46 protein-coding genes, 3 tRNA genes and 1 pseudogene (2 of these 50 only partly in view) are annotated in these 57,671 nt (G+C 71.2%); 25 read left to right on the top strand and 25 right to left on the bottom strand.

All coding sequences use genetic code 11. The annotated features are described in order from the left end of the window. Both JSY14_RS09980 and JSY14_RS09975 read left to right on the top strand, forming a co-directional pair. Positions 1 to 688, top strand: partial view of a hypothetical protein gene (locus JSY14_RS09980; protein WP_259558765.1) — the 3' portion only. It extends 86 nt beyond the left edge of the window; 688 of the gene's 774 nt are visible here — the last part of the coding sequence; the start codon falls outside the window, past its left edge; its stop codon occupies positions 686 to 688. Beyond that, a complete protein-coding gene (locus JSY14_RS09975) occupies positions 685 to 2,268 on the top strand; it encodes a lipase family protein (protein WP_259558762.1) in 1,584 nt (527 codons plus the stop codon). The genes JSY14_RS09980 and JSY14_RS09975 overlap by 4 nt, the downstream gene beginning before the upstream one ends. Before the next feature lie 76 nt (positions 2,269 to 2,344). Here JSY14_RS09975 and JSY14_RS09970 read toward each other — a convergent pair whose 3' ends face one another. Then, complete coding sequence (locus JSY14_RS09970; protein ID WP_259558760.1) at positions 2,345 to 2,773, bottom strand: hypothetical protein; 429 nt, start codon at positions 2,771 to 2,773, stop codon at positions 2,345 to 2,347. 251 nt (positions 2,774 to 3,024) lie between these two features. On the opposite strand from JSY14_RS09970, the gene dsdA reads away from it, so the two are divergent. Then, entirely contained in the window at positions 3,025 to 4,317 is a 1,293-nt protein-coding gene (dsdA, locus tag JSY14_RS09965) for a D-serine ammonia-lyase (protein ID WP_259558758.1), read from the top strand. Between the two features lie 77 nt (positions 4,318 to 4,394). Here dsdA and ileS read toward each other — a convergent pair whose 3' ends face one another. Beyond that, positions 4,395 to 7,682 carry an isoleucine--tRNA ligase gene (ileS, locus tag JSY14_RS09960; protein WP_259558757.1) on the bottom strand — a complete coding sequence of 1,096 codons (3,288 nt, stop codon included), beginning with the start codon at positions 7,680 to 7,682 and terminating at the stop codon, positions 4,395 to 4,397. A gap of 482 nt (positions 7,683 to 8,164) precedes the next feature. Between ileS and JSY14_RS09955 the strand changes: the two genes are divergently transcribed. Further along, the gene (locus tag JSY14_RS09955; RefSeq protein ID WP_259558756.1) at positions 8,165 to 8,437 is read left to right on the top strand and encodes a 2Fe-2S iron-sulfur cluster-binding protein; all 273 of its coding nucleotides are present in this window, start codon (positions 8,165 to 8,167) and stop codon (positions 8,435 to 8,437) included. A 43-nt stretch (positions 8,438 to 8,480) separates the two neighbouring features. On the opposite strand, the gene JSY14_RS09950 is transcribed toward JSY14_RS09955, so the two are convergent. The 3 genes from JSY14_RS09950 to JSY14_RS09940 form a co-directional block, all read right to left on the bottom strand. After that, positions 8,481 to 10,286: an ABC transporter ATP-binding protein gene (locus tag JSY14_RS09950; protein WP_259558755.1), complete on the bottom strand. Its 1,806-nt coding sequence runs from the start codon at positions 10,284 to 10,286 to the stop codon at positions 8,481 to 8,483. After that, the gene (locus tag JSY14_RS09945; protein ID WP_259558753.1) at positions 10,286 to 11,119 is read right to left on the bottom strand and encodes an SDR family oxidoreductase; all 834 of its coding nucleotides are present in this window, start codon (positions 11,117 to 11,119) and stop codon (positions 10,286 to 10,288) included. Before JSY14_RS09945 ends, JSY14_RS09950 begins: the two co-directional genes overlap by 1 nt. Before the next feature lie 162 nt (positions 11,120 to 11,281). Then, a complete protein-coding gene (locus tag JSY14_RS09940; RefSeq protein ID WP_259558751.1) occupies positions 11,282 to 12,565 on the bottom strand; it encodes a dicarboxylate/amino acid:cation symporter in 1,284 nt (427 codons plus the stop codon). 236 nt (positions 12,566 to 12,801) lie between these two features. Here JSY14_RS09940 and JSY14_RS09935 point away from each other — a divergent pair, with 236 nt between their 5' ends. Beyond that, complete coding sequence (locus tag JSY14_RS09935; protein ID WP_259558750.1) at positions 12,802 to 14,106, top strand: hypothetical protein; 1,305 nt, start codon at positions 12,802 to 12,804, stop codon at positions 14,104 to 14,106. 160 nt (positions 14,107 to 14,266) lie between these two features. Here JSY14_RS09935 and JSY14_RS09930 read toward each other — a convergent pair whose 3' ends face one another. Both JSY14_RS09930 and JSY14_RS09925 read right to left on the bottom strand, forming a co-directional pair. After that, a complete protein-coding gene (locus JSY14_RS09930) occupies positions 14,267 to 14,920 on the bottom strand; it encodes a hypothetical protein (RefSeq protein WP_259558748.1) in 654 nt (217 codons plus the stop codon). Between the two features lie 95 nt (positions 14,921 to 15,015). Then, entirely contained in the window at positions 15,016 to 15,726 is a 711-nt protein-coding gene (locus JSY14_RS09925) for a hypothetical protein (protein WP_259558746.1), read from the bottom strand. A gap of 383 nt (positions 15,727 to 16,109) precedes the next feature. On the opposite strand from JSY14_RS09925, the gene JSY14_RS09920 reads away from it, so the two are divergent. Both JSY14_RS09920 and valS read left to right on the top strand, forming a co-directional pair. Further along, positions 16,110 to 16,523, top strand: a complete 414-nt coding sequence (locus tag JSY14_RS09920) for a DoxX family membrane protein (RefSeq protein WP_259558744.1) — start codon at positions 16,110 to 16,112, stop codon at positions 16,521 to 16,523. A gap of 283 nt (positions 16,524 to 16,806) precedes the next feature. Then, positions 16,807 to 19,488, top strand: a complete 2,682-nt coding sequence (gene valS, locus JSY14_RS09915) for a valine--tRNA ligase (protein WP_259558742.1) — start codon at positions 16,807 to 16,809, stop codon at positions 19,486 to 19,488. A gap of 12 nt (positions 19,489 to 19,500) precedes the next feature. Here valS and JSY14_RS09910 read toward each other — a convergent pair whose 3' ends face one another. The 4 genes from JSY14_RS09910 to JSY14_RS09895 form a co-directional block, all read right to left on the bottom strand. Beyond that, on the bottom strand, positions 19,501 to 20,958 hold the full coding sequence (locus tag JSY14_RS09910; RefSeq protein WP_259558740.1) for a WXG100 family type VII secretion target: 1,458 nt from the start codon (positions 20,956 to 20,958) through the stop codon (positions 19,501 to 19,503). 167 nt (positions 20,959 to 21,125) lie between these two features. Further along, positions 21,126 to 22,916, bottom strand: a complete 1,791-nt coding sequence (gene selB, locus JSY14_RS09905; RefSeq protein ID WP_259558738.1) for a selenocysteine-specific translation elongation factor — start codon at positions 22,914 to 22,916, stop codon at positions 21,126 to 21,128. Beyond that, positions 22,916 to 24,280, bottom strand: a complete 1,365-nt coding sequence (gene selA, locus JSY14_RS09900; protein WP_259558736.1) for an L-seryl-tRNA(Sec) selenium transferase — start codon at positions 24,278 to 24,280, stop codon at positions 22,916 to 22,918. The genes selB and selA overlap by 1 nt, the downstream gene beginning before the upstream one ends. A gap of 25 nt (positions 24,281 to 24,305) precedes the next feature. Continuing rightward, positions 24,306 to 24,400: transfer RNA gene (locus JSY14_RS09895), tRNA-Sec, on the bottom strand. Between the two features lie 58 nt (positions 24,401 to 24,458). Between JSY14_RS09895 and selD the strand changes: the two genes are divergently transcribed. Then, positions 24,459 to 25,460 carry a selenide, water dikinase SelD gene (gene selD / locus JSY14_RS09890; RefSeq protein WP_259558734.1) on the top strand — a complete coding sequence of 334 codons (1,002 nt, stop codon included), beginning with the start codon at positions 24,459 to 24,461 and terminating at the stop codon, positions 25,458 to 25,460. Between the two features lie 93 nt (positions 25,461 to 25,553). Here selD and nrfD read toward each other — a convergent pair whose 3' ends face one another. The 7 genes and pseudogenes from nrfD to JSY14_RS09855 all read right to left on the bottom strand — a co-directional run bounded on the left by nrfD (position 25,554) and on the right by JSY14_RS09855 (position 34,649). Then, entirely contained in the window at positions 25,554 to 26,822 is a 1,269-nt protein-coding gene (gene nrfD, locus JSY14_RS09885; protein ID WP_259558731.1) for an NrfD/PsrC family molybdoenzyme membrane anchor subunit, read from the bottom strand. Continuing rightward, entirely contained in the window at positions 26,819 to 27,901 is a 1,083-nt protein-coding gene (locus JSY14_RS09880) for a 4Fe-4S dicluster domain-containing protein (RefSeq protein WP_259558729.1), read from the bottom strand. The genes nrfD and JSY14_RS09880 overlap by 4 nt, the downstream gene beginning before the upstream one ends. A 68-nt stretch (positions 27,902 to 27,969) precedes the next feature. Further along, positions 27,970 to 31,314, bottom strand: a pseudogene (gene fdh, locus JSY14_RS09875) (formate dehydrogenase); the annotation flags it as partial. Between the two features lie 130 nt (positions 31,315 to 31,444). Then, a complete protein-coding gene (locus JSY14_RS09870) occupies positions 31,445 to 31,870 on the bottom strand; it encodes a chorismate mutase (RefSeq protein ID WP_259559657.1) in 426 nt (141 codons plus the stop codon). A gap of 11 nt (positions 31,871 to 31,881) precedes the next feature. Continuing rightward, positions 31,882 to 33,177 carry an ATP-dependent Clp protease ATP-binding subunit ClpX gene (gene clpX / locus JSY14_RS09865; RefSeq protein ID WP_259558728.1) on the bottom strand — a complete coding sequence of 432 codons (1,296 nt, stop codon included), beginning with the start codon at positions 33,175 to 33,177 and terminating at the stop codon, positions 31,882 to 31,884. Between the two features lie 144 nt (positions 33,178 to 33,321). Next, a complete protein-coding gene (locus JSY14_RS09860) occupies positions 33,322 to 33,948 on the bottom strand; it encodes an ATP-dependent Clp protease proteolytic subunit (RefSeq protein ID WP_259559656.1) in 627 nt (208 codons plus the stop codon). A gap of 86 nt (positions 33,949 to 34,034) precedes the next feature. Further along, positions 34,035 to 34,649: an ATP-dependent Clp protease proteolytic subunit gene (locus JSY14_RS09855; protein ID WP_259558727.1), complete on the bottom strand. Its 615-nt coding sequence runs from the start codon at positions 34,647 to 34,649 to the stop codon at positions 34,035 to 34,037. Between the two features lie 420 nt (positions 34,650 to 35,069). Between JSY14_RS09855 and JSY14_RS09850 the strand changes: the two genes are divergently transcribed. From JSY14_RS09850 to JSY14_RS09840, 3 genes are all read left to right on the top strand, one after another. Beyond that, positions 35,070 to 35,891 carry a C40 family peptidase gene (locus JSY14_RS09850; protein WP_259558725.1) on the top strand — a complete coding sequence of 274 codons (822 nt, stop codon included), beginning with the start codon at positions 35,070 to 35,072 and terminating at the stop codon, positions 35,889 to 35,891. Positions 35,892 to 36,172: 281 nt separating this feature from the next. After that, positions 36,173 to 37,120: a trypsin-like serine peptidase gene (locus JSY14_RS09845; protein ID WP_259558724.1), complete on the top strand. Its 948-nt coding sequence runs from the start codon at positions 36,173 to 36,175 to the stop codon at positions 37,118 to 37,120. A 4-nt stretch (positions 37,121 to 37,124) separates the two neighbouring features. Beyond that, positions 37,125 to 37,412, top strand: a complete 288-nt coding sequence (locus JSY14_RS09840) for a hypothetical protein (RefSeq protein ID WP_259558723.1) — start codon at positions 37,125 to 37,127, stop codon at positions 37,410 to 37,412. Positions 37,413 to 37,539: 127 nt separating this feature from the next. Here JSY14_RS09840 and tig read toward each other — a convergent pair whose 3' ends face one another. Together tig and JSY14_RS09830 are read right to left on the bottom strand one after the other, a co-directional pair. Next, entirely contained in the window at positions 37,540 to 39,144 is a 1,605-nt protein-coding gene (gene tig / locus JSY14_RS09835; RefSeq protein WP_259558722.1) for a trigger factor, read from the bottom strand. A gap of 159 nt (positions 39,145 to 39,303) precedes the next feature. After that, positions 39,304 to 39,377 (bottom strand) — tRNA-Pro (locus JSY14_RS09830). Between the two features lie 202 nt (positions 39,378 to 39,579). Between JSY14_RS09830 and JSY14_RS09825 the strand changes: the two genes are divergently transcribed. Continuing rightward, a tRNA-Gly gene (locus tag JSY14_RS09825) sits at positions 39,580 to 39,650 on the top strand. 172 nt (positions 39,651 to 39,822) lie between these two features. On the opposite strand, the gene JSY14_RS09820 is transcribed toward JSY14_RS09825, so the two are convergent. Next, complete coding sequence (locus JSY14_RS09820) at positions 39,823 to 41,430, bottom strand: DUF1846 domain-containing protein (RefSeq protein WP_259558721.1); 1,608 nt, start codon at positions 41,428 to 41,430, stop codon at positions 39,823 to 39,825. A 93-nt stretch (positions 41,431 to 41,523) separates the two neighbouring features. Between JSY14_RS09820 and JSY14_RS09815 the strand changes: the two genes are divergently transcribed. Further along, the gene (locus JSY14_RS09815; protein ID WP_259558720.1) at positions 41,524 to 42,561 is read left to right on the top strand and encodes a DNA-3-methyladenine glycosylase family protein; all 1,038 of its coding nucleotides are present in this window, start codon (positions 41,524 to 41,526) and stop codon (positions 42,559 to 42,561) included. A gap of 97 nt (positions 42,562 to 42,658) precedes the next feature. Here JSY14_RS09815 and JSY14_RS09810 read toward each other — a convergent pair whose 3' ends face one another. Continuing rightward, complete coding sequence (locus JSY14_RS09810; protein WP_259558718.1) at positions 42,659 to 43,924, bottom strand: MFS transporter; 1,266 nt, start codon at positions 43,922 to 43,924, stop codon at positions 42,659 to 42,661. 41 nt (positions 43,925 to 43,965) lie between these two features. Continuing rightward, positions 43,966 to 44,634, bottom strand: coding sequence for an SRPBCC domain-containing protein (locus JSY14_RS09805; RefSeq protein WP_259558716.1), 669 nt, complete (start codon positions 44,632 to 44,634; stop codon positions 43,966 to 43,968). A 271-nt stretch (positions 44,635 to 44,905) separates the two neighbouring features. On the opposite strand from JSY14_RS09805, the gene JSY14_RS09800 reads away from it, so the two are divergent. The 8 genes from JSY14_RS09800 to JSY14_RS09765 all read left to right on the top strand — a co-directional run bounded on the left by JSY14_RS09800 (position 44,906) and on the right by JSY14_RS09765 (position 52,703). Continuing rightward, positions 44,906 to 45,553, top strand: coding sequence for an HAD family hydrolase (locus JSY14_RS09800; protein ID WP_432803657.1), 648 nt, complete (start codon positions 44,906 to 44,908; stop codon positions 45,551 to 45,553). After that, the gene (locus JSY14_RS09795; protein WP_259558714.1) at positions 45,550 to 48,081 is read left to right on the top strand and encodes a glycoside hydrolase family 65 protein; all 2,532 of its coding nucleotides are present in this window, start codon (positions 45,550 to 45,552) and stop codon (positions 48,079 to 48,081) included. The genes JSY14_RS09800 and JSY14_RS09795 overlap by 4 nt, the downstream gene beginning before the upstream one ends. A 38-nt stretch (positions 48,082 to 48,119) precedes the next feature. After that, positions 48,120 to 49,226, top strand: coding sequence for a YihY/virulence factor BrkB family protein (locus tag JSY14_RS09790; protein WP_259558713.1), 1,107 nt, complete (start codon positions 48,120 to 48,122; stop codon positions 49,224 to 49,226). After that, on the top strand, positions 49,223 to 49,789 hold the full coding sequence (gene def, locus JSY14_RS09785) for a peptide deformylase (RefSeq protein WP_259558703.1): 567 nt from the start codon (positions 49,223 to 49,225) through the stop codon (positions 49,787 to 49,789). Before JSY14_RS09790 ends, def begins: the two co-directional genes overlap by 4 nt. Positions 49,790 to 49,881: 92 nt before the next feature. Further along, entirely contained in the window at positions 49,882 to 50,313 is a 432-nt protein-coding gene (locus JSY14_RS09780) for a Rieske (2Fe-2S) protein (protein ID WP_259558701.1), read from the top strand. 50 nt (positions 50,314 to 50,363) lie between these two features. Next, positions 50,364 to 51,176 (top strand): tRNA (guanosine(46)-N7)-methyltransferase TrmB, encoded by an 813-nt coding sequence (gene trmB, locus JSY14_RS09775; protein ID WP_259558700.1) that lies wholly within the window; start codon positions 50,364 to 50,366, stop codon positions 51,174 to 51,176. Further along, positions 51,176 to 52,216: an LCP family protein gene (locus tag JSY14_RS09770; protein WP_259558698.1), complete on the top strand. Its 1,041-nt coding sequence runs from the start codon at positions 51,176 to 51,178 to the stop codon at positions 52,214 to 52,216. The genes trmB and JSY14_RS09770 overlap by 1 nt, the downstream gene beginning before the upstream one ends. A gap of 121 nt (positions 52,217 to 52,337) precedes the next feature. Continuing rightward, on the top strand, positions 52,338 to 52,703 hold the full coding sequence (locus tag JSY14_RS09765; RefSeq protein ID WP_259558696.1) for a DUF4235 domain-containing protein: 366 nt from the start codon (positions 52,338 to 52,340) through the stop codon (positions 52,701 to 52,703). Positions 52,704 to 52,814: 111 nt separating this feature from the next. Here the strand turns inward: JSY14_RS09765 and phoU are convergent, their stop codons facing one another. Continuing rightward, a complete protein-coding gene (gene phoU, locus JSY14_RS09760) occupies positions 52,815 to 53,492 on the bottom strand; it encodes a phosphate signaling complex protein PhoU (RefSeq protein ID WP_259558694.1) in 678 nt (225 codons plus the stop codon). Positions 53,493 to 53,725: 233 nt separating this feature from the next. Between phoU and JSY14_RS09755 the strand changes: the two genes are divergently transcribed. Beyond that, complete coding sequence (locus JSY14_RS09755; RefSeq protein ID WP_259558692.1) at positions 53,726 to 54,925, top strand: sensor histidine kinase; 1,200 nt, start codon at positions 53,726 to 53,728, stop codon at positions 54,923 to 54,925. A gap of 3 nt (positions 54,926 to 54,928) precedes the next feature. Beyond that, positions 54,929 to 55,621, top strand: a complete 693-nt coding sequence (locus JSY14_RS09750; protein ID WP_259558690.1) for a response regulator transcription factor — start codon at positions 54,929 to 54,931, stop codon at positions 55,619 to 55,621. 134 nt (positions 55,622 to 55,755) lie between these two features. Here JSY14_RS09750 and JSY14_RS09745 read toward each other — a convergent pair whose 3' ends face one another. Continuing rightward, the gene (locus JSY14_RS09745) at positions 55,756 to 56,241 is read right to left on the bottom strand and encodes a hypothetical protein (protein ID WP_259558688.1); all 486 of its coding nucleotides are present in this window, start codon (positions 56,239 to 56,241) and stop codon (positions 55,756 to 55,758) included. 210 nt (positions 56,242 to 56,451) lie between these two features. Between JSY14_RS09745 and JSY14_RS09740 the strand changes: the two genes are divergently transcribed. Both JSY14_RS09740 and JSY14_RS09735 read left to right on the top strand, forming a co-directional pair. Next, a complete protein-coding gene (locus JSY14_RS09740; RefSeq protein WP_259558686.1) occupies positions 56,452 to 56,934 on the top strand; it encodes a CarD family transcriptional regulator in 483 nt (160 codons plus the stop codon). A gap of 92 nt (positions 56,935 to 57,026) precedes the next feature. Further along, positions 57,027 to 57,671, top strand: partial view of a 2-C-methyl-D-erythritol 4-phosphate cytidylyltransferase gene (locus tag JSY14_RS09735; RefSeq protein ID WP_259558684.1) — the 5' portion only. 69 nt of this gene lie beyond the right edge of the window; only the first 645 of its 714 coding nucleotides appear in the window; its start codon is at positions 57,027 to 57,029; its stop codon lies off the right edge, out of view.

Raw genomic sequence — 57,671 nt, 5'->3', positions numbered from 1 at the left:
GTTCCTCAGCCGAGACTCCGCGGGGCACCGGGAGTCCCACGCGCCGGGATCGTCCCTGACCTGCGATGCCGAGGTGTCGGACCTGCTGCGGCGTCATGTCGAAGCGCCGGCCCTCATCGTCCTGGCCGTCCAGGAGGGGGCCACCACGCACCGTCTGCGGGTGGGGCTGCACGCTGACGGCGCCACGGTGGAGACCTCCCACGGCGAGTCTCCGCCGACCTGGGAGGAGCTTCCGGCGCGGGAGGCCGGTCGGCGGCTCGCCGCCGCCCTGCCCGAGAGGCTGCGCTCCGCCGCCCCCGAGCTCACCCAGGGCTCCCCCGCACTCCGCCGGGGACCGACTCCGGCGCAGGCCGCCCGTCTCGCCGCCGCGGTGCGGGATGGGGCTCCGCTCGCCCAGGCCGTCGACCAGCTCGGGGAGGCGGATGGGGACCTCCGCGACCTGATGCTCGCCGATCGGGACCGCGTGAGCCTCACGCTTTCACTGACCCCTGTCCCCTCCACGGACGAACCGGTTGTCCTCACTCGCCTGTGGGTGCGTGGCGATCTCGGTCTCTACCGGATCGACAGGTCACCGCGCCTGCGGCCCGAGGCTCTCCTGGTGGCGGACGGTGATGTCCTCCGCACGCTCCTCGCCCTGCTCCAGCAGGGGCTCTCCCGTGTGGCCGTGACCGAGGGGGCCGGACGATGAGCACGTTCTGGGGGATGGAGACGGAGCACGCCCGGGCGCATGCCGAGCGGCTGCGGGCGGGCGGGATCTCGATCGTGGAGATGTCACGCCGCGTGGAGACCCGGATCGGGAGCATGCCGTGGTTCGGCCCCGACGCGGAGGATTTCTGCAACCGATGGAGGCAGCTGCGCGCCGGACTGCTGCACTCCTGCACCCAGTCCCTCGACGAGCTCTCCTTCCGCCTGGAGGGAGAGGCCGCCGAGCAGGACGTGACGTCGGGACGCGACGGCACTGACCCCGGTCCCGCGCAGCCTGTCCGCATCCTTCCCGTCACCGAGGTGGGAGAGGGCGGTGCGGGGTATCTGCACGAGGACACCCCCTGGATCCCGAACTGGCTCGAGCACCCGGCAGAGTTGCGGGTCGCCAGTGCGGTCGAGAGCGGCATCGACACCCTCATGGGGGCCGGTGGCCTGCTGAGTGACGGCATCTCCGATGCTGGCGACCGCTTCGGGTGGGAGATGGACGGCGTCGAGCAGTTCCATCGTGATGCCGAGCACGCCGCGCAGGCCTACGCCGACTGGGTCACCGGCGAGCGCGTCCCCACCTACGCCGAGCTCATCGCCTCGCATGCCCTGGTGCTGGGTGCCGGCGGCACGGCGCTGTACGAGATGGCGACCGGCCACGACACCGGATTTCTCGATGATCGTCCCGGCGGTCAGATCCACAGCATCACCACCGACGCCGCGCCGCAGCCGTCACCGCAGTCGCTGCGGGATCTGATCCTGGAGAACAACGCGCTGCGCCGTGCGAACCCGACTCGCCGTGCGCTGGAGACCGGCAGTATCGGGATCCAGGAAATCCGCCCGGCATCGGGAGGCGAACCGGCCTTCATCGTGCAGATCCCTCCGACGGAGGGCGCCGACATCCGCGACGTGCCCGGCGCGTGGGGTCGCCAGGGCAACTCCCGGGACTGGGCCTCGAACGTGCGCCTGGTGGCGGGCCAGGATGTCGCGGCCATGGATGACGTCCGCGCCGCGATGGCCCGGGCCGGCATCCCGCCAGGCGCGAAGGTGATGCTGGTCGGCCACTCCCAGGGCGGCATCATCGGCAACCACCTGGCGGCGGATCCGACATTCAACAACACCTCGGGGGTGGAGGGCTCCTACAACGTCACCCATGTCTTCTCCGTGGGCTCTCCGGTGCAGACCGTGGCCCCAGCACACCCCGGAACCCAGTCCGTGAACGTCTCCCACACGATCGACGCCGACCCCTCCGGCCTCAGCGGTGACTACATCGCAGGTCTGGACCTGGGGGGCGCTCAGATCGACGGCCGCATGCTCGCCGCACCGAATCAGCACGAGGTGTCCCTGCCCGGGTACCCGCAGGCCACGACCAACCCGATCAGCGTGCTGGCGCACAATCACGATGCGCTGGGCGACGACGGGGAGACGGACCTCGGATACGCGGGCTCCGTGGCACGGCACACGATGACCGACCCGACACTGCGCGCCCTTCAGGAGGACCTCACCGGGGTCTATATCGGAGACGGCACCTACGTGGCCCGGTCCCATGTGGTCGAGGTCGGTCGCGGGGCGCCGTGATGTCGTCGCGACGCTCGCGGCGAACCGCCCGCAGCGGAGGCACCTCCGCCCGTGCGGCCGGCGTGCGCCGGACAGATCAGTCCAGCCCGTACCGCCCATACAGGGATGATGCCGTCACGTACATGAGGCGGTGGTCCTCGCTGGGGAACTCCGGGTCCAGGGCGAGGGCATCGAGCTCGGTAACCTCGCTCAGCACCCCGGTGATCCCGCCGACGACGACGTCATCCTCGCCTCGGTCATGCAGCAGCGTCACCGCAGCGCGCATCGCCTCGTCGTAGATCGCCAGGCCCGTCGTCTCATCGGTGGCATCGAGGGAGACGGTGCCCGTCACTGACATCCTGAAACGGTTGTCCCTGCCGGACTCGAGGTCCGCCCCCGACACCCCCTCGACGTCCTCCATCGCCTCCCCGACGGCAGGACCGAGGGCCGGGCCCCGTCCGCAGCTAGCCAGCACCAGCCCTGCTCCCGCCAGGGCAGCTCCCATGAGGGTGCGGCGCGCCACCATGTCCCCTCCCTGCGTGGATTCGCCTCATCGTGGTTCCCGTCATCGTGCCACGGGCGCAGAGCTCCTGACACTGCCACCCCCGGTATGGGGATGCGGCCCCCACCGCCGGGCCCCTGCGGAGGTGCTCCACCGGTTCCGCAGGTCGAGCGAGCGGGCTGGGCGAAGATGGAGTCGCCCGAGACCGGTCACGGACCTGCTGCACGGCGCCGCGGACCCAGCCGGACCTGATCGTCCCACCTGCAGGAGGTCGCGTGAGCACCCCGTCCCTCACCCCGCAGGGTGATCCCGTCCTCGAGGCCCTCGTTCGCCGCGTCGAGACTCTGTGGCTGCGTCGCCCGGCCGAGTCCGTGCCGGACCTCGCCCCCGACGGTCAGCTGCGTCGCGCCGTCGACGACGCCCGGGCGCGGCTGCAGCGTTTCGCACCCTGGTTCGAGGCCCACTTCCCCGCCACCCGTGCCACCGGCGGCATTCTCGAATCGCCGCTGCAGGCCGCACCCGCCCTGGAGGACCGCCTGTCTGCTCTCCACGGGGTCGACCTCGCCGGCCGTCTGTGGCTGAAACGGGACGACATCCTGCCGGTGAGCGGATCCATCAAGGCCCGTGGCGGTATCCATGAGGTCCTCGCCGTCGCAGAACGAGTCGGACCGCAGCGGGCCCCAGAGCACGGCATCGTCGTCGGTTCCACCGGCAACCTGGGCCTGTCCATCGGGATCGTCGCCACCGAGTTCGGGTTCCGCACCACCGTGCACATGTCCGCCGATGCGAAGCAGTGGAAGAAGGACCTGCTGCGGGCGCGGGGTGCCGAGGTGGTGGAGCATGCGGGGGATTTCACCGCCGCCGTCGAGGCCGGCCGGGCCGCTGCCGCGGCGGACCCGTCGACGCACTTCATCGACGACGAGGCCTCAGTGGACCTGTTCAGCGGGTATGCGGTCGCGGCCCGCCGTCTGCGACATCAGCTCGAGGCTCTGGAGGTCCCCGTCGACACCGAGCATCCCCTGATCGTGTACCTGCCGTGCGGGGTCGGCGGCGGCCCCGGTGGGGTCACCTTCGGGCTGGCCCTCGAGTTCGGTCCGGCGGTGCACTGCGTGCTGGTGGAGCCGGTGGAGGCCCCGGCGATGATGCTCGGTGTGCGCACCGGCCGGCACGCCGAGGTGAGCGTGCAGGACATCGGCCTCAGTGGTCGCACCGCCGCTGATGGGCTCGCGGTGGGGCGACCCTCTCGTCTGGTGGGTGAGCGGGTGGGGCCGCTGGTGAGTGGTTTCGCGACGATCAGCGACGAACGGATGCTCGCGCTCGTCGCGCTGTTGGAGGAGACGGAGGGGGTGTGCGTGGAACCGTCTGCCGCTGCCGGGCTGGCACTGCCGTGGCGGGTGCAGCAGCAGGTGGTCACCGACACGCAGACCGGGTTGACGAGGCAGCAGCTGCAGCGCGCCACCCATGTCGCATGGCTGACGGGCGGGGATCTGGTGCCTCCAGCGGAACGGCAGGCGATACTCGCCCACGGCCGGGCAGCCCTGTCGGCGGTGCGCTGGGGCATGCCGTAGGGCGAGTACGCCACGCGGCGGCGCGGGCCGGCTCACGGGATGGGGCCGTCCGGGCACAGCCCCACCCCGCTGACCGGTCAGGCGCGGGTCACCGACACGGTGACGGAGCCCCCGGTGACCTTTTCCGTCGCCGTGTGCGCACCCGCGGGGGCGGGGCCGATGGTGACGTCCACCGCGAGCACCTCCCCGGCGACCATCGCCTGGTGGGTGCGCACCGCCTGCACCACCGGTTCGTCACCCTCGACGGTGAGGTGGATGCGGTCGGAGACGTCCAGACCGGCGTCGCGGCGGGCCGACTGGATCGCCCGGACCACATCTCGCGCGGTGCCCTCGGCCTCCAGCTCCGGAGTCAGACGCGTCTCCAACACCAGGAAGTCACCGCCGCGCAGCACACCGATGGCGGTGCCCTCCGGGACCGCATCCCCGGCCACCAGATCCAGGGTGTATTCGCCGTCCTGCAGTTCCAGACCACCGGCGGTGACGGTGCCGTCCTCCGCGACCGACCAGTCGCCGGACTTCGCACCCTTGATGGCCTGCTGCACCTGCTTGCCCAGGCGGGGACCGGCGGCGCGGGCGTTGACCGCGAGCCGCTGCTCCACACCGAGGGAGCGGGCCTCGTCCCCGGAGACGTCCAGCAGCCGCACCTGCTTCACGTTGAGCTCGTCGGCGATGATCGCGGTGAAGGGCTCCAGCCGGGCCACATCGGAATGCACCACGGTGAGGGTGGACAGCGGCTGTCGGGCGCGGATGCCCTCCTTCTTGCGCAGCGCGTTGCCGGCGGAGGCGATCTCCCGGGTCTCCTCCATCGCGGTGAGCAGATCGTCGTCGACCGGGAACAGGTCGGCGTCGGGCCAGTCCGTCAGATGCACGGACCGCTCCCCCGTCAGCTGCTTCCAGATCTCCTCGGACACCATCGGCAGCAGCGGCGCCACCACCCGCAGCGTCGTCTCCAGCACGGTGGAGAGCACGTCGATGGCCTGGGCGTCGCCCTCCCAGAAGCGGTCCCGGGAGCGGCGCACGTACCAGTTGGTGAGCATGTCCAGGTGCGCCTGGATCCGCTCGGTCGCCCCGACAATGTCGAGGTCCTCCAGCAGCTGGCGGGTCTCGCGCACCAGGATCCCGGTGCGTGCCAGCACATACCGGTCCATGACGTCCTGCGCCTCATAGCGAGGGGCGCCGACATACCCGAGGGGTGTGCCGTCGTCGTCCTTGGGCCCGGCGGCGTTCGCGTACAGCGCCAGGAAGTACCACACGTTCCACAGCGGCAACACCGTCTGCCGCACCGCATCTCGGATGCGCGGCTCGTCGACGATCAGGTTGCCGCCGCGCAGGATCGGCGAGCTCATCTGGAACCACCGCACCGCGTCCGAACCGTAGGTGTCGAACATCTGCTGCGGATCCGGGTAGTTGCGGCGGGACTTCGAGGCCTTGAACCCGTCGTTGCCCAGCACGATGCCGTGGCAGATGACGCTGGAGAACGCCGGGCGGTCGAACAGGGCCGTCGCCAGCACGTGCATCACGTAGAACCAGCCGCGGGTTTGCCCGATGTACTCGACGATGAAGTCCGCCGGGTTGTGCTGCTCGAACCAGTCGCGGTTCTCGAAGGGGTAGTGCACCTGCGCGAACGGCATGGAACCCGAGTCGAACCACACGTCGAGGATCTCCGGGACCCGCACCATGCGGCTGCGGCCGGTGGGGTCGTCGGGGTTCGGACGGGTGAGCTGATCGATGTACGGGCGGTGCAGGTCGACGTTCCCGTGCTCATCGCGCGGCAACTGCCCGAAGGCCTCCTCGATCTCCGCGAGCGAGCCGTAGACCTCGATGCGCGGGTGGTTCGGGTCGTCGCTCTTCCACACGGGGATCGGGGTGCCCCAGTAGCGGTTGCGGGAGATCGCCCAGTCGCGGGCGCCCTCCAGCCAGGTGCCGAACTGACCGTGTTTGACGTTCTCCGGCATCCAGGTGATCTGCTCGTTCAGCTCGAGCATCCGCTCGCGCTGGTCGGCGACCTTGACGAACCAGCTGGAGACGGCCTTGTAGATCAGCGGCTTCCGGCAGCGCCAGCAGTGCGGGTAGGAGTGCACGTAGCTGGATTCCCGGAACAGACGGGCGGAGCGGGAGAGGTTGCGGATGATCGGCCCGTTGGCGTCGAACACCTGCACCCCGGCGATCTCGTCAAGCTCGGTGCCGCGGAACAGATCCAGGAAGCAGGCGCCGTCATCCACGCTCACCACCACGGGGATGCCGTAGCGGGCGTTGACGACCTGGTCGTCCTCACCATAGGCGGTGGCCTGGTGGACCACGCCGGTGCCGTCGCCGGTGGAGACGTAGTCGGCGACGGTGATGATCCAGGCGTTCTCGAGCCCCCAGCGGGCGGGGTCGGCGGCGTACACGTCCCACAGCGGCCGGTAGTGCACGTACTCGAGATCGGCACCGACGATCCGCTGCGTGGCCGCGGCGGTCACCGCCTCGGCATCCTCGTACCCGAGTTCCTTCGCGAACGATCCGGCGAGGTCCTCCGCCAGCAGGTAGGAGGCCTCCCCCGCGGCGGCGCCGTCGGCTGCACCCCGCGGGCCGGCCGGCACCACCACGTACTGCACCTCGGGGCCGACGGCCAGGGAGAAGTTCGTCGGGAGGGTCCACGGGGTGGTCGTCCACGCCAGTGCCCGCACCCCGTCGAGCCCCAGCTGCTGGGCCTTCTCCCCCTGCAACGGGAAGGTCACCACGACGGTGCGGTCCTGCCGGTCCTGGTACACGTCATCGTCCATCCGCAGCTCGTGCGCGGACAGCGGCGTCTGGTCGTTCCAGCAGTACGGCAGCACCTTGTAGCCCTCGTAGGCGCGGCCCTTGTCGTACAGGGTCTTGAACGCCCACAGCACGGACTCCATGTAATCGGTGTCGTAGGTGCGATAGCCACCCTCGAAGTCGACCCAGCGGGCCTGGCGGGTGACGTAGTCCTCCCACTCGGTGGCGTACTTCATGACCGAGGAACGGGCAGCGTGGTTGAACGCCTGCACCCCCATCTCCTCGATCTCCTGCTTCTCGGTGAGCCCGAGCTCGCTCATGGCCTCAAGCTCCGCGGGCAGGCCATGGGTATCCCAGCCGAAGACACGGTCCACTTTCTGCCCGGCCATGGTGCGGAACCGGGGGATGACGTCCTTGACGTACCCGGTGAGGAGGTGGCCGTAGTGCGGCAGACCATTGGCGAAGGGCGGGCCGTCGTAGAAGGTGAACTCCTCGGCACCCTCCCGCTGGGCGATGCTGGCACGGAAGGTGTCGTCGCGGCGCCAGAACTCGAGAACGCGCTGCTCCAGCTCCGGGAGGTTCGGGGAGGGGACGAGCGGGGATCCGTCGACCGGGTAGGGCATGGGAACGGCTTCCTGACGAGGTGGGTACGGACTCACTGCGTCCGAGGACGCCCCACGGGGCGCGGTACCACCTCGGTTGACACCCCCACCGGTGCAAGACCAGTCGGGGCATCCCCTCGTTCCTCAGCTGTGACGGGCTGGTCCCGGCGGGTTCTACTGGGGACCGCCGTGCCCTCGGGGGCGCGACGATCCGGTTCTTCCCGCGGCTCACCGGTGATGGCCGGGTCGATGCCGATGCGGCCAGTGTACGACCCGGGGGCCTGTCCAGGCGCCCGCATCGACCGCTGCCTGCCCGATAAGTGCCGCAGTGAGTCGGCCGAGTGGGACTGCCGCACGCTGAGGTGACCGGCGCGAGCCGCAGGCGGGACCACTGGACGGGATTCACAGGTGGGAGCCGCCGGCGTCGGTGTGCCACCATGGTCGACGCACCGGATCGTCTCCGGACGCTTCCGTCATCCCAGTCCAGCTAAGGAGCACAGCCCGTGTCGCTGTTCGGCGAGCCCTTCACCGTGAAGACCCTCAAGTCCGGCAAGACCATCGAGGTCGCCGAGGGGCAGACGCTGCTGCAGGCGCTGCTCGACGCCGGCATCCCCATGGACTACTCCTGCGAGGGCGGTGTGTGCGGCACCTGCGTGGTGCCGCTGGTCTCCGGCGAGGTCGAGCACATGGACGAGTTCCTCATGGACGACGAACGTGAGACCCAGATGACCACCTGCGTCTCCCGCGGCATCGGGACGATCGAGATCGACGTCTGACCCGGTAGGGCGCCGCGCGCTAAGCGGCCGGAACCCCGCTGGGTCAGTCCCCGTCGGTCTCCGCCCGCTGGTCCTGCCGCACCATGCGGGCGAACACGCCGTCGGCGGCGAGCAGCTCCTCCCAGCTGCCGCGCTCCACCACCCGTCCGTGCTCGAGGACGAGGATCTGGTCGGCGCTGCGGACCGTCGAGAGCCGATGCGCGATCGACAGGGTGGTGCGACCCCGCGACAACGCCTCCAGCGCGCTGCTCATCGCCTGCTCCGTGCGCACATCCAACGCGCTCGTCGCCTCATCCAGCAGCAGCACCGGTGGGTCCCGCAGGATCGTCCGTGCCAGGGCCAGACGCTGCTTCTCTCCGCCGCTGAACCGGTAGCCGCGCTCCCCCACCACGGTGTCGTACCCCTCCGGCAGAGCAGCGATGTGGTCATGGATCTGGGCGATCCGGCAGGCCCGCTCGAGCTCCTCCTGGGTGGCGTCGGGGGCGGCGAACAGCAGGTTCTCCCGGATCGTGGCGTGCAGCAGATACGTCTCCTGGGTGACCACTCCGACGCATGCCGCGAGCGACTCCAGGGTGACGTCCCGCAGGTCGTGACCGTCGAGCAGTACCCGCCCCTGCGTCGGGTCGTACAGACGTGCCAGCAGGTAGCCGGTGCTGGTCTTGCCTGATCCGGTGGGTCCGACGATCGCGGTGTGGCTTCCGGCGGGGATGGTCAGGTCGAGGTCGTGGAGGGTCGGGGCCTCTGATCCGGGGTACGTGAAACCGACATGGTCGAACCGCACCTCACCGCGGATGCTCATCGGATCCAGCCGCAGGGCGTCCGGCGCCTCGAGGATGGTGATCGGTGCATCGAGGTACTCGAACACCCGGGTGAACAGGGCGAGCGATGCATTCACTTGGGTGGCCACCCGCAGCAGCCCGTTGATCTGCGGGAACAATCCGGTCTGCAGGCTGATGAAGGCGACGAGGGTGCCGATGGTGATGCCGCTGTCACCGCGGGCCATGAGGTGGCCGCCGAGCAGATACGTCAGCGCCGGGAACGTCGCCATGATCGTGGTGAACAGCGCCATCTGCCAGCGGCCCGCCATCTCCGAGGAGATCTCCAGATCGGCGAGGGACCGCGACTGGCGGGAGAAGGAGCGGGTGAGGGCCTCGGTGCGGCCGAGCGTCGCCCCCAGCAGGATCCCTGACACCGACAGCGACTCCTGGATCCCGGCGGAGAGATCGGCCGCCTTCTCCTGGCGGGCCTTGACGATGGTGCGACGGCGCCGCCCCACGCGACGGTTCATCCACACCGCGAACGGCAGCACCACCAGGGAGAACAGAGTGAGGCGCCAATCGAGCGCCACCATCGCCACCAGTGCCATGGCGATGCCCGCCACGGACGAGACGATCTGCGTCATGACGGTGGTGACCACCGCCTGCATCGAGCCGATGTCGCTGAAGATGCGTGACTGGACCTCACCCGTGCGGGTGCGGGTGAAGAACCCCAGCCCCATCCGCTGCAGGTGCGCGTACACGGCGACCCGCAGGTCGTGCATCACGGCCTGCCCGACGCGGGTGGAGAGCATCGCCTGGGTGACCCCCAGCGCCGCCGACACCACGGTGACCGCGATCAGGCCGACGACGCACCACAGGAGGACGTCGAGTCGCTGCTGCGGGAGGGCGACGTCCACGATCTCCCGCACCAGGAACGGGGAGACCACCCCGGCCGCGGCCGCCCCGGCGATGAGCGCCAGGACCGCGGCGAGGGTGCCCCGGTACGGGCGGAACAGGCGCAGCACGCGGGGGACGTCGGCCCGCTGCCCCGGCGGGAGCCCCTTCCCGTCGCCGATCTCGACCGGGCGCATCACAGACCCGCGCCGCGGGCCACTTTGTGCTGCGCCGCCTGCGCCAGCGGCCGCACCGTGATGAGGTCCAGGTTCACGTGGTGCGGCACCTGGAGGGCGTAGGTGATGACATCCGCACAGTCCTCAGCAGTGAGGGGGTGCTCCACCCCGTCGTACACGCGGTCGGCGGCCTCCTGGTCACCGCCCAGGCGCACCAGGGAGAACTCCGGCGTGTGGACCATGCCGGGTGCCACCTCGATCACTCGGATCGGCTCGCCGTTCAGCTCGAGCCGCAGGCCCGCCGCGATCATGTGCTCCCCGGCCTTGGCGGCGTTGTAGCCGACCCCGCCCTCGTACGCGGCCTGCGCGGCGGTGGACGACAACACGACGATGCTCGCGTGGCCGTCGGCCCGCAGCGCCGGCAGCAGGACCTGGGTGACGCGCGCCGTGCCCAGCACGTTCGTGGCGTACATCGTCTGCCACTGGTCGAGGTCGGAGGATTCCACCGGGTCGACGCCGAGGGCGCCACCGGCGATGTTCACCAGAGCGGTGAGGCGGCCGTCGAACTCCTCCTCGACACGCCGCGCAAGCGCCTGGACGGAGGCGTCCTCTGTGACGTCCACGACCTGCGTGCGCACGCCCGTGGCCTCGGCGAGAGCCTCGAGCCGCTCAGCGCGGCGGGCGACGGCGAGCACGTTCCAACCCTCGGCGGCCAGGCGCTCGGCGGTGGCGCGGCCGATGCCCGAGGACGCGCCCGTGACGACGACGCTGCCGCGGGGCGTGGGAGCGGTGGAGGCGGGGGTGGTGTCCGGCGCGGGGTCCGGGGCAGGGCGCGAAGCGGGGTCGGAGCTCATGGCCTCAGCCTACGACCGGGGCAAAGGGCGGTCCCCGCGCAGTACCCGTGCGTGCCGCCGTCTCCGCCGTTCGCATGATGTGCCACCCCAGTTCCACACACTGGAACAGACACAGCACCTCGCGCGTCGCCCGCACCGCGTGCCGGGCCCCGGCGCTGGCGGTCAGATCGCCACGGAGCCGTCGGCGCCGATGTGGCGACCCTCCGCGGCTTCGACCTCCTCGGCGTGCTCGAGCATCCGCTTCGGCGCCAGGCGGGAGATGATCGCGGCCAGGGCGCCGTCACCGGTGACGTTGGTGGCGGTGCCGAAGGAGTCGATCGCGATGTACGAGGCGATCATCAGGCCCACAGCGGCCTCACCGAAGCCGAGCATGGAAGCGAGGATGCCGGTCGCCGCCATGATCGCGCCGCCGGGCACACCCGGAGCGGCCACCATCGTCACGCCCAACATCAGCACGAAGCCGATCAGCGTCATCACATTCAGCTCCATGCCGGTCATGATCATGATCGCGATGGCGAAGGTGGTGATCTTCAACGTGGAGCCCGCCAGGTGGATGGTGGCGCACAGCGGCACCGTGAAGGACGCGATGGCGTCGGGCACGCCGTTGCGGCGGGTGCACTCCAGGGTCACCGGGATGGTGGCGGCGGAGGAGCTGGTGCCGAGCGCCGTCGCGTACGCCGGAAGCATGGTCCACAGCATCCTCAGCGGGTTCCGTCCGACGGCGATGCCCGCGATCGTGTACTGGATCAGCAGCACCACGATGGTCATGGCGAACACCAGCAGCACCACACCCAGCAGGGTGGTGATGACGGTCCAGATCTGGCCGTTCATGGTCAGGCCCAGGAACATGCCGAAGATGTACAGCGGCAACAGCGGGATCAGCACCGCGGAGATGGTCCACTCGATGATGGTGCGGAACTGATCGAAGCCTTCATGCAGCGCCCCCGGTTTCACCAGCGTGAGTCCGATGCCGATGCAGAACGCCAGCACCAGGGCCGTCATCACCCCGAACACCGGGGGGATCTCGAGCGGGAAGTAGGGCGCGAGGGCGGAGTCCTCAGGGTTGTCCAGGGAGCCGACGGAGGCTCCCGACAGCAGGCGCGGCAGCACCAGCACGGACACCGCCAGGGCGAAGAAGCCCGAGAGGATGGTGGAGAGGTACGCGATGCCGGCGGTGATGCCGAGCAGCTTGCCGGCGCCACGGCCGAGCTCACCGATCGCGGGAGTCACCAGGCCGACGATCACCAGGGGGATGAGGAAGCCGAGGAACGCGGAGAAGATGCCGTTGAAGGTGGTGAAGATCCGTGCGATCGGCACGGGCATCACCATCCCGAGGAGGATGCCCAGCACGATCGCGATGAGGATGCGGGGAAGCAGTCCGATCCGGCGACGGGAGGGGCGGGCGGGCGTGGCGGCCTGATCGGCCGCGGGAGCGTCGGTGCTCATGCGGGAACCGTCCTGTGGGGGCGCCGAAGCGCCAGGGGTAGGGATCAGGGCCAGAGTATCCATCCGGTCGGCCGGGTGGGGAGGCCGTGCACGCCACGCACTGACCGGGGTACCGGGCACTGCACCACCCGGCCCGGATCCTCCCGTCCCGTCGGCGAGGCGTCCGGGGTGAGAACCTGCACCGTCGGAGACAATGGAGGTGTCCTTCGTCGCCGCCCGAAGAGAGGGGAGTCGCCATGGCCCGTTCGTACGCCACCGTCGGCCAGATGATGAGCTACGCGATGGACCGGGTGTCCGCGGCGCCCGACGTGGAGCGCACCGTCCCGCGGCGACTGCGCACCGAGGCGATGGCCCGACACATGCTGGCCTTCGTGCTGATGTCGCCACGCAGCCGCGAGGCCTTCCTCACCACGATCGCCGGCTCCCCCACCCCCACCAGTGCCTTCACGGCCGAGAGGCGCCTGCGCAGCACCGCCCCCGACCTGGTGGCGGAGGTGCTCGGCGAGGGGGCGGAGGGCCCGGAGCGACCGCGGGTGCTGATCGCGCTGCGAGTCGACGGTGCTCCGTCGACCGCACGGCTGGAGCAGTGGGATCAGCTGCTGGGCCCCGGCCCCGGAGGGGTGTTGCTGAGCATCACCCGGAAGGCCGACAAGCCCCGCGGCGAGGAGGCCACCGGGCCGGGTCGACTGGTGGCATCGACCTGGTCGCGCATCGGCAAGCGGATGCCGAAGGCCGATCCGGCGCACGCCCACCTGTGGGAGACGATCGCGGAGTTCGGGGAGAGCGCCGCCGCGCCCGTGGTGCAGCTGCCTCTGGATCCGCATGCGCTGCTGCGGGATGCCTCCGTGGCGAAGGAACTGCGCGCCCACCTGGACGTGTTCCTCCACGCCTCTCGGACCCTGTTCGGGGTGGCACCGCATTTCTCGACGGTGCGCGGCCGCGTCCCCCATCTGCGGGCGGGCGCCAGCCGTGGCCGCACCGGGCTGGAGTTCGGCGACGTCGTGGAGGGGTCGGCATCGCGTTTCGTCGCCCCGGGCACGGCCCCGGTCCCGCTGGGCATCGGGGCGCTCACCGGTGAGGAGGAGCAGCTGGCGGCCGAGGAGCACCTGGCGGTGCTGGCCCGGCGCAGTGTGTGGCGCACGTCGATCTCTGCGGTGCCGGTGCCGGAGGCGATCATCGGCACCCCCGCGACCGCCCCGATGGACGGGGCGCGTCGGCTGCTGTGGGCGGTGCTCAACCCGGAGCTGCTCGCCGACCGCGGGTTCACCGTCGCGCCGTCCCGGATGCAGCCCGCCCTGACCCTCACCGAGCTGGGCCTGCGCCTGCGCTCCACCGACGATCCCCAGGGGCCGGTGTACCGCATCACCGTCGGCGGCACCGACCGGTGGAAGACCCTCATCCCGCGGGTCACCCGCGAGGCCCATGGCACGCGCGGCGAGGAGACCTACGCGGTCGCCCCGCAGAAGGGCTGGTCCACCTCGGACTTCGTGTGGGAGGTGCACCGCGCGCTGTACTCCCTGACGATCCCACCGCGCGGCTGACCGGTTCGGATCTCTCCCGACGACACCGGGGACGGCGCATGCCCCCGGGTCCGTGGAACCGGGGGCATGCTTCGCGCAGCGCCGTTCTGATCGGGCTCGGGTGTGCAGCCCGGGGGAGAAACAGGTCGGATCGGAACAGGACGCGTCAGGAGCGTCCTGGTCAGAACAGACCGGAGTGCGCCGCCCCGAGGTCGGTGCGGGTCGCCGACCGCGAATCGATGCCCTGGTCGTTCCCGGTGGAGGTGTCGCCCTCCAGGCGCCCGACCTGGGTGACGGTCACATGCTGCACCAGCCGGCCCTCGCGGGTCAGTCCGTCGGCGAAGTTGAGGTTCGCCACCAGCTGCCGCTCCCCACGCTCGACCGGATTCGCGAGGGTCACCAGGAAGGAGCGGGTGGAGGACTCGGCATCGAACCCGAGATCGCGAGCATGGGCGCCATGGAACCAGCCGGGTGTGATCACGCGGTCCACGCCCTCCGGGACCGACACGGTGGTCACGTCGAGACGGAAGGTGACGAGCGGGAACTCTCCGTAGTAGCGCTCCGTGCCGACGTTCTCCAGGTGCAGAGCCACCAGGCCCGCGTATCCCTCAGCCTTCATGTCCGAGACCGTGAAGGACGGACGCAGGTCGAGGGCAGCTCCCGTGCCGGGCGCGTCAGCACCGGAAGTATCCGGGGCAGCGACGTCTGCGGCGTGCGCCCGGGGAGCACCGGTGACGGCGGCCAGCCCCGTGGCTGCGGCGGCGGCACCGATCAGGGTCGCGCCGAGTGCGCGGCGGGACATCGTGGTCGGAACGTGGGAATGACGGATGGTCATGGGATCTCCTGTGGTCTGTGTGCTCGTGGGCTGTGAGCTGGTGGGCTGTGAGCTCCTGGGCTGTGAAGTCACGGCCTCTGACCTCGGCGGGGCGGTCAGTTCTTCGCCGAGTCGGCGGGGTTGTCGTAGAGCTTCACGCGCACCTCGTTCTTGATCGGCACGAACGCGGTGTAGGCGGTGGGGTTGGACCAGGTTCCATCGAGCTTGCAGTACTGCTGCGTGCCGGTCATGGTCACGGTGCGGAAGCCGTAGGTGGCCTCCCCGGTGTACCCTGCCGGAACGTCGTAGGGGCCGATGGTCTGCCCGACGCTCCAGGACAGCGAGTACGAGGCCTCCCCGCCGATCATCCGGGTGAGCGAGTAGGCGATGCCCCACTGACCGCCTGCGGTGCTGCCGTCCTGGGAGTTCTCCCCGCTGCCGCCGAGGTTCACGTCGGTCTGCTCGGTCTGGCTGCCGTTGATCTTCACCGCGATCTCTTGGGACTTGGAGGTCTCCTGGGTGAGCGGGATCGGGCGATCGGTCCGGTTGGTGGTGGAGATCGTGCCGACGGGGCTGAAGTTGTCGGCGACCTTGGTGATGACCGTGCGGTGGTCCTCCCACGGGTTGCAGACCGGGCGCGGGTTCAGCACGTTGGCCTTGATGGAGCTGGAACCGTGCTCGGTGTGCACGATCGGCAGGTCCGGGTTGATCTCCGGGGTCTCGGGGTAGGTGTCGATCGTGGTCTCCGCACCCGCGGGGGCGGCCGCCAGACCAGCGATGAGGGCGGCTCCGCCCAGGGCGTGGAGCAGGCGTCGGGTGATCGTCATGGGGGTCTCCTGACTGGATGAGGGGTGTGCCTCCTCGACGCGGGCACCGGGGGTTCTCCCCCGGTGGGACAGCCCGCCCCGAGGTCCTGCTGCCGCCCTCGCGAGCGGCGGGCCCACCGTAAGCACGCAGGTCAGGACCCGACTACTCTTCGGTAGCAAATCGGCCGAAGGGACCAGAGGGCATCTCCCCCACACGTCGGAGGCTCTCTCGCCACGACTGTCCGGATGTGCCGCCACACCATTCCTGAGTACCGCGACCCTTCCGGGGACTCGGATCAGAGCCGCGACCCCTCGACTAGTTGACATTTCCACCACTCGGCGTAGAGTGGGCGCCATCCGGTCGCCGCACGCGGCCAGCCCACCAGACGTGAAAGGACATCCCCATGGGTCTCGGCATCTCCACCGCCATCCTCCGCGCCGTTCCCGGTGCGTTCATCCTCAACTCCGGCATCGGCAAGCTGGGCATGGACGAGGGCACTGCGACCTACCTCCAGGAGGCCGCTGCCAAGGGCCTGCCGATCGTGAAGGAAATGACCCCGGAGCAGTTCGGCAAGTTCCTCACCTACGGTGAGATCGCCGTCGGCGCCATGCTGCTGGCCCCGTTCGTGCCGACCCGCATCGCCGGCGCGGCCCTGACCACCTTCGCCACCGGCCTGGTCTCCTCCTACTTCCGCACCCCGGGGATGACCCAGAAGGACGGCGTCCGCCCGACGCAGGAGGGCACCCCGCTGGCCAAGGACACCTGGCTGGCCGCCATCGGCGCCGCGCTGCTGCTGGGCGGCTCCACCCGCCGCTGAGGCACCACCGCACGCACCGTCTCGCGGCGTCGCCGCTGAGCCGCCACGAGCGGCCGACCCCACCCGGGTCGGCCGCTCGTGTGCATCGAGTGTCGCGACGGCGCGGAGCCGACCGTCAAAACCCCCCGGCCCGCGCGGTCCCCCGGCCGGGGGCACATCGTTGAGGCGAGTGCCGCCGAGACGTGCCGCCGGAGGCGAGAACCCCCGAAGCGTGAGCCGCCCCACCGTCACGGCCACCGCCGCACGGGCACCGGCCTGCCGCGCACCTGGAACAATGACCCCCATGACCGATACCGCATCCGCCGGAACGAGCCCGATCCCGGACAAGCCGTCGCTCAACGGCCTCGAGGGCAAGTGGGACCGCGCCTGGAGCGCGCAGCAGGTGTACGCCTTCGACTCCGACACCACGCGTGAGCAGGTGTTCTCGGTGGACACCCCGCCCCCCACGGCCTCGGGCTCCCTCCACATCGGGCACGTGTTCGGCTACTCCCAGGCCGACATGATCGTGCGCTACCAGCGCATGCGCGGGAAGAACGTGTTCTACCCGCTGGGCTGGGACGACAACGGCCTGCCCACGGAGCGCCGGGTGCAGAACTACTACGGTGTGCGCTGCGACCCGTCGCTGCCGTACGATCCGGATTTCACCCCGCCCCAGGAGGGTGGCGACAACAAGTCCGCCAAGGCCGCGAACCAGCTGCCGATCTCCCGCCGCAACTTCATCGAACTGTGCGAGCGCCTCACGGAGATCGACGAGAAGTCCTTCGAGGAGGTCTTCCGCACCCTGGGCCTGTCGGTGGACTGGTCGCACAGCTACCAGACCATCAACGCGCATTCCCGCGCCACCAGCCAGTGGGCGTTCCTGGAGAACCTGCGCACCGGCCATGCCTACCAGGCCGAAGCACCCACGATGTGGGACGTCACCTACCGCACCGCCGTGGCCCAGGCCGAGCAGGAGGACCGCGAACGGGAGGGCGCATACCACCGCATCGGCTTCACCCGCACCGACGGCTCCGGGGAGAAGGTCTTCATCGAGACCACCCGCCCCGAGCTGCTGCCCGCCTGCGTGGCCCTCGTCGCCCACCCCGACGACGAGCGCTACCAGAGCCTGTTCGGCACCACTGTCACCTCCCCGCTGTTCGGGGTCGAGGTGCCGGTGCACCCGCATCCGCTGGCGCAGGCCGACAAGGGTGCGGGCATCGCCATGATCTGCACGTTCGGTGACGCCACCGACGTGATCTGGTGGCGCGAGCTGCAGCTGCCGACCCGCACGATCATCGGCCGCGACGGCCGCTTCGTGCCGGAGGCCCCGTGGATCACCGACACCGACGGAGCCACCCGCTACCAGGAGCTCGCGGGTCTGACCGTCTTCTCCGCCCAGAAGCGCGTGGTGGAGATGCTCACCGAGACCGGGGACCTCGTCGGGGAGCCGCGCCGCATCACCCACCCGGTGAAGTTCTACGAGAACGGCGACAAGCCGCTGGAGTACGTCTCGTCCCGCCAGTGGTACCTCACCAACGGTGGCCGCCCCGGGGAGCAGAGTGAGGGCCTGCGCGAGCAGCTCATCGCCCGCGGGGAGCAGCTCGACTTCCACCCAGCGCACATGCGCGCCCGGTACCGCAACTGGGTGGAGGGCCTCACCGGGGATTGGCTGATCTCCCGCCAGCGGTTCTTCGGTGTCCCGTTCCCGATCTGGTACGGGGTCGATGAGCACGGCGAGACCGACTACGACACCGTCCTCACCCCCGGCCTGGAGCGACTGCCGGTGGACCCGACCATCGACGTCCCGGACGGGTACGAGGAATCGCAGCGTGACCAGCCCGGCGGGTTTACCGCCGACCCCGACATCCTCGATACCTGGGCCACCAGTTCCCTGACCCCGCAGCTGGCGGGCAACTGGCTGGGCTCGGTGCGCGGGGATGACCCGGACGGCCTGTTCGAGAAGGTGTTCCCGATGGACCTGCGTCCGCAGGGCCATGACATCATCCGCACCTGGTTGTTCGCGACGGTGGTGCGCTCCCACCTGCAGCAGGACGCCCTGCCGTGGGCGCATGCGTCGATCAACGGCTGGATCCTCGACCCGGACCGCAAGAAGATGAGCAAGTCGAAGGGGAACGTCGTGACCCCCATCGGCCTGCTGCAGCAGCACGGCTCCGACGGTGTGCGCTACTGGGCCGGGCGTGCCCGCCAGGGCGTCGACACCGCCTTCGATGAGGGGCAGATGAAGATCGGTCGCCGCCTCGCGATCAAGATCCTCAACGCCTCGAAGTTCGCGCTCGGGTTCGGCGCCGCCGCGGCGGATCCGGCCGGCCGCCTCGCCGCCGACCCGGCGGCCGTCACCGAGGCCCTGGACCGGGCTCTGCTCGCCGCGCTGGCCGATGTGGTCGACCAGGCCACCGCGGCGATGGACCAGATGGACTACGCCCGGGCCCTGGAGGTCACCGAGCCGTTCTTCTGGACGTTCTGCGACGACTACATCGAGCTGGTGAAGGAACGCGCCCACGGCCAGTCCGGTGAGGCCGCCGCGGCGTCCGCGCGTGCCGCCCTGGCGATCGCCCTGGAGGTGCTGCTGCGCCTGTTCGCACCAGTGATCGTGTTCGCCACGGAGGAGGTGTGGTCGTGGTGGCGCGAGGGCAGCGTCCACACCGCCCCGTGGCCGCAGTCCGCGCCGCTGCGCGAGGCCGCCGCCGGGACCGACGCCTCGGTGCTCGCGACCCTCTCGGAGCTGGCGATCGTGGTGCGCCGCGTGAAGTCCGATGCGAAGGTCTCCCAGCGCACGCCGCTGCTGCGCGTCACCGTCACGGTGCCGCAGGACCGCCTGGAGTCGGCCGAATCCGGCCGCGGTGATCTGGAGGCCCTCGGCCGGATCGAGGACCTCACCCTCATCGCGGGCGACGCGGTGGCGGTGACCGACGTGGAGCTCGGCGAGGCCCCTCCGAAGGCGCCCAAGCAGCCCGCGCAGGGCTGAGACCCACATCGGTCAGCCCTGCGCGTCGTGCGCACCGGTGGCACGTTCCACGCCGCCGGTGCGCACCGCGTCGAACGGGTCGACGACAGGGCGGATGATCCCGCCGCGCAGCAGGTCGTCGAGGTCCCCCTCACCGGGCATCAGGTCGTCATAGATCCGGTTCGGCCGGATGCTCAGGTCGGCATCAGCGCCCAGGCCGACCATCTGGGCGACATCCCCCGTGAGGCCGACGGCCACCTCGTCGGTGGAGAGGGTGAGGTAGCCGCTGCCGCCGACACCCTCACCGAGGCTCGCTCCGGCACGCCCGCTGGCGTGCAGCCAGCCGTTCGCGTCCTGCACGGTGAGTTGCGCGGAGCCGTCGACGGTGGCGCCGGCCCCTCCCGCTGCCCCGAAGCTCAGGCCGTTGAGGTTCCCCTCCTCGTCGCGGGTGAGGGAGGCGTGGTGGTAGCTCTCCCCGTACACCGTCGCCTCGCCGCTGCCCTCGAGCTCCACTGATCCGACGCCCCGGAGCTCACCGCGCAGGGTCCGGTCGATGCCGACCTCCGCCCCGGCCCGGCCGCCCTCGGAGATGCCGTCCGGCCCCCAGGTGTGACCGTCATGCGCTCCCGCCTCCCCACGGAGCGTCAGCTCGTCCTCCAGATGCACGGGGCCGAGGTCGATCCCGGTGGTGGTCGTGATGCTGCCCTCAGCGCGGGCGTCCAGGGCGACGGTGAGATTGTCGTGGTCATCGAGGCCGCCGCGCAGACCGAAGGGGGCCTCTCCCTCGAGGGTGGTCTCCTGATGGACCCGCCCGCCGAGGGCTCCGTCGAGCGGCCCCGGGATGCTGCCCGGGATGCCGATCGGCCGCGCCCAGACCTCCTGCGGGTCGGGGATCCACGCCCCGGACTTCTCCAGCATGTCCTCGAGTGTCGAGCGCAGGCGCTCGGTGCGCTGCCCCAGCTCGGGGATGACCATCGGCCCGGCCACGCCCTCCCAGTACCAGGGCAGTTCGGCCGAGGGTGACGCCCCGGAGGAGGATTCCGCACGGCCCTCCTGGTGCTGTCCGGGGATCCGGGGCACCTCGAAGGGCAGGGTGAAGGGGCCGACGCGGGTGCCGGGGTTCCCCGCCGCGGCGGGCCCACCGGCGGCGCCGTCACCGGGACCGGCATCCGTCTCCCCCTGACCGGAGCCCCCGGAGTCGCGCTGCGGGGTGGGGGCCGCACCCTGCGGGGCGGAGGCCTCATCCTGCTGTGCGGCATGCTCGCGCAGCAGACGACCGAGGGTGAGGATCAGCTCCGCGATCTGCGCGAGACGGCGGGCGGTCTGCCAGAGCTGTTCCGTGAAGCGGTCGGCGTCCTCCCCGAACCATTCCAATGCGGTGAGATGCCCCGCCAGCGCCTGCTCGCGCTGGCTGAGCAGGGCGGACCCGTGGTCGCAGCGGTCGGCGTGGGCGTACAGCTGGGCGGTGTCGGCTCCGAGGAAAGTGCTCATGCCCGGGACGCTAGGTGCCCGGTCACCACCGGCTCATCCCGCTCACCGCCGCGGTGGACAACCCGTCCCTGGGGAGGAAACGTGCGCGCCCACGGTCCCGAGAGGCTCACGGGTCGACTGCGCCCACGGCCCGGATGGGCACGCGATCCGCCCCTCACCCACCGATCTCAGCGCACGACCTCGCGCAGAGTGCCGTCGAGCCGCCGGGTCCAGCCTCGGCCGTCGAGGTGCTCCAGCAGCGGGATCGCCACCCGCCGTGTGGTGCCGAGGGCCTGCCGGGCCTGGCTGGTGGTGAACGGCTGCGGCAGCGCCGCGAGCTCCCGCATGGCCAGGGCCGGGGCCGTCGGCAGCAGCACCACGCCATCGGGCAGCCGCAACAGCCTCCCCTGCCGTTCCGCAGCGGCGAGCTCCCGTGGGCCAAGCCGCAGCGCCGTGAGGTCCTCCGCCTCGGGAGCCGCGAACGGGGTGGCTCGCAGACGTTCCTCCAGCCGCGCCACCGACGCCTCCGCCGGGCCGAGGCCCGTCGGGACCGACGCGGAACGCAGGCGTCCGTCCACCCGGCGCACCCCCGACACATCGATCACCGCGTCCAGCAGCGCGGGGGTGGGCAGGTCGAGGGCGGTGCGGGCCTCACGGGGGGCGAGACCCTCCCACAGCGGATCCGCGGCGGTGCGCTCGGTCACGATCCGCTGGAGTGTCCGTGCCCAGGCGCCAAGCGCCTCCTCGTCGACCAGCAACCCGTCCAGGCGCCGCAGACCCGCCGGCAGCGGATCCGGGATGTGCAGACCACGGCGCTGCAGCACCGCCTCCTCGACGGCTCCGCGGCGGCGCACCTCAGCGAGCACGTCACCCCCGTGCTCCCGGACCTCGAGTTCCTCGGCGCGGCGGGCCGCGGCCCCGCGTCGTCGCAGCTCCGGCGGGTCGACGTCGAGCACCTCGAGACCCCCGAGGACCGCTCTGCCCGCGGTCCCGCGCAGCACCAACCGGTCCCCCACTCGCAGCGGCAGGGGCCGCTCCAGGGTGAGGCGGGCGTGGCGGGCATCGAGCGGCCGCAACCGGGCGGTGACGGCGGCGGTGCCCGCATGGACGCTGACCTCCGACGGCACCCGGGTGAGGTCCTCGGAGCCGACCCCCCGCACATCCACCAGGCGCGTCAGGTCGAAGGCCCCGGGGGTGAGCAGCACGTCCCCGCGGTGCACGGCCGTCGCGTCGACGCCGCGCAGGTTCACAGCGGCGCGGGAGGTGCCGTGCAGCTGATCGACGTCGCGGTTCTCCCGCTGCAGCCCACGCACCTGCACCGAGCGGGGTCGCCCGTGGGCGTCGAGCAGGTCGAGGGTATCCCCGACGCGCAGGGTGCCATCGGGCAGGGTCCCCGTGATCACGCAGCCGGCGCCGCGGATGGCGAAGGCCCGATCCACCCACAGCCGGACCGGGGCGCTGTCATCGGGCGCAGGCAGGGAGGCGAGCAACGTGTCGAGGGCGGTGCGCAGGTCGTCCAGGCCCTCCCCTGTGCGGGCCGACACCCGGATCGCCGGAGCATCCGCCAGAGCGGTGCCGGCGAGTTCGCGGCGGGCCTGGGCGAGGGCATCGGGTCCGTCGGGCCGCGCGAGATCCGCTTTCGTGAGGACGATCAGGCCATGCTGGATGCCGAGGGCGGCGACCGCGTCGCGGTGGTCACCGGACTGCGCCTGCCACCCCTCGTCGACCGCGACCACGAACAGCACCACCGGTGCCGGCCCGAGACCGGCGAGCATGTTCCCGAGGAACCGTTCGTGACCGGGGACGTCGACGAAGGAGATCTGCTCCCCCGACGGCAGGGTGGTGCCGGCGAACCCCAGGTCGATGGTCAGACCGCGGCGGCGCTCCTCCTCCCACCTGTCCGGTTCCACCCCGGTGAGGGCTCGTACGAGCGCGGATTTGCCGTGGTCCACGTGCCCGGCGGTGGCGACGACGCGCATCAGGCGGGCTCCTCTCCCAGACTCACACCGGCAAGGGCCTCCAGCAGTTGCTCCTCCTGATCCTCCGGGACGCAGCGCAGGTCCAGCAGCAGGCCCCCGTCCCGGACGGTGCCGACGACGGCGGGTCGGCCGGTGCGCAGCGGCGCCGCGAGAGCACCGGGCAGCCGCACGGCCCAGCCGGGCAGGGGGACCTCAGCGCCACCGCCGCCTCCGACGCGGCCGTCATGCGGAACGACGGTCGCCTCGAGTCCGGTGTGGCGGCGGATACGGGCGGCGACGGCCTCGGTGCGCATGCGCAGGTCCTCGGGGTCGGTGCGCAGGGCCCGTCGCACCGGCGGCAGGGGACCGGTGAGGGTGGCTTCGAGCGCGGCGAGGGCGAGCTTGTCGGCGCGGACGGCCCGCGCGAGGGGGTGCCGGCCCAGCCGTGCGATGAGCTCGGCGCGACCCAGGAGGATCCCCGCCTGCGGGCCGCCGAGGAGCTTGTCCCCGCTGCACAGGACGATGTCCGCGCCACCGGTCAGGGCGGTGGTGGCGTCGGGTTCACCGGGCAGGGCGGGTTCAGGCGCCAGTAGGCCGGAGCCGAGGTCGGCGATCAGCGGGACACCGGCATCGTGCGCGAGACGGGAGAGCTCGGAGATCTCCGGGACACCGGTGAAGCCGATGACCCGGAAGTTGCTGGTGTGGACCGACAGGATCGCCGCGGTGTCCTTCCCGAGGGCGTCACGGTAATCGGCCAGGTGTGTGCGGTTGGTGGTGCCGACCTCGCGCAGACGCGCGCCGGCGGACTCCATCAGGTCGGGCAGGCGGAACCCGGCGCCGATCTCCACCAGTTCGCCGCGGGAGATGACGATCTCGTGGCGCTCCCCCGCCGGGGTGGCCGCGAGCGCGGTGACGGCCAGCAGCAGCGCGGCGGCACCGTTGTTGACGACCAGGGCGTCCTCCGCGGCGGGGCAGGCCACCAGCAGGGCGGCGCGAGCACCGGCCCCGCGGCGGCCCCGGGCCCCGGTGGTGAGGTCGAACTCGACGTCGGCGTATCCGGCCACGTCCTGCAGCGCCTGCCGGGCGAGGGGGGACAGCGGCGCCCGCCCCAGGTTCGTGTGGACGATGACCCCGGTGGCGTTCACCACCGGCAGCAGGGACGACGCCCCGCGGGTATCGAGGGCGGCGAGCAGCTCGGGCTCCACCTGCTCCGGGAGGATCTCGCCGCGGCGGGCACGGTCCTGGACGGCCCGGGCGAGACCCCGCACCACCCCCTCCCCCAGGGAGGCGGACGCCGCGACGACAGCGGGCAGGTCCAGCAGATGGTCGGTCCGCGGGATCCGCCGACGGGGGTCCTGTGCAGCGGACGTCGGCGACTCGGGCACGGACCCCCCTCGGTCGGGTCGGATGTGGCGGAGGCGGACGGGAATCGAACCCGCCAGACCGAGCTGCTCGGTCTCACTGGTTTTGAAGACCAGGACGCCCACCAGGACGCAGACGCCTCCATGCACGGATGCTGGTTCAGGCTACCCGACCCGGCTCCACCCGCCCTAGAATGGCCACATGGCTCTCAGCGCGGACTCCCCTCGACTCACCACGATGGCCCACGGCGGAGGGTGTGCGTGCAAGATCCCGCCCGGTGAGCTGGAGCAGGCGGTCTCGGCGCTGAGCGGGCAGCGATACGAGCAGGTGGTCGTGGGCCTCGACGACGGTGATGACGCCGCCGCCGTGCGGATCCGCGGTGACCTCGCGGTGCTGTCCACCGCCGACTTCTTCACCCCCGTGGTGGACTCCCCCGCCGACTGGGGCCGCATCGCCGCCGCGAACGCCCTGTCGGACATCTACGCCATGGGCGGCGAACCGGTCGTGGCGATCAACCTGGTCGGGTGGCCGCGCGACGTGCTGCCGTTCGAGCTGCTGCAGGAGGTGCTGCGGGGCGGGCTCGAGGTGGCTCAGGAGGCCGGTTGCCCGGTGATCGGCGGCCACAGCGTCGACGACCCGGAACCGAAGTACGGCATGGCCGTCACCGGCACCGCCCACCCGGATCGTCTGCTGCGCAACGACGCGGCGCAGGCCGGTCTGCCGCTGACGCTCACGAAACCGATCGGCGTCGGCCTGCTGAACAACCGCCACAAGACCACCGGCGAGGTGTTCGACCAGGCCATCGCCACGATGACGCAGCTGAACCGGGACGCCTCCCGGGCCGCCCTGGAGGCCGGGGCCCGGGCTGCCACCGACGTCACAGGATTCGGTCTGCTGGGTCACCTGTTCAAGATGTGCCGGGCCAGTGGTGTCGGCGCCGAGATCGACGTCACCGCAGTGCCTCTGGTCGACGGCGCCTCCGAGGCGCTGCGTGACGGCTACATCTCCGGTGGCACCCGCCGCAACCTCGACTGGGTGCGCCCGCACGTGGACGCAGCCGCGGGGGTGCGCGACGAGGATCTGCTGCTCCTCGCGGATGCGCAGACCTCCGGCGGTCTGCTGGTGGTCGGTGAGGTCCCCGGGTACCCGGTGATCGGCCGGACCACCGCCGAGACCCCGGGCCGGGTGACCATCCGCCGCTGAACGGCGCCTGGCTCCTCTCCCCGACGCGACGACGCCCGCCACCCCTCTGGGGCGGCGGGCGTCACGTGGTGTCGCGCGCCTGTGGCGGTCGGGTCAGGCGGTGGTGCCGCCATCCGCCGGGGCGGCCGGCGCCTTCGGACCGGTGGTGATCGAATCCCCGGTGATCCCGGCAGCGCGACGCTTCGCGAGGCGCTCCTTCTGCGGCTCCACGACGTGCTTCGGGTCCCGGGCCGAAGCCAGCCCGGCTTCCAGCACCGCGAAACGGGTCAGTGCGGAGGCGGCGGCCATCGCCAGACCGCCCGCGACCGACAGCGCACGGTTGCGGCGGCCCAGCAGGCCCACCACGGCGCCACCGACGGCCAGACGCTCCGACCAGGTGAGCATCGCCCCGGCCTTGCCGGTGTGCAGGGGCTCCGCCTCCACCGGATGCATGGACTTCTCCATCACCCGCGTCGCCGCGAGATCCGCACCGGCCGCGACCGCTCCGAGCAGACGCACCGGACCGGCCTCCCGCGTCGGCGTCCCCGCCAGCGCGAGACCCGCCGAGGCCATCGCCGCCGAGGAGACGAACACGAAGGAGAGGTGCTGGCGGGCACCGTTCCACGTCGGCACCGCGGTGCTGCCCAGCAGCACACCGGTGTACGCGGCGAGGGGGGCGCCGAAGATCGCGGAGCTCACCGCGGCGGGCGTCTCCAGCGACCGCGCCAGCGGCCGGATGGCGCTCAACGGCAGCCGCTCCCCCAGCAGGCGGTCGATCTCATTGGCCCCGGTCATCCCGGCGGACAGGCCATACCCCGTGAGGATCCAGGTGCCGATGCTCATCGGGGAGGTGACCTTCACCGTCCGCAGCATGTTGAGGAAGCGCTCGGGCCGGCCGAGGTCCTCGATCAGTGCGACGGTGCCACCCGCCAGCGCCGCCAGAGCGGCCATGCGGGCGGTGCGGCGCAGCGCAGGACGGCCCGTGCAGTGGGCACCGAGCTGGATCAACCCGGACCCGCCGGCCACACCACCGAGGAACAGGTAGGCGGCGATCGGCGCACCCCACGGCGGCGCCTTGATGATCGGACGGCCGTAGTACGAGGTGAAGCGGACATCGTCGACCATCGGCATCTCGCCCGCGCCCTCGGCGGCCGCCCGACGGCGACCCTCCCCGGCGGGCTTGCGGCCGGCGCCCCCGGCGTATCGGCCGGAGGCGATCTGCGGTGCGTCGGGGATCTGCTGTCCTGTCGGCGAGCCCGCTGCGGCGGACTGCTGCTCAGACTGTCCTGCGGGCTGCTTCTCGCCCGCTCCGGGTCGCGGGCCCCCGCGACGGCGGCGGCCGCTCTGCGGCGGACGGTAGGCGTCGAACTCACTCGTGCTCATCGGCGGGCCCCCAGGAACGCAACGGCGGTGGCGGCGACCATCCCGGCGGCGGCGATGCCGGCGCGCAGATACATGGTCGGCAGGTCCTTCGTCGGGACCTGCGGGTCCGGCGGCAGACCGTAGACCTCCGGCTCATCCAGCAGCAGGAACACCGAGCCGGTGCCGCCGACGCCATCGTTCTCGTTGGCGCCGTACAGGCGGGCCTCGGTCATACCCTGGGCGTGCAGCTGCGCGACCCGCTCCTCGGCCGCGGCGACCATCTCACTGCGGTCGCCGAAGCGGATCGAAGTGGTCGGGCAGGTCTGCGCACACGCCGGGGTCTGGTCGGCCTTCAGACGGTCGTAGCACAGGGTGCACTTGTTCGCGGTGCCCTTGTTCGGCACGTCCATCGCCGCGCCACCCTCGCCGCGCTGGCGGGGCGTGGCGACGGTGCCGTCATCACGCCGCTCGATCACGCCGAACGGGCATCCGGCCACGCAGGTACCGCAGCCGTTGCAGATGTCGGCCTGCACCACCACGGTGCCGAACTCGGTGCGGTACAGCGCACCGGTGGGGCACACGTCGAGACAACCGGCGTGCGTGCAGTGCTTGCACACATCGGAGGACATCAGCCAGCGGAACTCGGGGGTGTCCGGCGGGGTGGTGTCCACAGCGCCCAGCCCTGCAGCGGGGGCCGGCTGATCCGTGAGGTTCAGACCCAGGCCCTGCGCGGTGTCGCGGGCGACCCCGGAACCGGGACCCCCGGCGGGCCGACCCGGACGCGGGCCGATACCCGGCATGCCGAGGCTGACCAGCGTGCGGCCCGACTCGCGGGCCAGCCGGATCCGCTCCCCGTCCTGCTCGACGAACGCCACATGCCGCCAGGTGTTCGCGCCGAGCGACCCGGTGTTGTCGAAGCTCGACCCCAGCAGCGACCAGTCGCCGTCGGCCGGGTTGTGGTTCCACTCCTTGCAGGCCACCTCGCAGGCCTTGCAGCCGATGCAGATGGAGGTGTCGGTGAAGAAGCCCTTGCGGTCCTTCGCCCGCTCGTCCCAGTGGACGTCGGCGATGGGATCAGTGGGCCCTGCCAGCTGCGGCATCAGCGCTCCTCGGAGGACGTGTCGTCGGACGTGCGGGCGCGGCGTCCCCGCTGCAGACCCGCCGCACCGGACCGGCCGGCGTCATCGGCGCCGGACAGATCCGCGGTGGCGAGGTCCTCCTCGCGCGTCCCGTTCGGGTAGTCGGGCGCCGTGACGCGGGTGGTACCGGTCTCCGGGGTGATCCCGGCATCCCGGCGGTACTTCTCCACCAGTTCCAGGCGCTCGGCACCGCGCGGGCGCCGCCCCGGACGGATCGCCACGGCGATCGACTTCGAGTTCTGGATCTGCGTGTTCGGATCCATCACGATGCCGATCAGGTCGTTGGGCGAATCACCCTCCACGACCGCCTCGGTCCCGCTGCCGAAGTGGTACGGCAGGCCGATCTGGTGCACCGTGCGGCCACGGATCGTCAGCGGCGTCATGCGCTCGGTCACCAATACTCGCGCCTCGATGGCGGAGCGCGGGGTGATGAGCGTGGCCCAGCCGTTGTTCTCCAGGCCGACCTCCTCCGCCAGCTCCGGCGAGACCTCGCAGAACTGCTCGGGCTGCAGCTCGGAGAGGTACGGCAGGAAGCGGCTCATGCCACCGGCCGTGTGGTGCTCGGTGAGGCGGTAGGTGGTGAAGACGTACGGGTAGACGTCACCGCCGGGGTACCCGGCACCCGGAGCGGTCAGGTTGTCCTCGCGCGGCATCATCAGACGCGGCGGGGTCGCCTGCTGCGGGTACAGGGCGTTCGGGATCGGCGACTCGAGCGGCTCGTAGTGCGTGGGCATCGGCCCATCGACCATGCCCTTGGGCGCGAAGAGCCAGCCCTTGCCGTCGGCCTGCATGATGAACGGGTCGATGCCGGACAGGGCCGCCGGACCGCCGACAGACGGGTCGGGGCGGGCCGACGGATCACGGTCCACCGGGAAGTCCGGGACATCCTTACCGGTCCACTTGCCGGCCTCGGCATCCCACCACACGTACTTCTTGCGCTCCGACCACGGGCGGCCCTCCGGGTCGGCCGAGGCACGGTTGTAGAGGATGCGTCGGTTGGCGGGCCAGGCCCAGCCCCACTTCGCGGCGACCTCGTCCTGCTCGCTGCCGGGCACACGACGACGGGCCATGTTCTCCCCGCCGGCGTAGACGCCCGCGTAGATCCAGCAGCCACCGGCGGTGGAGCCGTCGGCCTTCATCTGCGCGAAGGCCGTCAGCGGCTCCCCGGCGTTCTCACCGGTCACGTGGTAGCCGTTGATCTCCCGCAGCACGGCCTCGGCGTCGGGCTCCCCGTGCTCATCGGTCGGGTAGTCCCAGGTGAGGTCCTGCAGCGGCTTGTCGCGCGGGTCGGTGGAGTCCTTCACGCGCTCCTTCAGCAGGTTGCCGAGTTCGAAGAAGAACTGCAGCTCGCTGCGGCAGTCGCCCGGCGGCTCGACGGCGCGGTCGCGCCACTGCACCATGCGCTGGGTCTGCGTGAAGGACCCGGCCTTCTCGACGTGGTTCGCCGCCGGCAGGAAGAAGATCTCGGTCTCGATGTCCTCGGGGCGCATCTCCCCGGACTCGATCTCCGGTCCGTCCTTCCACCAGGTGGCGGACTCGATCAGCTGGAAGTCGCGCACGACCATCCACTTCAGATGGGACATGCCCTGGCGCTGCAGCTTGCCGTTGGCCGACCCCACCGCCGGGTTCTGCCCCAGCAGGAAGTAGCCGTCGACCTCGTCCTGCAGCATCAGCTGCAGCGTCTGGTAGGTGCCGTGGGCACCGGTCAGACGGGGCATGTAATCCCAGGCGTAGTCGTTCTCGGCGGTCGCGGCGTCCCCCCACCACGCCTTCAGCAGGCTGATGGCGTAGGCATCGGCGTTGGCCCAGAAGCCCTTCTGCTTCTTGGAGCCGACGGCCTCGAGGTAGTCCTTCAGCGTGTCGTGCGTGCCCGCCTTCGGCATCGGGAGGTAACCGGGCAGCAGGTTGAACAGCGTCGGGATGTCCGTGGAGCCCTGGATGGTGGCGTGGCCGCGCAGGGCCATGATGCCGCCACCGGGCCGACCGACGTTGCCCAGCAGCAGCTGGAGGATGGCGGCCGCACGGATGAACTGGGCGCCCTGGATGTGCTGCGTCCAGCCCACCGCGTACGCGAACATCGTGGTGCGCTCACGGCCGGAGTTCTGCACCAGCGAGTCGGCGACGTAGTAGAAGTCCTCCTGGCTGATGCCGCAGACCTCCTCCACCATCTCCGGGGTGTACCGGGAGAAGTGGCGTTTGAGGATCTGGAACACCGTGCGGGGATGCTGCAGCGTCGGATCGGTCTCGCTCTCGGAATGCTCCAGCGCGGGGCCACCAGAACCGTGGGCCTCACCGCTGGCCTCGCCGTGCTCGTCGCCGCCGTCGGCCTTCTCCTCGGTGCCGCGGACGGTGCCGCCGCCCTTCTCCTTGTATCCCCACGAGCTGGTGTCGTACACACCCGTCGCGGCGTCGAAGCCGGAGTACAGGCCCTCCAGATCCTCGGTGTCGCGGAAGTCGTCCCCGACGATCGTCGCCGCGTTGGTGTAGTTGCGGACGTACTCGTCGAAGTACAGCTCATTGGTGAGGATGTGATTGATGATCGCGCCGAGGAAGACGATGTCCGAGCCGGCACGGATCGGCACGTACCGATCGGCCTGCGCGGAGGTGCGCGAGAACCGCGGATCCACATGGATCACGCGTGCACCGCGCTTCTTCGCCTCGATGACCCACTGGAACGCGACCGGGTGGGCCTCGGCCATGTTCGAGCCCTGGATCAGGATGCAGTCAGCGTTGGCGAAGTCCTGCACCTGCTGCGTGGCGCCGCCACGTCCGAACGAGGCTCCCAGACCGGGAACCGTGGCGGAGTGTCATATGCGGGCCTGGTTCTCGACCTGGATCGCCCCGGTGGCCGAGAACAGCTTCTTCGCGAGGTAGTTCTCCTCGTTGTCGATGGTGGCGCCGCCGAGGCTGGCGATGCCGAGGGTCCGCCGCAGCGGGTGCCCCTTCTCGTCGACGTCCTGCCAGTGCGCACGACGGGCCTCGAGGTACCGGTCGGCGATCATGTTCATCGCCGTGTCGAGGTCCATGCGCTGCCAGTCCTTGGCACGCGGCGCCCGGTACAGCACCTCGGTCACGCGCGTGGGCGAGTTGACCAGCTGCTCGCTGGCCGCGCCCTTCGGGCACAGACGCCCGCGCGAGATCGGGGAGTCCGGGTTGCCCTCGATCTGGACGACCTTGCCGTCCTTCACGTACACGTTCTGGCCGCAGCCCACGGCGCAGAAGGGGCAGACACTCTTCACCACACGGTCAGCGGTGACCGTGCGCGGCTCGATGTCGCGGGTCTGGGCCGACTCCACCGCGGGGCCTCGACCCCAGCGGTCTTTGCCGGTGGCCTGTCGGAGGACAGGCCATTCGAGGAACGTCCGTCGTGCCATGCCGGAAACCTACCACGCGGGGCGCCGCCCTCCGCGCTCTGGAGGGGGCCGTAAACCGGTGGGTCGGTGCTGGTGAACGCCGGATCCGGGTGGCCGGCGACACGCTCCGGAGCGGGGACCTCAGCGGGGCTCAGGACTGCGCGCGCCGGGTGGGGGTTGAGGGGGAGGTCGACCCGTCCGTGCCGTCCTCCGCGAGGGCGTCCTCGACGTCATCGCGGATCTGCTCGTGATGGCGGATTACCTCGGTGACGATGAACCGCAGGAACCGCTCGGCGAACACCGGATCCAGGCCCGAAGTGCGGGCGAGTTCCTGCAGTCGCGCCACCTGCTGGGCCTCGCGGTCCGGGTCGGCCGGCGGCAGGCCGTGCTCGGCCTTGAGCAGTCCGACCCGCTGCGTGTGCTTGAAGCGCTCGGCCAGCAGGTGCACCAGGGCGGCGTCGATGTTGTCGATGCTGCGCCGCGCCTCGGCCAGCAGGTGCCGGGCACGCGCGGAGTCATCGATCTGCGCACCGGCCAGCACGTGCGCTGCCCGGGCGGGGGTCTGCTCCTCGCTCATGTTCGCGTCGCTCATGCGCTCTTGCTGCGGCGTCGCGCACCGCGATCGGCCTCGTTCTGGGTGAGCATCAGCGGTTCCCGCCCCTGGGTGACGACACCCTCCGTGATCACGACCTTGGCGACATCCTCCCGGGACGGCACCTCGAACATCACCGGCTGCAGGGTCTCCTCGAGGATCGCCCGCAGGCCACGAGCCCCGGTGCCGCGTTCCAGCGCCCGTGCGGCGATCGCCTCCAGAGCCGAGCGTTCGAAATCCAGTTCCACCCCGTCGAGGGCGAACATGCGCTGGTACTGCTTGGTGAGGGCGTTGCGCGGCTCGGTGAGGATCCGGATCAGCGCGTCCTGGTCGAGGTTCGAGACGCTCGTGATCACCGGAAGGCGGCCGATGAACTCGGGGATCAGACCGAACTTCAGCAGGTCCTCCGGCAGCAGGTGGGAGTAGATCTCCGCCTGCTCCATCGGGGTGTGCAGCTCCGAGCCGAAGCCGATGCCCCGCTTGCCGATGCGGCTGCCGATGATGTCCTCGATACCGGCGAACGCCCCCGCCACGATGAACAGCACGTTGGTGGTGTCGATCTGGATGAAGTCCTGGTGGGGGTGCTTGCGGCCACCCTGAGGGGGAACCGCCGCGACGGTGCCCTCGAGGATCTTCAACAGCGCCTGCTGCACGCCCTCCCCGGAGACGTCACGGGTGATCGAGGGGTTCTCGGCCTTGCGGCCGATCTTGTCGACCTCATCGATGTAGATGATGCCCTGCTGGGCGCGCTCCACGTCGTAGTCGGCGGCCTGCAGCAGCTTCAGCAGGATGTTCTCGACGTCCTCGCCCACATACCCGGCCTCCGTGAGCGCGGTCGCGTCGGCCATGGCGAAGGGCACGTCGAGCAGTTTGGCGAGGGTCTGCGCGAGGTAGGTCTTGCCGCAGCCGGTGGGTCCGACCAGCAGGACGTTCGACTTCGCGACCTCGACATCACCGAAGGCCCCGGCGGTGTGCTCCGGCTCGCCGCCGGACCGCACCCGCTTGTAATGGTTGTAGACGGCGACGGCGAGGGACCGCTTGGCGGGCTCCTGCCCGATGACGTACTCCTCGAGGTGCGCGAAGATCTCCTGCGGCCGCGGCAGCGGAGCCGGGGCGTCAGGCGCGGGCTTCGCCGCCTCGATCTCCTCCGCGATGATCTCGTTGCACAGCTCGATGCACTCGTCGCAGATGTACACGCCGGCCGGTCCGGAGATCAGCCGCTCCACCTGCCGCTGCGACTTGCCGCAGAACGAGCATTTGAAGACGTCGGCCGCGTCGCCGGTTCGTGCCACGGGTGCCTCCTGGTGAGCTGGGGAACGTGGTCAGGCTACCCGCGGCACCCGACGGGCCGGGGGAACCGCCGGAGCGAGTGTCGGAGCGCCGCTCCCGCCCGGGCTCACCGGACCGGGCGGGAGCGGCGCTCCGACACTGCCGGGTCAGCGCGGACGGCGAGGGGCCTCATCCTTGCGGGAGGCGAGCACCTGGTCGACGATCCCGTAGTCCAGCGCACCCTGGGCGGTGAGGATCTTGTCGCGCTCGATGTCGCGGCTGACCTCCTCCTTGCTGCGGCCGGTGTGATGCGCGAGAGTCTCCTCCAGCCAGTCACGCATGCGCAGGATCTCATTGGCCTGGATCTCGATGTCCGAGGCCTGGCCGCCGCCCTGGCCGCCCATCGCCGGCTGGTGGATGAGGATGCGTGCGTTCGGCAGCGCGAGGCGCTTGCCGGGAGTGCCCGCCGCCAGCAGCACAGCCGCCGCGGAGGCCGCCTGTCCCAGGCACACCGTGGTCACATCCGGCTTGATGTACTGCATCGTGTCGTAGATGGCGGTCAGCGCCGTGAAGGAGCCCCCGGGGCTGTTGATGTACAGCGTGATGTCACGGTCGGGATCCTGGGACTCCAGCACCAGCAGCTGGGCCATCACGTCATCGGCGGAGGCGTCGTCCACCTGCACGCCGAGGAAGATGATGCGGTCCTCGAACAGCTTGGTGTACGGGTCCTGGCGCTTGAAGCCGTAGGCGGTGCGCTCCTCGTACTGCGGCAGCACGTAACGGCTGGTGGGCATGGGGGCCTGCGCCTGCAGGCGGGGATCGAAGGTCACGGGTGCTCCTGGAGGTCGGTGGGTCGGGCGGGCGCGCAGTCGGTCCGCGATCAGTCCTCGGTGCCGCCACCGCCGGTGACGTCATGCGCCGCGGTGACGATCTTGTCGATGAAGCCGTACTCGAGGGCCTCCTCGGCGGTGAACCAGTTGTCGCGGTCGCCATCGGCGAGGATCTGTTCGACGCTCTTGCCGGTCTGCTCCGCCGTGAGTTCGGCCAGGCGGCGCTTCATCGACAGGATCAGATCGGCCTGGATCTTGATCTCGGTGGCGGTGCCGCCCAGACCACCGAGCGGCTGGTGCATGAGCACGCGGGCGTTCGGCGTGGCGTAGCGCTTGCCCTTGGCCCCCGAGGAGAGCAGGAACTGTCCCATCGACGCGGCCATACCCATCGCCACCGTCACCACATCCGGCTGGATGTACTGCATCGTGTCGTAGATGGCCATCCCCGCGGTGATCGACCCACCGGGACTGTTGATGTAGAGGTAGATGTCCTTCTCCGGGTCCTCAGCCGCCAGGAGCAGGAGCTTCGCGCAGATCGCATTGGCGTTGTCGTCGCGCACGTCCTCCCCGAGCCAGACGATGCGCTCGCGCAGCAGGCGCTGGTAGACGTTGTCGTCCAGGCCCATGGGGGCGGTGCCCTGAGCGGCGGCGGGCGATGTGGTCATGGATCTCTCCTTCACGCGCCGCAGACGGCGCGGGTCGCGGGCGGATCGTCGGGCTCGACTCGTCACCGTCGACTCTAGGCGGTCTCACCGACACACGACCCGGTTGTTCGCCCCCGGCGCAGACGGGCCGCGTCCGCCCCCTGTCCCGGCGTCCGCTGTGGCGCCCGGGGTATGCGTGCCCCCTCGTCGGGTAAAGGAGTTTGACGCGGGCACGAGGGCTCTGCATCGAGCGTCAAGTCTTCGCCAAGACCTGTGACCGGCCCTTTCAAAGGCCCTGTCGCGACCGCGCGAGCTCCCCTAGTGTCGTCACGCCGCCGATGCCCGGGGACTCCAAGGGCCCGGCGGACTGGAACAGAGAAGAAACGACTCCCCCTCGGGTCACCCCCCACGGCTCGAGGTCCCGGAAGGAACGCACGCTCCATGGCCAAGACCAACACCCACCGCGCCGCCGGCCGCGCCCGCACCCCGCTGACCGCCGCAGGTGCCACCCTCCGCTCCGCCGGCGGGGCCGCCGTCCTCGGCACCGTCGTCGCGGGTGCCGCCCTCGGCACCGGCGCCGCCGCCCAGGCCGCCCCCGCGGCCCCGGCGCAGCCCGCCGCCCAGGCCGCCTCCGCGGCCCCGGCCACCGCCCCCGTGGCCCCGACCGCCCTCCCCTCGGGCGTGACCCTCCGCTGGGGCAGCAAAGGCGCCGTCGTGAAGCAGCTCCAGACCCTCCTGAACCAGGAGGGCGCCGACCTGCGCGTCGACGGCAAGTTCGGTCCCCGCACCCACGCTGCGGTGAAGGACTTCCAGCGCGAGAACGACCTGCGCGTGGACGGCATCGTCGGCCCGCAGACCCGTGGCGCCCTCAACGGCGGCGGCTCCACCGAGTCCCGTTCCAAGTCCACCTCCAAGTCCACCTCCGGCTCCGGTTCCGCCATCGTGGACCGCGCCCGCTCCGTGGTCGGCACCGACTACCAGTGGGCCGGGAACTCCCCGAGGGAGGGCTTCGACTGCTCCGGCCTGGTGCAGTACGCCTACCAGGCCGCCGGCATCGACCTGCCCCACTTCAGCGGCTCGATCGTCGACGGTGGTCGCAAGATCTCCCGCAGCCAGCTGCAGCCCGGTGACATCGTGTACTACCCGGGCCACGTCGCGATCTACGTCGGCGACGGCAAGATCATCGACGCCTCCCGTTCCAAGGACGAGGTCGTCGAGCGCAACATCTGGGGCTCCCCCAGCGGTTACGTGACCTACCGCTGATCTCCCCTCGGGAAGAGTGCGCCGCCCGCGGCGCATGAACCGTCCCTCGGGAGTCCGCCACGACGGGCCCGCCATCCCCTCCAGGATGGCGGGCCCGTCGGCCGTTCATCTCTCACGGCACCACGGACACCCACGCCCGGTACCCCCGTCCCATCCGGCCCGCCCTTCCGGCACGAAGGTCCCTGCTGATCGGCACCTTCGCGGGTTCCACCCCACGGGGATCCCCTGCTGTGCTCGAGGGCCCGGCGCCTTCGCGCCACCCCTGAGGAAAGAGAGATCCCGTGACGACGACGTCACGCCGACGACTCTTCGCTCTGCGACCGGTCACCGCTCTGGCAGCGGCGGCCCTCGCGCTCGCCACCGGCGGCAAAGCCGCCATCGCGGACCCGGCAGCCCCCGCGCTGGAGCGCCGCAGTGTCTCCGCTGCCGAGGCCGACGCCGCGGAAGACTACTGGACTCCCGCGCGGATGGAGGCCGCGATCCCCGCGGAGACCCTCCTCGCCGAGAACGACCACATCGCCAGCAGTGAGCCGGCCGCGGGGGCCCGCACCATGCGGCCGCGGGCAGCAGCGGCGTCACCGGCCGTCACCCCGGTGGACCACATCGGGAAGGTGTTCTTCACGATCGACGGCACCGACTACGTCTGCTCCGCCAATGCGGTCGTCTCGGACAACGAGTCGACGGTCGCCACCGCCGGCCACTGTGCCCATGAGGGCGGTGGCTCCTGGGCGACGAACTGGGTGTTCGTCCCCGCCTATGAGAACGGGAACGCCCCGTACGGCGCCTGGACCGCGGAGGACCTGTTCGCCCCCACTCAGTGGACGAGTGAGGGTGACATGACCTACGACACCGCCTTCGCGGTGGTGCGGGGTGAGGGCTCCGCCACTCTCACCGACACCGTCGGTGGCTCGGGCGTGGAGTTCAACGGTGCTCGTGGACAGCGGTACACCTCCTACGGGTACCCGGCGGGCACGCCCTTCGACGGGGAGACCCTGCACCAGTGCACCGGCACCGCCGAGGCCGACCCGACCGGGAGCACGGAGTCCCACGGCATCCCCTGCGACATGACCGGAGGCTCCTCCGGTGGACCCTGGTTCCTCGGTGACGGAGCCGACGGCGTGCAGAACTCGGTGAACAGCTTCGGGTACCGCGGACTCGACGGGGTCATGTTCGGCCCCTACTGGGGTGCGGTGATCGAGGACACCTACCAGGAAGCCCAGGGATCCTGACGCCATGCCCGATGACCGATCCGAGGTGTCCTCGCACCGGTTGACGACGTCCCGCGATGAGCAGCTGCAGCACTTCACCGAGGAACGCCGCCACGCGGCCCGACCCCGCCCGGGGTTCATGCCCCGCGAGGACCGGGACGTCACCCCACCCGGGGGCACCGGCCCGGCCGACGATGCGACCGACAGGGCCGCCGGGCGGGAGGACGATCCCGCGCCGATCGATTCCGCGCTGATCGATCGCGCGCCGACCGCTCCTCGCCCCCGGCCCGACGCCGTCGAGCGCGGCACCTGACCGATCGCACCGGGGTCCACAGACCCCTCGGTACGACCGACCACGGGCACGGGGCGGTGACGGACCCGAACGAACGGGCGGGCCCACCGTGAGGTGGACCCGCCCGTTCGTCGCGGTCGGGAGAGGATCAGGCCTTGTCGGCCTCCCCCTCGGCGGCGTCCGCCGGCGCGGACTTCTTGGCCGTCGCGGCCTTGGTCGTCGAGGACTTCGTGGCCGAGGTGCGGCGGGTGGTCGTCTTCTTCGCCGGCTTCTCCTCATCGGACTCCGACGATGCCGCCTCGTCACTCGTGTCCGCCGCCGCGGCCTTCTTCGCGGTCGAGGACGTGGAGGTGGAGGACGTGGACGACGCCTTCTTCGCGGCGGGTGCCTTCTTCGCGGGAGCCTTCTTCGCCGCCGGCTTCTTCTCCTCGGCCTTCTCCTCGTCGACCTTCTCCCCGGACTCCTCGCCCTCGGCGGTCTCGCCGGAGGTCAGGCCCAGGTCGAGGACGGTGCCGTCGGTGTTCTTCACGGTGACGTCCGCGAGGGCGACCTCGAGGGCCTTGGAGCGCTGCGCCTCACCGATGATCTGCTCGATCTGGCCGGACTGCGCGAGCATCTGGAAGAACTGGTTCGGCTCGATGCCGTACTGCGCGGAGAGCGCCTGCATGTAGGACATGAGGTCGGCCTGCTCCAGGTTCACCTCACGCGACTCGAGGATCGCGTCAAGCAGGAACTGCGCGCGGATCGCCTTCTCGGTGTCCTCGCGGATCTCCTCGCCGTGGGGGTCGCCCTCGGGCTTGCCCTCGTTCTGCAGGTGGGCGGCGATCTCCTCGTCCACCAGGCCCTGCGGCACCGGGATCTCCAGCTCCTCCAGCAGCTTCTCCAGCAACGCGTTGCGGGCCAGGACCACGCGGTTGCCCTGGGCGTCACGCTCGGCCTGCTGCGCCAGATCGGCCTTCAGCTCGTCGATGGTGTCGAACTCGGAGGCGAGCTCGGCGAACTCGTCGTCGGCCTCCGGCAGCTCGCGCTCCTTCACGGACTTCGCGGTGACGGTGATCTGCGCCTCCTCGCCGGCGCGGTCGCCACCGGCCAGCGGCGCGGTGAAGGTGGTGGTCTCGTCGGCGGACAGGCCGGTGAGGGCCTCGTCGAGACCGTCGAGCATGTTGCCCTCGCCGATGCGGTAGGAGACGCCCTCGACGGTCTCGATCTCCTCACCGTCGATGGTCGCGCTCATGTCGAGGGAGACGAAGTCGCCGTCCTTCGCCGGGCGGTCCACACCCTTGAGGGTGCCGAAGCGCTCACGCAGCTGATCGAGACGCACCTGCACGGCGTCGTCGTCGACCACCGGCTCCTCGATCTCCAGCTCCAGGGAAGCGAAGTCCGGCAGCTCGATCTCCGGGCGCACGTCCTGCCCGACGGTGAACACCAGGTTGCCGGTGTCCGTGCCGTCGAGGCCGGGGACCTCGGTGATCTCGACCTCGGGCCGACCCACGGGCTTGAGCTCCGCCTCTGCGGCGGCCTGCGAGTAGAAATCCGGGAGCGCGTCGTTGACGGCCTCCTGGATGATCGCGGGTCGGCCGAAACGCTGCTCCACCAGGCGGGTGGGCACATGGCCCTTGCGGAAGCCGGGCAGCTGCACCTCGGAGGCGATCTTCTTGGTCGCCTTCTCGATGGCGGGCTTGAGCTCCTCGAACGGGACCTCGACGGTGAGCTTGGTCCGGGTGGGGCTGAGCTTCTCGGGGGTGGTCTTCACGGGCGGATCTCCCTGGATGGTGGACACGGGTCGATATCGGGCGGTCGGCACTCGGCCGCGTGGGCGGGCTGCCCCCGCAGTCCGGCGCCGCCGGACGCTGGGGGCACCGACGCGGACGCAGGACCGGGCCGGGCCGGGGCGTTGCCGCCCCCAGCTGCGTCGGGATGACAGGATTTGAACCTGCGACGTCCCGCTCCCAAAGCGGGTGCTCTACCAAGCTGAGCTACACCCCGGAGGGCAACCCCACCGAGCTTACCCGTTCACCCCGCGGCACCTCATCCCGGGGTGAGGCCTGTGACACGTCGCACCGGGCATCTCGGCGGCAGGCGGATGCTTCGAGGGGGTCGATCTGGTTCAATGGGGGCGCTCGTCGACAGCCCCGGGATGCCGACGGCACCGACCCTCGTGGCGACGCACATCGTCGCCGCAGGTCACGCGGATGTAGCTCAATGGTAGAGCCCTAGTCTTCCAAACTAGCGACGCGGGTTCGATTCCCGTCATCCGCTCTCTGTGACCAGCTGAAACGCTGGCATGCCCGAGCTCCCGCCACAGTCCGGACAGCGGCAGCAGGTCGTCGTGGCCGTACTGCTCGGCGTGGCACTCCGCAACGCCTCTTCTCGGCCGCCCCCGCGGAGCCTTTCAGCCTCTCGCCTCGTCTGCGGTGCTCCGCCGCTCCCCTCAGCGCTTGCGGTACAGCGCCTTCTTCTGGAACCGCGGCTCCGTGGTCACGAGGATCCCGAGGCTGCGGAAGATCCCCTCGTCGACCGATCCGAGGATGGTGGTGACGTGGGCGTCGCATCCGCTGAGCTGCCCCAGCGCATCGAGCGCTCGGCGGGCCCGCTCATCGGTCGCCGCGGACACCGACAGCGCGATGAGCACCTCGTCGGTGTGCAGCCGTGGGTTCAGCGATCCCAGGTGGACGGTCTTCAGGGTCTGGATCGGTTCGATCGCCTCGGGCGCGAGCAGCTTCGCCGCCGGATCGATACCTGCGAGGTGCTTCAGCGCGTTCAGCAGCATCGCGGCGGAGCAGCCCAGCAGCGGGCTGGTCTTGCCACTGATCAGTGTGCCGTCGGCCAGGGCGATCGCCGCGCCGGGTTCCCCGGTGAGCTCCTGCACGGCGAGCGCCTCCCCCACCACGGGTCGGTCGGAACTGCTCAAGCCCAGGCGGGACATGATCAGCGCGATCCGCTCGGAGACGGAGTCATCGTCCCCGGTGACGGCCTCGGCGGTGGTGGCTTTGTAGTAGCGGCGGATGATCTCCTGCTCGGAGGCGCGCCGGCACACCTCGTCGTCGACGATCGCGTACCCGGCCATGTTCACGCCCATCTCGGTGGGCGAGGCGTACGGGGAGGCGCCGGTGAGCTTCTCCAGCAGGGCCGACAGCAGCGGGAACACCTCGACGTCGCGGTTGTAGCTGGTGACGCGTTCGCCGTGCGCGGCCAGGTGGAACGGGTCGATGAGGTTGATGTCCTCGAGGTCGGCGGTCGCGGCCTCATAGGCGACGTTCACCGGATGCTCCAACGGCAGGTTCCAGATCGGGAAGGTCTCGAACTTCGCGTACCCGGAGGGGATGCCCCGCTGGTGGTCGTGGTACACCTGCGACAGGCAGGTGGCGAGCTTGCCGGAGCCGGGTCCGGGGGCGGTGACGACGACGAGGTCGCGGGTGGTCGCGGAGTGCTCGTTGAGGCCGAACCCCTGCTCGGAGACGATCCGGGCGGTGTCGTGGGGGTAACCGGGGATCACCCGGTGCCGCGCCACCGTCATCCCGAGGCGTTCGAGGCGCTGCAGGAAGGCGAGCGCCCGATGGTTGGAGTCCTCCAGCTGCGTGCACACCACGTGCTGCACGAGGAACCCGCGCTCGTGGAAGACGTCGATCAACCGCAGCACGTCATCCTCGTAGGTGATGCCGAGGTCGGCCCGGACCTTGTTGCGCTCGAGGTCCTTGGCGTTGAAGCAGACGAGGATCTCGGTCTCGTCCTTGAGCGCCTCGAGCATCGCGATCTTGTTGTCCGGGGTGAAGCCGGGCAGAACGCGCGAGGCGTGGTAGTCGTCGAAGAGCTTCCCGCCCATCTCCAGGTAGAGGCGACCGCCGATGCGCCGACGTCGCTCGTGGATGTGCTCCGACTGCAGGGCGATGTACTTCTCGCGGTCGAAACCGACGGGGCGGGTGGCCGCAGCCGACCGCTCGACGGGAGTCCTCTCGTCGGGAGTCCGAGCTGAGGATGCCTGAGCGTCGGTGGGGTCGGAGGAGCGCGGATCGGTGGGGGCGGGATGCTGGTCGGCCACGTCGTGACGCTAGCAGGAGGGCGCACCCGGTCGAGGTCCGACGCGCGGCCGGCATCGACCACCCCGTCCAGTGAGCTCGGGTTCACTGGCCCCATGTCCCCTGCCGATCCGCCACCGCACGCGACGCCGAAAGCTGCTCCCGTACCCGACGCCGTGCCGGTGCCCCCACCGGCATCTCATGCCGCACCCATCGAGAGCGTGGCGCTCGCGGTGCACGAACCGTTCGACGGGGCGGGGCTCGCCACCTGGTTCGCGGCCCGCGCCGTCCCCGGTGTGGAGGCGGTCATCGGCGGCGCATGGACCCGTGCGGTGGCTCTGCGCCACGGAGCCGCCGTGCTCCACGCCGACCTCACGGCGCCGCGACGCCCCGGCCGTCTCGACGTCCGGCTCGGCCTGGAGGATCCCCGCGATCGGGAGGAGGCTGTGGCGCTCACCCGTCACCTGCTGGACCTGGATGCGGAACCGCAGACGGTCGACGCGCACCTGGCACGGACGATCCCGGCGCTCGCCGGGTCGGTCGCCGACCGTCCCGGGGTGCGGGTGCCCGGCACACCGAGCCTGGTGGAGGCGCTGCTGTGGGCGATCGTCGGGCAGCAGATCACGGTGGCTCACACGCTGGACCAGATGACCCGCGCCACGGACGCGGTCGCGGCCCCGCTCCCCCCGCGGTTGCAGCGGGACGGGGTCACGCGCCTGCCCGCCGACCCGGTCGCCGCGGCGACGGCGCCCGAATGGTACCGGGGGCCGGAGGCACGACGCCGGGCGCTGCGGGCCCTCGCGCAGGCGGCCCCCGAGATCACCGAGGCTGCCGCCGCGACGCGCCGCGCCCTGGCGGGCCCCGCCCCCGCCTCGGGCTCCGACGCCGTCGCCCGTCTGCGCACCCGCCTGCTGGCCCTGCCGGGCGTCGGCCCGTGGACGGCCGACTACGCCCTGATCCGGGGCCTGCGCTGCTCCGACCTGGTGCCCGCCGGGGATGTGGCCCTGCTCGCCGGGGCCCGCCGGCTGGGTCTTCTGGGCCCCGAGGATCCGCTCACTGCGCTGCTCCCGGCGCTGGCTCCGGCCGCGCCGTGGCGCACCCACGCGGTGATGCACCTGTGGCATGCGGCTCCGGTCAGGCCTGGGCGGCGGTGAACGAGACGTGCGTCGTGGCCGTGTGACGACCACCGGATGACGACAGCCCGTCCGACGACCGGCCGGGGTGCAGCGTCATCGTCTGGCAGGGCCCCGCTCAGAACCTCTCGCCCAGGTGGAGCCGCGGCAGGATCCGCGCGAGCCACGCCGCCCCGCCGAGGGCGAGCAGCCCGATCACGCCGGAGGCCGCGGCAAGGGGAGCCACGGCGGTGATGCCCGCGACCAGTCCCGGTCCGAGCAGTCGGCCCACGCCGTTGAGGGTGTTCCACCAGGTGAGGTACCGGGTGCGGTCCCGCTCGGGGCTGACGTCGAGACCGAGGGTCATCATGATCCCGGAGCCCAGCCCGTTGCCGATGGCGAGGATCGCGCCGCACACCAGCAGCGCGGTCACCGCGGCCGTGCTGGTCTGCGGGGGCGCGAGCAGGGACCACAGCGCGAGCAGTGCGAACCCGGCACCGAGCAGACCGGTGCACGGCACGGCGACGGCGGCGCGGCCGAACCGGTCCATGAGGATCCCGGCGGGGATGAACAGCAGGATCTCCAGCACGGCGAGCACACCGATGATCAGGGCGATGGTCGGGGCATCCAGACCCCAGGCGGCAGCGACGAGCGGCACCACCACAGGCCGGGCGAACCGGGCGATGATCAGCGGGGTCAGGCCCACCTGCACCAGCAGCATCCGTCGGGCGACCAGGCCGTCGAGTCCGCGCGCGGCGGCGCTGCGCGGCGCGGGGCGGGCGCGCCGCGGGTCGCGTGCAGGTGGGGCCGAGCGCCCCGGCCTCTCCTGCGGCAGCAGGAACATGGCGACCATCAGGCTCGCGAGGGCGCTCATGGTGGCGGCCACCCCGAACACGGCCCGCTCCCCCAGCCAGGCCATCACCGCTGCGCCCACCAGCGGGCCCAGCACCTGTCCCACCCGGAGCATCCCGCCGAAAGTGGTCATCCCGCGGGCGCGGAACTGCGGCGGCAGGGCGCTGCCCAGGTGGCTCTGGCGCCCGAGGGCCCATACCTGGCCGCAGGCGGCGATCAGCACCAGCAGCGCGACCAGGGCCCATCGGTGGCGGGCCTGCGGCGTCCCGGCCAGCCCCTCCCCGACCACGAGCAGCGCGAGGGAGTTGCCGAGGGCGAGGAGGATGCCGGTGCTGAGGATCGCGCGCCGCGCCCCGATACGCTGCAGCAGCGCCCCGGCGGGGATCGGGCCGATCAGTGAGGCGATGCCGAAGATTCCGGTGAGCGCCGCCGCGGCCGGCACGGAGAATCCCAGCTGCAGCGCGAGCACCGGGACCACCGGTATCAACGCGGACTCGCCGGTCGTCTCCAGGGCGGTGGGGGCGTAGATGGAGGGGATGAGAGGGCGCAGCACGCGCCCCGCGGTGGAGCGTTCCCCCGATGGCGCCGGTCCCGTCACGAGGCGGGGACCGCTGCGGTCTCCCCGCCGTAGGCGCGGGTGGTCTCGGCCTCGGCGCGGCGCGCCGCCGTCTCATCGGTTCCGGCGGCGATCGAGGCTGCGGCCCAGCGGATCGACCAGGCGCGCACGTACTCGCGACCCTCCTCGCTCACCAGCCAGGCGGGCCCCGGCACCGGGACCAGCGCCTGGCAGGTGGTGCGCCAGCCCTCGGTGCGGGCGGCGAGACCCAGCAGCGCGAGGTCCCAGCCGACGGCGGTGGCGCCGGGGCCGAAGCGGTCGAAGACCTCCTGCGCCATCGTCACCTCATGCACCAACCGCAGCTCGGTGGTGCCGTCGTCCTCGGGGTCCAGGAAGAGTTCCAGGGGATCGGCCTGCCCGGCGTACTCCCAGGTCAGGCTGAGGCGGTGGGGTTCCTCGACCCGCAGGATCCGCCCGGAAGCCCCGCCCAGCGCGGTGAACGCACCGCCCTCGCGCAGATCGCCCTGCACGGGCCCGTACCAGGTGGCGAGTTCGGCGGGGTCGGTCAGCAGCGGCCACACCCGCGCGGCGGGCACCGCCAGGTTCGTCCGCAGGGTCGTCCGCACATGCAGGCGGTCGTCCTCGGGCATGAGGTCCACGGTCCGGGTGACGGCGTCGATGGCAGGGGCCGTCGCGGTCTCGGGCATAGAGGCTCCGGCGGGGAAAGGGTGGGGGCGGACGAGCGAAGACTACGCGCCGGAGGCGGGGGTGGTCCACAGCGATCGGCGGGAAGCGGACGACCCGGTGTGACCGTCGGAGCCTGCCAGTAGGGTGGCGGCCGTGAATTCCGACGCGACCGCCCCCGTGCCCTCCGACACGCCCGGCGACACGACCCCCCAGCGCGGGGGGTCGCCCGCCGCGTTCCTCGCCCACCTGTTCGACCTCGACGGTGTCATCACCCCCACCGCGGTGATCCACATGCGCGCCTGGGCGCGCATGTTCGACGAGTTCCTCACCTCCCGTGGGGTCAGTGAGCCGTACACCGACGCCGACTACTACTCGCATGTCGACGGCCGCCCCCGGTACGACGGCGTGCGGGAGATGCTCGCCTCCCGCGGCATCGAGCTGCCGGAGGGCGGCGATGACGACCCCGCCGACCAGCCCGCCGGGGAGGAGACCGTGCGCGGTCTGGGCAACCGCAAGAACGACCTGGTCCTCACGATGATCGAGGAGGAGGGGGTGCAGGCCTACCCCGGCACCCTCGCCTACCTCGACACGCTGCCCTCCGATGCCCGCCTGGCGATCGTCTCGAGCTCCCGCAACGCCCAGCAGGTGCTGCGAGGCGCCGGGATCCTGGAGCGTTTCGTGGAGATCGTCGACGGGAACGTCGCCGCCGCACAGGACCTCCCCGGCAAGCCCGCCCCCGACACCTTCCTGCACGCGGCCCGCCTGCTGGGTGTGGACCCGCAGGATGCCGTGGTCTACGAGGACGCCGTCTCCGGGGTGCGCGCCGGGGCCGCCGGCGGGTTCGGCGCCGTGGTCGGCGTGAACCGGGGCGCGGGCCGGGAGGCGCTGCGCGGGGCCGGGGCCACCCTCGTCGTCGACGACCTGGAGGAGCTCGCGTGAGCCGCCTGCGCGGCGTGGCGCACGACCCCGTCGACCGGGCGCATCTGCCGGCCGACGAGTGGCGCCTGGTGGAGGCCCGCCCCGGCATGGACCTGGGCCACGTGGAGACGCTGTTCGCCACCGCCAACGGGTATCTCGGCATGCGCGGCACCCCGGAGGAGGGCCGCGATGTCTCCGCCCACGGCACCTTCATCAACGGGTTCCACGAGACCTGGACCATCAACCACGCCGAGAGCGCCTTCGGGTTCGCGAAGGTGGGACAGACGATCGTGAACGTCCCGGACTCCACGATCATGAAGCTGTATGTGGACGACGAGCCGCTGCTGTTGTCGGTCGCGGACCTCGAGGACTATGAGCGCAGCCTCGACATGCGCGACGGGGTGGTGCGTCGCTCGCTGGTGTGGCGCACCCCCGCCGGGAAGCGGGTGCGGGTGCGGTCCGAGCGCATGGTGTCGTTCACCGAGCGGCATCTGGCGCTGATGAGCCTCGAGGTGACGATGCTCGAGGGGGACGCCCCGGTGATCGTCAGTTCGCAGATCCTCAACCGGCAGGACGTCGCCGACGACGTCGGCGCGGGCGGGCACGGCACCCTCACCGACAAGGACGATCCGCGCCGCACCACCGCGTTCTCCCATCGGGTGCTTGAGCCGCAGGACCAGTGGCGCGGGGAGGACCGAATGCTGCTGGGGTTCCGCACCGCGCAGAGCCGCATGACCCTCGCCGTCGGCGCCGAGCACCACGCCCACGGTGACGTGGAGATCGACGACGAGATCACCACGCAGGAGGACCAGGCCCACCACGTGTTCCGCATGCGGATGACCGAGGGCAGCACCGTGCGGATCGAGAAGGCCGTCGCGTACCACACCTCCCGCTCGGTGCATCACCGTGAGCTGTTCGACCGCTGCCACCGCACCCTGGACCGGGTGCGGGAGGACGGCCACGACCACTACCGGCAGGCGCAGCACGACTACCTCACCGACTTCTGGCGCCGCACCGACGTCGTCGTCGCGGGCCACACCGGGCGCCAGCAGGCCATCCGCTGGAACCTGTTCCAGCTGGCGCAGGCCGCCGCCCGCTCCGACGGATGGGGGGTGCCCGCGAAGGGCCTCACCGGTTCCGGGTACGAGGGCCACTACTTCTGGGACACCGACGTGTACGTGGTCCCGTTCCTGGCCTTCACCTCCCCCACCTGGGCCCGCAATGTGCTGCGGTTCCGCTCCATGCTGCTGCCGAAGGCGCGGGAGCGGGCCCGGGAGCTCGCCCAGCGCGGAGCACTGTTCCCCTGGCGCACCATCAACGGCGAGGAGGCCTCCGCCTACTACGCCGCCGGCACCGCCCAGTACCACATCGACGCCGACGTCGCGTACGCCTTCGCCACCTACGCGGATGTGACCGGGGACGTCGGTTTCCACGACCGCCACGGGGTGCGGGTGCTGGTGGAGACCGCCCGCATGTGGGCCGACCTCGGGTTCTGGCGGCACAACGCCGAGAGCGCCTTCCACATCCACGGGGTCACCGGCCCGGACGAATACACCACCGTGGTGAACAACAACCTGTTCACCAACGTGATGGCGAAGTACAACCTGGAACGTGCCGCCGAGGCCCTGCTGGACCTGCGCACCCGCGATGAGGACACCTTCAGCGCCCTGGTCTCGGAACTGGAGATCACCCCGGACGAGCCGCGTGAATGGCGGCGCTGCGCCGCCGGGATGTTCCTGCCGCGGGACGAGTCCTTCGGCATCCACCAGCAGGACGACCGCTTCCTCGACCGGGAGGTGTGGGACCTCTCCCGCACCCCCGATGAGGCCTTCCCTCTGCTGTTGAACTTCCACCCGCTGGTGATCTACCGCTTCCAGGTGCTCAAGCAGGCCGACGTGGTGCTGGCCCTGTTCCTGCGGGGCGCGGAGTTCACCGCCGAGGAGAAGCGCGCCGACTTCGAGTACTACGACCCGATCACCACGGGCGATTCGTCGCTCTCGGCGGTGGTGCAGTCGATCATGGCGGCGGAGGTCGGCTACCAGGACGCCGCCCTGGACTATTTCCGGGCGGGGCTCTATGTCGACCTCGCGGACCTCCACCACAACACCGCCGATGGGGTGCACATCGCCTCCGCTGGCGGCGTGTGGAACGCGCTGGTGCACGGCTTCGGCGGCATGCGCCACGAACGCGGCCGCATCACCTTCGATCCGCGTCTGCCTGCCGACTGGCCCTCCCTCACCTTCCCGCTGAGCGTGCGGGGCTCGCGGTTCCGCGTGCACCTGGTGCGCGACGCGATCCGCTTCACCCTCGAGGACGGCCCGGACCTGGAGGTCGAGGTGCGCGGGGAGAGTGTGCGGATCACCGCCGAGGGCGCCGTGGTGCAGCTGGCCGACCAGGGTCCCGTGCTCGACGGCCACGACCTCATCAGCCCCGTCGGGGTGGGGAACGCCCGCGATGACGGCTCCCTGCTCTCCAGCGCGGTACCGGAGAACCCGGACTCCCCGTGGGACATGGCGGCGGCCGACGCGTTCGAGGGCACCCAACCCTGAACCGGGTGCGGGACGCCCGGGCGCGGTACCGTGCTCAGGTGCACCCGACCCGCGCCCTCGCCTCCCCGCGCCTGTCGGTCTGGCACGTACTGCGACGCGTGCAGATCCGTCTGCTCGACATCCAGGTGTGGGACGTCGCGGGCACCATGACCTTCTACACCCTGCTGTCGGTGTTCCCGGCGGCGGTGGCGCTGGTCTCGACGGTGTCCCTGATGGGGCTGGAGGACACGGCGGTCGCGGCGATCACCGGCCTCGCCACGGAGATCTTCCCGACCCTCGACGGTCGCCTGCTGACACGGGCCCTGCTCGCCCTGGGCGGCACTCGCGGCGGGGTGCTGGGCCTGCTGCTGGGCACCCTGGGGGCGGTGCTGTCGGCCTCCAACGGGGTTGCCGCGTTCCACCGCGCCATGCACCGGGTGTACGACACCCGGGAGGGCCGTCCGTTCCTCTGGTTCCGGCTGATCGTGTTCGGCGAGACCCTGGTCATCATCGCCACCTCCCTGCTGGTGGTGGCGATCCTGGTGCTGGGCAGCGAGGCCTCCCAGCGCCTGGGCGACCTGGTGGGGGTGCCGCGGGCCGCGTTCGTCACCTGGAACCTGGTGAAGTGGCCGCTGCTGCTGGCGATCCTCACCATCGGGGTGTCGCTGGCCTACTACCTGTTCCCGAACGTGCAGCTGCCGCGATACCGGATCATGACCCTCGGTTCGGTGCTGTCGGTGCTCACTCTGTTCCTCGCCGCCCTGGCGCTGGGGCGGCTCCTGTCGTGGGCCACCCGTTTCGGGGAGCTCATCACCTCCCTCAACGGGCTCATCGGCATCCTGGTGCTGATCTGGCTCGCGAACATCGTGATCGTGACAGGTGCCGCCCTGGATGCCGAGTTCCTGAGGGCGCGGCAGATCGCCCAGGGCCGCGAGGCGTGGGCGCACATCGACCTGCCCCCGCAGTCCTCCCACGCCCTGGACTTCCTGCGCCGCGACGCCGAGCAGGTGGAGGAGCTGTCCCGCGACGTGGTGGAGTCGGTGCGCACCGGTGAGCCCCTGGTGCGGCCTCGTTCCCCGTGGGTGGTCGACGCCCGCAGCCCGTTCGCCGTCAATCCCCCGGCGGGCCGTCCCGGCCCCGCCGCCCGACCCGAGAAGGACGCATGACCGTTCTGCCCATCACCGTCATCGGCCACCCGGTGCTCGAGAAGCGCGCCAAACGCGTCAAGCACGTCACCGACGACCTGCGGACCCTGGTGGCCGACATGTTCGAGACCAACGACGCCGCCGACGGGGCCGGTCTCGCCGCCCCGCAGGTCGGCCGCTCCCTGCGGCTGTTCGTCGTCTCCTGCCCGGACGTCCACGGGGTCGATCACCGCACCGAGGTCATCAACCCGGTGCTGGAGCGTTTCGGGCCGCTGGAGATGGACGAGGAGTATGTCGAGGGCTGCCTCTCCGTGCCGGGTCTCGGCCGGCCGACCGCGCGATTCCGCGGCGCCCGGGTGCGGGGCACCGACCTCGAGGGCCGGGAGATCGTGCTCGAGGACGAGGGCGGGATCCTGGCGCGCGCACTGCAGCACGAGACCGATCACCTCGAGGGCTCGCTGTACCTCGCACGGCTGGCGCCGATGCCGCGCCGGGAGATCCTCGATGAGGCCTCCGCCCGGGGCTGGCGCCGCCGCGGCATCACGACCTGGGATCCGACCGTGCAGGCGGCCGACGAGGTCTGACGGTCAGGGGGCGCGGACGGGGTGTGATCCCCGGCGCTCCCCGGCGCCGCCGTTCTCGCCACCCATGGATCCCCACGCCTATCCTGGGCCGCATGGAACGACCCTGCCTGTCCCGTCGGCACGCCCTCGGCGCTCTCTCCCTCGGAGTGACCGGAGCCGGGGCGCTGAGCGCCTGCGGCCCCGAGGATGAGGGGTTCAAGCAGGCCGATTCCGTCGTCGCCAGCGATGGTGCGGTGCCGCTGGACAGCATCCCCGAGAACGCCACCACCCTGGTGAGCTTCGGCGCGCAGCAGCCCTTCGTCCTGGTGGTCCGCGGCAGCGGGGACGACCTGCGCGGACTGTCGGGGTACTGCACGCACAACGGCTGTGCGCTGACGGTCGCCGGGAAGGAACTCGACTGCCCCTGTCACGGGTCCCGCTTCGACGCCACCACCGGGGACGTGCTCTCCCCGCCGGCGCCGAGCCCGCTGCCGGAGGTCCCCCTCACCGTCGAGGGCGGCATGGTGCGGAAGGCCGAGTCCTGACCTCCGCACCCGTCCCGCACGGCCTCCCCGGGGAGCACCCGGACGGTGCCGTGTCCGCCCCGCCCTCGGACGGCCCCCGCCCGCCACGGCAGGTGGTCTCCTTCGTGCGTCGCGGCTCTCGTCTGACCCGTTCCCGGCAGGACGCCTGGGACCGCCTGGCCGCGCAGTATGTGCTGGACGTGCCCCGCGGGGTCCGGGACACCCTGCCTGCCCCCGAGGTGAGGCTCGACCCCCTCGAGGTGTTCGGACGGCAGGCCCCGCTGGTGGTGGAGATCGGCAGCGGCCAGGGGGAGAACATCGCCGCAGCCGCCGCCCGCGACCCCGGCCGCGACCACCTGGCCTTCGAGGTGTACCTGCCCGGTGTCGCCGAGACCCTGGACCGGCTGGACCGCGCCGGGGCCCCGCGCAACGTCCGACTGCTGCCTCTGGATGCCCTGCATGCGATCGCGCAGTTACTGCCTCCGGGGTCCGTGACGGAGGTGTGGATCAACTTCCCCGATCCGTGGCACAAGTCGCGGCATCACAAACGCCGCCTGGTCAACCCGCCGCTGCTGGACGCCCTCGGGGAGGTCCTGGCGCTCGGTGCGGTGCTGCGCCTGGCCACCGACTGGGCCGAGTACGCCGCCCACATGCGGCAGGTGCTCGACGCCGACGACCGCCTGGAGTCGCTGCACCCGGAGGGCCCGCGGCCGCACGGCGAGACCACCGACCCCGTCCCCGCGGACATGCCGGCCCTCGGCTGGGCGCCGCGTTTCGACGGTCGGGTGCGCACGAGTTTCGAGCGGAAGGCACAGGACGCCGGCCGTCTCGTCTGGGACCTCGCCTATGCGTGGCGGGGCGGGGACCACCGGAGGGAGGGGTGATGAGCGAACAGATCGATCTGCCCGGGTGGGAGGACGACGACCGACCGCGACGCCGGCGGCGCCGTCGTCGCGGCCCCATCCTCATCGTCCTCGGCCTGGTCGCCCTGCTGGTGCTCGGCGCCGGCGGCTGGGCCGGCTGGTATGCCCTGCAGCTCAAGGGCGACTACGACAAGCGCACCACCGTGTCTCTGGCACGGTCGGCCTCCGACGGTGCTCGGCCCCAGGTCCCTGCCGGCAGCGGCACCAACTACCTGCTGCTCGGCTCCGACAGGCGCGACCCCGAAGAGGCGCGGCTCTCCGGCGTGGTCGGACAACGCTCTGACGTGATGATGCTGGTGCACGTCAGCGACGACAAGGAGGACGTCTACGTCCTGTCCTTCCCGCGTGACCTGTGGGTCGACATCCCGGGGCACGGCAAGGAGCGCATCAACGCCGCCCTGGCCTTCGGCGGGGTCCCGCTGACCGTCACCACCGTCGAGAACTACGTGGGCGTGCCGATCGACCACGTGGCGATGATCGACTTCCAGGGCATCCAGGGTCTGGTCGACACCCTGGGCGGCGTGGACGTGGAAGTGCCGCAGACCTTCGAGGCCGACGGGAAGTCCTACACCGAGGGCGTGCAGCACATGGACGGGGAGACCGCCCTGGTCTTCGTGCGCCAGCGCAAGCAGTTCGCCGACGGTGACTTCCAGCGCAACCGCAATCAGCAGGCGCTGCTGCGGGGCATCACCCAGGAGATCCTCGCCCGCGACACCCTCTCCTCCCCCACCAAGGTCGCGGAGATGGTCGGTGTCATCACGCCGTTCCTCACCACCGACGATGCCCTGACCGCCGGACGGATGGTGCAGCTCGGCTGGGGTCTGCGGGAGGTCCGCGGGGAGAACATCCACTATCTCTCCGTGCCGCACGGCGGGCCGTTCATGACCTCCGGCGGCGCCAGCGTGGTGGCCACCGACGAGCAGAACATGAATGTGCTGCGCACCGCCCTGCGCGAGGACGACATGGGAACCTATTACTCGAACAACGCCGGGAAGTGGTGACGTCCCGGGGCACGCCCGGAACCACGACCCTCAGGCCCCCGACACTCGCCGATCGGCCGGATGGCACCCCGCACGACTCCACTCTGCACGACCGCACCCCGCACGACCTCCAGGAGGAACCATGGCCAACCCGCTCGTGAAGCTCGCCGTGACCGGCGCCGGGATCGCCGCCACCGTGCTCAGCAACAAGGCTCTGAAGGCCGGCTGGGCCGCGGTGTTCGACGAGGAGGCGCCGACCGCGAAGACCAGGCGCACCTCCGCGAAGGACACCGCGAAGGCTCGTAAGCAGGCGAAGAAGGAGGGGAAGTCGAAGGAGGAGATCGCCGCGATCAGCGACCCGTCCGACGACACCGCCCCCTGGAAGATCCTGCTGTGGACGGTCCTCACCGGAGTCGTCGTGCAGGGGATGAAGCTCGCCGCCCAGCAGGGCACGAAACAGGGCGTGCAGCGCCTGACCTCGCGTCGTCCCCGCCCCAACCGGGGCTGAGCGACGCGTCCGCGGACGAGGACGGGCCCCTGCCGGGATCGGCAGGGGCCCGTCCATCATCGGGTCGGTACCCGTCGTGCGAGCGGGCGCCCGTCGCGGGGCCGCCGCGGGTCAGGACTCCGGGACGTCCGTCACCAGGCTGTGCGGGTCGAGGGAGTCACCGGTCACCAGGAAGCCGACGCGGCGCACCAGGGACACGGCGTGATCGCCCAGCCGCTCGTAGAAGCGGGCCACCAGGGTGAGATCCATCGCCTGCTGGGCGGTCACGGCAACCTCCTCGCGGCTGATGGCCTTGTAGATCCCCTGCATGGTCTCGTCGATCTCCGTATCGCGCTTGGCCACCTCTGCGGCGAGGGCGAGGTCACGGCCCTCGATGACCGCGGCGGCGTCACGGATCGAGGAGACCGTGAGCGAGGCGATGGACTCGAGCTGGCTGCGGAACTCCTCCGGGAACGCCAGGGACGGGTGGCTGCGGCGGGCGACCATCGCGATGTGCTCGCCGAGGTCGCCCATGCGCTCCAGGGTGGAGCTCATGCGCAGCGCGGAGACGAGCAGACGCAGGTCGGTGGCCACCGGGGCCTGGCGGGCCAGCAGCTCCACGATCTTCTCGTCGAGCTGGGCCTGGATCTCGTCGATGTGGACGTCCGCCGCGATGACCTTCTCTGCCAGACCGAGGTCCAGCTCGAGCAGAGCGGTCGAGGCGTCCTGGACGGCGTCCGCGACGAGACGGGCCATCTCCAGCAGGTCGTCGCGGGTGTGGAGGAGATCGTTCTGGAACGCTTCGCGCATGGTGCTTTCTCTTCGCTCTCGGATCGGAGGGGGATCGGGCGGTGGGCTCGCGGGTCCGGCACCCGGAACCGGCCGGGCGGTCCGGGGCACATGGCACCGGGGGCCCTCGACGGCGTCAGTCTCACAACTGATGATGAACACGACGCAGGCGGCGGGTGAACGACATATGACCGGGAGGCGGCGAGGCCGTCTCCTCGGACGTAGGAGGCCCGAGGACAGCCTAGGCTGATGCGGTGCCCTCCGTCGCCCTTCTTCTGCTGTTCGCCGCTCTGGCCGGCGTCGTGGTGGGTGCGGTCGCCATGGCCGCCGTGCGACGCACACCCCGCACGGCCCCGTCGGAGGCCACCGGTGAGGAACCGCCGGTGCCGGAGGCCGCGGCCGAGGTGCTGTCGATCCTCTCCTCGGCCTATGTCGTGCTCGATGCCTCCGGTGACGTGCTGCGTGCCTCCCCCCTCGCCTACTCCTATGGCATCGTGCGCGCGCAGGACGGGGACTACCCGCGCCTGGCGAACGCCACACTGGTGGAGCTCGCCACCGACGTCGGCCGGGACGGCGGGTTCCGTGACGAGCGACTGACGCTGCGCCGCTCCCCCCACGCCGACGCCGACACCGTCCTGAACGTCCGCATGGGGGCGCTCGGCACCCGCGGGGTGCTGCTGCTGGCCGACGACCTGACCCGCGCGGTGCGGGTGGAGGAGACCCGGCGGGATTTCGTCGCGAACGTCTCCCACGAACTGAAGACCCCCGTCGGAGCGATCACTCTGCTGGCCGAGACGATGGAGGACGCCGCCGACGACCCCGATGCCGTGCGCCGCTTCGCCGAGCGCATGCAGACGGAGAGCCGCCGTCTGGGCCACCTGGTGCAGGAGATCATCGAACTGTCGCGGGTGCAGGGCACCAGTGCCCTGCCCGATGCCCTGCCCGTCGACATCGACGAGGTGGTGCAGGAGGCGGTGGCGCTGAACCGCAACTTCGCCCTCGGGTCCCGCATCGACGTGGCCGTCGGCGGAACCCCCGGGCTGCAGGTGTACGGTTCCGCCTCCATGCTGACCACCGCCATCTCGAACCTCATCTCCAATGCCATCGCCTACTCCGAACCGGAGACCAAGGTGGGGATCGCCGTGCGGCGCGACGGCGGGATGGTCGAGATCACCGTGAAGGACCAGGGCATCGGCATCAGCCGGGAGAACCTGGAGCGCGTCTTCGAACGATTCTTCCGCGTGGATCGCGCCCGTTCCCGCACCACCGGCGGATCGGGGCTGGGACTCGCCATCGTCAAGCACATCGCGACGGACCATGGCGGCGAGGTGACAGCATGGTCCAAGGAGGGCGCCGGATCCACCTTCACCCTGCGTCTGCCGGAGATGGGCCGCGCCGATGCCGTCACCGTGGGCGGCCAGCCGACCGCGGACACCGACCACGAGGAGGACTGACCCATGGCCCGGATCCTGATCGTCGAGGACGAGGAGTCCTTCTCCGATCCACTGTCGTACACCCTGCGCAAGGAGGGGTATGAGGTGGCCGTGGCCGCCACCGGCACGGAGGGCCTGCGGATCTTCTCGACCCACGGGGCCGACCTGGTGCTGTTGGACCTCATGCTGCCGGGGATGAGCGGCACCGAGGTGTGTCGGGAGATCCGTCGCACCTCCGGCGTCCCGGTCATCATGCTCACCGCGAAGGATGACGAGTTCGACAAGGTGCTGGGGCTGGAGCTCGGCGCCGACGACTACGTCACCAAGCCGTACTCCTCCCGGGAACTGCTGGCGCGCATCAAGGCGGTGCTGCGCCGGGGTCAAGACGCCGGTGGCACCACCGAGGAGACGACCCTGTCCGCCGCGGGGATCACCATGGATGTCGAACGGCACGTGGTGACGGTGCGCGGCGAGGAGGTCTCGCTCCCGCTCAAGGAGTTCGAGCTGCTGGAACTGCTGCTGCGCAACGTGGATCGGGTGCTCACCCGCGGTCAGCTCATCGACCGCGTGTGGGGCGCCAACTACGTGGGTGACACCAAGACCCTCGACGTCCATGTGAAGCGTCTGCGGGGGAAGATCGAGGAGGACCCGCGCAACCCGGTGCACCTGGTGACGGTGCGGGGCCTGGGGTACAAGTTCGAGTCCGCCGGACAGTGAGCGCCTGAGACCTCTGTCGCCAGGCCCCCGGCTCCGCCCTGATCGCCCCTGGCCCGGAGCGCCTGCGGAGACGGTGACGCCCGCCGACCCTGAGGTCGGCGGGCGTCACGTGTCAGAGGGGTCGCGGCGGCGGATCACTGACCGCCGTCGGACGCCGACTTGTAGTACTCGAGGGTCTGGTCGAGCACCGGCAGGGACATGGTGGTCTCCTGATCTCCGGCGCGCACGCGAAGCTCCATCATCGCGCCGGCCGGGACCGCCAGGTTCGACACCGGCACCTGCTCGGCGCCCTCGCCGGAGCCGAGACGGACCGTCCCGCCGGCGGGGACCGTCACGGTGTGGCTGAAGGCGTCGCTGCCGTCGGCCAGACCGGTCAGCTCCACGGAGGCGTCCTCGGAGGAGTCGTTCACCAGGGTGGTGGAGAACTGCCCGGCGCCGGATTCATCGACGACGACGACCGCGTTGCGCACCCCGACGGGGCCGAGCTGCTCGTTCGTGCCGTCGGCCGCCTGATAGAACTCGTGCGTCTGCACCGGGTTGAGGTAGCTGCACCCGGTCCCCGCCAGGGCGAGACTGAGGGCGGCAGCCGCGAGAGCGAGTCGGCGACGACGCTGAGGCATGACCGGAGCACTCCTAGATGAGGGGTCGCGCACGAGGGCGCGGGACAACGCATGGCGAGTCTAGCCCACCCGGGGTGCGCTTCCGTCCGCCGGTGAGGCGCCCCGTCCGACGGTCGGGCTCGCCCGACGACGCAGGACCACCGCGCAGGGGCGCGAACTTTAGCACGGCCCTGCGGTGATAGACTCGAAGCCGCGAAAGGGGCCTGTCACATGAATTTCTCCGTCGGCGAGACCGTCGTCTACCCGCACCACGGGGCGGCACTGATCGAAGAGGTCAAGACCCGCACCATCAAGGGTGAGGAGCGGACGTACCTCAAGCTGAAGGTGGCGCAGGGCGACCTCACCATCGAGGTCCCGGCCGACAACGTCGACCTGGTCGGCGTGCGGGACGTCGTCGACAAGGAGGGCCTCGATGAGGTCTTCGACGTGCTCCGCCAGCCGTACACCGAGGAGCCGACGAACTGGTCCCGCCGCTACAAGGCGAACGTCGAGAAGCTCGCCTCCGGGGACGTGAAGAAGGTCGCCGAGGTCGTGCGCGACCTGTGGCGCCGTGACCAGGATCGCGGCCTCTCCGCCGGGGAGAAGCGCATGCTCGCCAAGGCCCGCCAGATCCTCGTCTCCGAGCTCGCCCTGGCCGAGAAGACCGACGAGACCAACGCCGAGGCCATCCTCGACGAGGTCCTCGCCTCCTGACCGCGGCCGATTGACTCCCCGGCCCGACCTCCGACCCCGTGAGAGCCTCGGCGCCTCGCATCTCGCAGCCCTCCTCCGCGGAGGGCTGCGGCGTGCCTGTGCGGATTCTGATCCCGGTGGCGCCCCCACGCGTCGGCGGGGAGCTGCCCGCCCTGCGGGTGCTGGGCGGGCGCAGTGTGCTGGCGCGCTTGCTCGACACCCTGGCGTCGCTGGGCCTGCCCCGCCCCACTCTGCTCGCGGATCGTCCGACCGCCACGACCCTCCGCGCCGCCGTGGCGGGTGACGTCGCCGTGCAGGTGGTGCCCGCCGGGGACCGCCTGGTCCGCCTGCGGGCCGCCCTGCAGGCCGACGAGACCCTGGCCCACGAGGACCTGCTGCTGATCGACGCCGAGCGGGCCCTCACCCCGTCCGAGGTGGTGCAGGCCGTCCTCGCGCAGGCCGCCTCGGAACCGGAGCTCGCCGCAGTGGTACCGGTCGTCCCCGTGACCGACTCCGTGAAGGCCGCCGGTGGCGACGGCCTGCGCAACGTGGACCGCGAGACCCTCGCGTCCGTCCAACACCCGCGGTTCCTGCGCGCGGGGTGGCTGGACCGCGCGGTCTCCGCGCCCCCTGCCTCGACAGGGGCCTCCTCTGCCGGGCCGGAGGAGATCGCCAGGATCCTGGCCCTCGGCGGCGGCGTGCGGATGGTGCCGGGGTCCCACAGCGGATTCGCGGTGGTGGACCGTCTCAGCCTGTGG

Source organism: Brachybacterium sillae (assembly GCF_025028335.1).
Taxonomy (GTDB): Bacteria; Actinomycetota; Actinomycetes; order Actinomycetales; family Dermabacteraceae; genus Brachybacterium; species Brachybacterium sillae.
This window is presented reverse-complemented; position numbering and strand designations above follow the sequence as displayed.

Bases quoted from the DNA above. Each gene is read 5' to 3' on its own strand.
- JSY14_RS09975 (WP_259558762.1), top strand. From the start codon at position 685: ATGAGCACGTTCTGGGGGATGGAGACGGAGCACGCCCGGGCGCATGCC.
- JSY14_RS09970 (WP_259558760.1), bottom strand. From the start codon at position 2,773: ATGGTGGCGCGCCGCACCCTCATGGGAGCTGCCCTGGCGGGAGCAGGG.
- ileS (WP_259558757.1), bottom strand. From the start codon at position 7,682: ATGCCCTACCCGGTCGACGGATCCCCGCTCGTCCCCTCCCCGAACCTC.
- JSY14_RS09950 (WP_259558755.1), bottom strand. From the start codon at position 10,286: ATGCGCCCGGTCGAGATCGGCGACGGGAAGGGGCTCCCGCCGGGGCAG.
- JSY14_RS09945 (WP_259558753.1), bottom strand. From the start codon at position 11,119: ATGAGCTCCGACCCCGCTTCGCGCCCTGCCCCGGACCCCGCGCCGGAC.
- JSY14_RS09940 (WP_259558751.1), bottom strand. From the start codon at position 12,565: ATGAGCACCGACGCTCCCGCGGCCGATCAGGCCGCCACGCCCGCCCGC.
- JSY14_RS09935 (WP_259558750.1), top strand. From the start codon at position 12,802: ATGGCCCGTTCGTACGCCACCGTCGGCCAGATGATGAGCTACGCGATG.
- JSY14_RS09930 (WP_259558748.1), bottom strand. From the start codon at position 14,920: ATGACCATCCGTCATTCCCACGTTCCGACCACGATGTCCCGCCGCGCA.
- JSY14_RS09925 (WP_259558746.1), bottom strand. From the start codon at position 15,726: ATGACGATCACCCGACGCCTGCTCCACGCCCTGGGCGGAGCCGCCCTC.
- JSY14_RS09920 (WP_259558744.1), top strand. From the start codon at position 16,110: ATGGGTCTCGGCATCTCCACCGCCATCCTCCGCGCCGTTCCCGGTGCG.
- valS (WP_259558742.1), top strand. From the start codon at position 16,807: ATGACCGATACCGCATCCGCCGGAACGAGCCCGATCCCGGACAAGCCG.
- JSY14_RS09910 (WP_259558740.1), bottom strand. From the start codon at position 20,958: ATGAGCACTTTCCTCGGAGCCGACACCGCCCAGCTGTACGCCCACGCC.
- selB (WP_259558738.1), bottom strand. From the start codon at position 22,916: ATGCGCGTCGTCGCCACCGCCGGGCACGTGGACCACGGCAAATCCGCG.
- selD (WP_259558734.1), top strand. From the start codon at position 24,459: ATGGCTCTCAGCGCGGACTCCCCTCGACTCACCACGATGGCCCACGGC.
- nrfD (WP_259558731.1), bottom strand. From the start codon at position 26,822: ATGAGCACGAGTGAGTTCGACGCCTACCGTCCGCCGCAGAGCGGCCGC.
- JSY14_RS09880 (WP_259558729.1), bottom strand. From the start codon at position 27,901: ATGCCGCAGCTGGCAGGGCCCACTGATCCCATCGCCGACGTCCACTGG.
- JSY14_RS09870 (WP_259559657.1), bottom strand. From the start codon at position 31,870: ATGAGCGAGGAGCAGACCCCCGCCCGGGCAGCGCACGTGCTGGCCGGT.
- JSY14_RS09860 (WP_259559656.1), bottom strand. From the start codon at position 33,948: ATGCCCACCAGCCGTTACGTGCTGCCGCAGTACGAGGAGCGCACCGCC.
- JSY14_RS09855 (WP_259558727.1), bottom strand. From the start codon at position 34,649: ATGACCACATCGCCCGCCGCCGCTCAGGGCACCGCCCCCATGGGCCTG.
- JSY14_RS09850 (WP_259558725.1), top strand. From the start codon at position 35,070: ATGGCCAAGACCAACACCCACCGCGCCGCCGGCCGCGCCCGCACCCCG.
- JSY14_RS09840 (WP_259558723.1), top strand. From the start codon at position 37,125: ATGCCCGATGACCGATCCGAGGTGTCCTCGCACCGGTTGACGACGTCC.
- JSY14_RS09815 (WP_259558720.1), top strand. From the start codon at position 41,524: ATGTCCCCTGCCGATCCGCCACCGCACGCGACGCCGAAAGCTGCTCCC.
- JSY14_RS09805 (WP_259558716.1), bottom strand. From the start codon at position 44,634: ATGCCCGAGACCGCGACGGCCCCTGCCATCGACGCCGTCACCCGGACC.
- JSY14_RS09800 (WP_432803657.1), top strand. From the start codon at position 44,906: ATGCGCGCCTGGGCGCGCATGTTCGACGAGTTCCTCACCTCCCGTGGG.
- def (WP_259558703.1), top strand. From the start codon at position 49,223: ATGACCGTTCTGCCCATCACCGTCATCGGCCACCCGGTGCTCGAGAAG.
- JSY14_RS09780 (WP_259558701.1), top strand. From the start codon at position 49,882: ATGGAACGACCCTGCCTGTCCCGTCGGCACGCCCTCGGCGCTCTCTCC.
- JSY14_RS09770 (WP_259558698.1), top strand. From the start codon at position 51,176: ATGAGCGAACAGATCGATCTGCCCGGGTGGGAGGACGACGACCGACCG.
- JSY14_RS09765 (WP_259558696.1), top strand. From the start codon at position 52,338: ATGGCCAACCCGCTCGTGAAGCTCGCCGTGACCGGCGCCGGGATCGCC.
- phoU (WP_259558694.1), bottom strand. From the start codon at position 53,492: ATGCGCGAAGCGTTCCAGAACGATCTCCTCCACACCCGCGACGACCTG.
- JSY14_RS09750 (WP_259558690.1), top strand. From the start codon at position 54,929: ATGGCCCGGATCCTGATCGTCGAGGACGAGGAGTCCTTCTCCGATCCA.
- JSY14_RS09745 (WP_259558688.1), bottom strand. From the start codon at position 56,241: ATGCCTCAGCGTCGTCGCCGACTCGCTCTCGCGGCTGCCGCCCTCAGT.
- JSY14_RS09740 (WP_259558686.1), top strand. From the start codon at position 56,452: ATGAATTTCTCCGTCGGCGAGACCGTCGTCTACCCGCACCACGGGGCG.